Raw genomic sequence first — 57,671 nt, 5'->3', positions numbered from 1 at the left:
TATTGATGCTGTGTATATATCATTAAATCCAACAACATCTACATCTTCTGGTACTCTTATACCTTTATCTCTTAAAGCATTTATAGCTCCCATAGCTATTTCATCTGATGAACAGAATATAGCATCAAACTTTCCTCTACTTAAAAGTTCCTCTACCCCTTCATATCCTGATTTTGCTCTTAAGTCCTTGAAATAAAGAAGGTTTTCATCTATATCTATTCCTTCTTCCTTCATTGCCTTAGTATAACCTTCATATCTTATGGACCAAGCATTAGGCCTATCCTTATGTGTTCCTATGAATGCTACTCTTTTGTTTCCCTTATGTATTAAATACTTTGTTCCCTCATAGGCTGCTTGAACTCCATCTATAGTTACACTTGGAAGCTTACCATCTTCATCCTTTGATTCAACAAGTACAGTACTTACTTGAAGCTCATTTATAAGCTCTAGCATTTCAGAATCTAGATAGCTACTCATATATATAAGTCCATCTACCATCTTTTCCTTCATTACTTTTAAATACTCTTTTTCTTTTTCTAAATCAAAGTCAGAATTACATAACATAATATTATAATCATATATATTAGCAACATCCTCCGCCCCTCTAACCACTTCTGGATAGAAAAGACTAGATATATCTGGAATTAATATTCCTATAGTTTTTGTTCTCTGTGTTTTTAAACTTCTAGCAACTATATTAGGTCTATACCCTAATTTTTTTATAGCCTCTACAACCCTTTTCTTAGTTTCCTCATTAACAACGTCTACATCATTTAAAACTCTTGATACCGTTGCTATAGAAACTCCTGCCTCTCTAGCTACGTCTTTAATTGAAGCTGCCATGAATTTCACCTCTATTCTATATTTTTATCAAATTTCCTTCACATATGGTAACTATTATACTTTTAAAACCTTTTGAATACAAGTTTATACTACCATTATTATTTATATCTTAGAGTTAATTTACTCCTTTAACCCAAAATTTATACAAAACTCATGAATAAAAAGTAACCATAGTTTCCTATGGCTACTTAAAATACAAATACTATTTTATAACTTCAACAGCCATATTAAGACCCTGACCATTTATATTACATTCAGTATAAGTTACTTCTTCATTATAAACAATCTCTTCAGTTAAGGTTTCTCTCTTTATACCCTCTTGGAATTTCTTAATTACTTCTAATAGAGTATCATTATTAGAAACATATAATTTTATTTTATCAGAAACCTCAAATCCACTTTCTTTTCTCATGTTCTGGATTTTACTGATTATTTCTCTTAAATGACCTTCTTCCCTTAACTCTTCTGTTATAGTTGTATCTAATACTACCCCTGTTTCTCCTTCACCAGCAAAAGCATAACCTTCAAGGCCTTGCATTGTAACAAGAAGATTTTGTGAGTTAAGTTCTATTTCAGTACCATTTACATCTATAACTACCACATTACCATTTTGTATTGTTTGAGCAAGTTCCATTTGGTTTCTTTCAGCTATAGCCTTTCTTATTCCTGGTATCATCTTACCATAAGCTTTTCCAAGAACAGGTAGGTTAGGTTTTATTTCAAAATTAACATAATCTGAAAGGTCTGCCCCAAACTGAACCTCTTTTATATTAAGCTCCTCTTTAACTATATCTCCATAGTACTCAGGAAGTGTAGTAGCACTTATAAGCATTTTAGATAATGGCTGTCTGTTCTTTATGTTAGCACCATTTCTAGCACTTCTTCCAAGCTTAACAATATTATATGCCATATCCATGTCTTTCTCTAAAGTTTCATCTACAAGGCTCTCATTATATTCTGGCCACATACATAAATGTATGCTCTCTGGTGCACTATCATCTAATGATACTACCAGGCTCTGATATATTTCTTCGGTTACAAATGGTACAAATGGAGCTGATATCTTACATAAATCAACTAAAACTCTATATAAGGTTACATATGCTGAAATCTTATCGTCAGTTAACTCTGAGCTCCAGAATCTTGATCTATTTCTTCTTACATACCAATTAGATAATTCATCAACAAAACTCTCTAAAGCTTCTGCTCCTTGAGTTATTCTATATGAATTTAAGTCTTCATCTACAGTTTTTATCAAAGTATTAAGTTTTGCTATTATCCATTTATCCATTACGTTATTAGATACAAAATCCTTATACTCTGTTGGATTAAACTTATCTAAGTCTGCATATAAAACATAGAATGAATACACATTCCATAAAGTTCCTAAGAACCTTCTTTGAGCCTCTCCCACATCATCCTTAGAGAATCTAGTTGGAAGCCATGGTGCACTTGCTGTGTAGAAATGCCATCTTGTAGCATCAGCTCCTTGAGTCTCTATAACATCTATAGGGTCAACAACATTACCCTTAGATTTTGACATCTTTAAGCCCTTCTTATCTAAGACGTGACCTAAAACTATACAGTTTTCAAATGGATTTCTATCAAATATTGCAGTGGATAAAGCAAGTAATGTATAGAACCATCCTCTAGTTTGGTCCACAGCTTCTGATATAAATTGAGCTGGGAAGTTCTTTTCAAATAACTCTTTATTTTCAAATGGATAGTGAAGTTGAGCAAATGGCATAGAACCCGAATCAAACCAACAGTCTATAACTTCATGAGTTCTTGTCATTTCCTTTCCACACTTCTCACAATTTAAATGAACCTTATCTATAAATGGCTTATGAAGCTCTATGTCCTCTGGAACATTTATTCCCTTAGCCTTAAGTTCCTCTATGCTTCCAATACAATCCCTATGACCACATTCACATTGCCATATTGGAAGTGGAGTTCCCCAGTATCTATCCCTTGATATACCCCAATCTATTACGCCCTCAAGGAACTTACCAAATCTACCTGTTCTTATATTATCTGGATACCAGTTTGTTTTATTATTATTCTCTATAAGTTTATCTCTAAGAGAAGTCATTCTTACGAACCAGCTTTCCCTTGGATAATATAAAAGAGGAGTATCACATCTCCAACAATGTGGATATGAGTGAGTGTACTTTTCAGTACTAAATAACATATTGTTCTCTTTCATATATTCTATTATCTTAGGATCAGCTTTCTTAACAAATATTCCCTTCCAAGGCTCTACCTCTTCTGTAAATTCCCCTGCTGGATTTACAAGGTTTATCAATGGAAGATTATGCTTCTTACATACAAGGTTATCATCTTCTCCATAAGCTGGTGCAGTATGAACTATTCCAGTACCATCACTTAAGGTTACAAAGTCTCCATGGATTACATAGAAAGCTTTTTCCTCTGGAGTATGGAACTTAAATAATTGCTCATATTCAGTTCCTAATAATTCCTCACCCTTAAATTCTTTTACTATTTCAAAGTTTTCTCCAAGAACCTTAGGAGCAAGATCTTTTGCTAGTATATAAGTTTCCTTATTTTCACACTCACAATCACAGCTCTTAACCTTAGCTTCAACATAGGTATATGCTTTATTTATTGTAAGAGCTACGTTAGATGGTAATGTCCAAGGAGTTGTTGTCCAAGATAGTATAAACTTATCTTCTTCTCCCCTTACCTTAAACTTAACTATAGCTGTTGCATCCTTAACATCCTTATATCCTTGAGAAACTTCATGAGATGATAATCCAGTTCCACATCTTGGACAATAAGGCATTACCTTGTGGCCCTTATATAAAAGTTCCTTATCCCAAAGCTGTTTTAATGCCCACCATACAGATTCTATATATGAATTATGGTAAGTAACATAAGGGTTTTCCATGTCTACCCAGTATCCTATTTTATTAGTCATATTCTCCCACATAGATACATAAGTAAATACGCTATCCTTACATTCCTTAACAAACTTCTCAACACCATATTCTTCTATTTTCTCTTTACCTGAAATTCCAAGTTTTTTCTCTATCTCAAGCTCTACTGGAAGACCATGAGTATCCCAACCAGCTTTTCTTATAACCTTATAACCCTTCATTACCTTATATCTTGGTATTAAGTCCTTCATAACTCTTGTTAATACGTGTCCAACGTGAGGCTTTCCATTAGCTGTTGGAGGTCCATCGTAAAAAGTAAAGAACTCACCATCTTCATTTAAGCTAAAGTTTTTCTTTATAACATTTTTATCTTCCCAAAGCTTTAGTATATCTTTTTCCATATCTACAAAGCTTTTTGTAGAATCTATCTTTTTATACATTTTCTCTTCTCCTTTCAGTTTATCAATTATTTATAAAATAAAGCTTAATTCAAGTAGAGATTTAACTCCATATGAATTGTATATTAACTAATTCTTAGATTTTATAGGTCTTCTATCTATGTCTTATTAGAGATGTAAAATCATAAAATAAAAATTAAAAATAAAAAAAACCTCATCCACTTAGGACGAAGTTAACTCGCTATACCACCTCTAGGTTTACTGGCTCTAATATATACTACAATTCTAATGAATTCTAAGAGCCTAATTTCAAGTACTTAAATACTCTATTCTTTAACGCAGAACTACGGGGCGGCTTACTAGGATTCAGCTCCCAACTCCTAGGTGATTTTCCCTAACCCCTACCTATGGCTTTCCACCAACTGCCACTCTCTTTGAGGATCAAACTTAGGTACTTTTCCTAATCATTGTTTTTCATTAAATTAAATGATAATATATTACAAAACCATTGTCAATACCAATATTTTTTATTTTTTCAAGTTTTATTTCCTCTAGCTGATTAATATAATAGAATTACACTTCTACCACTTTATGGTGTGTAGGAATAGAATAAATAATAGTTATGTATAGTAAATGAAAATATACCTAATTCTTATTGATAAAACATTTTCCTTTATTATATGTATGAATATACTATATTAACTAAAGCTAGGGGGGATTTATTTGTCTATTGCTTTTTTTGAACTCACTATTATATTTTTATCAATAATATTTACTTCCTCTTTTTTAAGTAGATATATGTATAATAAAAAACTCTCTAACAAGTATGAAATTATATTTGAGTTACCTCCTAATATATTCATAACACTTATTTTTATATCAATATATTTTTTACTTTTTTATATAAACTATAAGCTCTTACTAATTAGATACCCACTTCGTATAGGATTATATTTATGTTGGCTCTTTATAATATGTTTCTTAAATGGCTATGATAAAGTCTCTGAAGCTTTTGTAATTCTAGATGGTGGAGTTGCTTTTAAAACCGCATTTTTAGGTATTAATAAAAACTCTTTTATATACTTTAGAGATATTAAAAACTGGTACTTCAGCCCAAAGAACCCTAATATATTAATAATTTGTTATACCTTAGATGATAATTATTTAGAAAAACTTATATATATTCCATACTCCGAAATAGAAAAGCTTAAGGACACTTTATCCTTATTTATACGCTCTAAAAGTTTTATTAATTAAACTTTAAATAAGTAATAGGTAGAATTGTTTTAATCCTACCTATTACTTATTTAAGCTCTGATTATTATATCAGGATAAACAAAATAAACTCCCTCTTCATCCTTTCTTGTCATAAGAGGTCTATCTAAGGAAACCGTTGATCTTTTCTTTGAGAACTCTCCATCTAGGTCAAAAGCCTCTATAGATACTTCATATTTTTTAATATTACTTGGTAACTTGAATCTATTAGTATTTATAACAAATGTGGACCCCTTTCTTCCAACACTTCCTGCGTATAATCCATTTAAGAATAAGTTATATCCAGATAAATCCACATCTTTATTAGGTGTCCATGATACATAAATATTGTGTTTAACTCTATAAGCCTTTAATCCTTCTACATTTTTAGGTTGAACTAAATAAGCTATATTATCTGGTCCCCAGTTTAAATCTGTAGGGGATGATACTCCATTTACATTTCCCTTATCTGTATATTGCCATATCCTCCATCTTGTCCATCCCCCTGCATTTGGTGGGTAAGGTGGATTTCCTGGAATAGCTGGATACATAGCTATCCAAAGGGGCATATTAGAGAGTATATGACCTCTACCTGGATAAAGAAAATCATCATATAACTTTATAAAAAATTCTCCTGTATATAGCATTAGCCTTCTTCTTGTTTTCTTTTCAAATCTAACCCTAAACCTATCAACCCAACTTAATAATGTAGTGGTTGGTATTGATTTATTTACTGGAGCCTCAACATCTAACACTGGAAATAAGTCCCCATAGTCATTTGTACCAAAACCTATTTGAAGTAGTTCTATAAAATCATCACATTGATTATCTGCTGTAGTTAAGTTAGTAGAAGGCATAGCATAGTGATAAGCACCTACAGGTATCCCATAATTTCTAGCTTCTTTTGCAAACTCTAAAAATTTCTGGTCGATTCTAAAGCTTCCTGTGCCTGACCCTGAGGATCTTAGGTATAAAAAATCAACTGTCCTAGCTAAGGTTTGAAAATTAACATTTTGGCTAAACTCATTTATGTCTGCTCCAAACAAACTTTTTGGGTTTCTATTTTGCATTTTATCCTCCAAAATAATTCCTATTATTGTATTTTATTTATAAGAATAGGAATTTGTTACTAAGTTATCCTTATAAAATAAAATAACTATAAATTTAAAGAATTATTTAGGACTTTAAGCTTGAAACTCCCTTTATATATCTATATAAAGTAAGATAAATCAAGTATATTTTTAATGAATAAGTTCAGACTTTATATTAAAAAACTAAAAGCGGACTTAAGCAAAATAAATTACAGCTAAGACCTATTCTTTAAAATATATTATAAGAGTCTTTGACAGTTAAAACCCATTATTTTATACTTATAAAATAATACTTGTTTTAAGGAGATAAACCTATGAAAAAATATATTTCACCCATTAAAGCCCCAAAGGTAAGTATTGCCCCAATGGTGGATAGAACCGATAGACATTTTAGGTATTTTTTAAGAGGTATCACTAAAAAGTCTTTATTATATACAGAAATGATAACAGCTCAAGCTATAATTCATGGAGATTTAGAAAAACTCTTAGCTTTTGATAAAATAGAAAAGCCCCTATCACTACAAGTAGCAGGCTGTAGTCCTGATGACATTTACAAAGCAGTGAAGCTAGCTGAAGCCTTTGACTATGATGAAATTAATCTTAATGTAGGATGTCCATCAGACAGGGTATCTGGAAATCAAATGGGGGCCGTATTAATGGCTTACCCAGAACTTGTTCGTGAAATGATTTTAGCCATGAGGGAAGGAACTAAAAAACCTATTACCATAAAACACAGAATAGGAATAGATGGTACTGGCTATCTTTCCGATGACTTTAATAATAAGATTTTTGATAGATATGAAGACATGGTTAATTTTATAAATATTATAGAGGATGCTAAGCTTGATAGATTTACAGTTCATGCTAGGGTTGCTATTCTTGCTGGACTAAGCCCTAAGGAAAATAGAGAAATACCACCTATAAGATATGATGAGGTATATAAACTAAAGAAAGACTTCCCTCATCTAAATATAGAAATAAATGGTGGAATAAAAACCTGTGATGAAATAGAAGAACATCTAAAATACGTAGATGGAGTTATGATTGGAAGAGCTTCTTATGAAAATCCATTTATGTTAAGGGATGTGGATAAATTTTATGATGGAGATATTAAAAATTCCCTATCTAGAAAAGATATAATAGAATGGATGCTTCCTTATATTGAGCAACTAGAAACTAATGGAGAAAATCCTAATCTTATTCTAAAGCACGGCTTAGAGCTTTTCCATGGAGTTCGTGGAACTAGACAGTGGAAACAAATTATAAGTCCACCTTTTAAGGATATGAAGGCTTCTGAAAGAGTGAAGCTAGCCCTTAGAGAACTTCCAGAAGATATATTAAATTCAAAGTAATCTATTAATTACTCATAATAATATATTGAATTTATCAAATAAATAGTATAAAATATAATTAATAATAATAGTTGTTAACTAATATGTTTTGTCCATTGTTTTATAATTTTACTCCCCTATATAAATTAATTATAGTAGTATAAATTATAAAATTCTGGGGTCAGTGTAACTTAAGTTTAATAAAGAAATTTTTCATTTAAATTAGGTTTCACTTCATGGTCTTATTTAAATATATGGAGGAATGATTATGGAAAATAATAATGCAAACGAGCAAATTATGGATAAATTGACTAAGGTGTGTATATGCAAGGCTATATCTAGAGCTAAAATCAAGGAAGCTATTTCTAACGGAGCTGATACTTTAGATAAGGTTAAAGATGCTACTGGAGCTACTACTGGCGGTTGTTGTGGTTCTAGATGTAAACATAAAATCTTAGAATTGATTGAAAAAAGCAAATTAGAAAAGTAATAAAAGGAGTTCTATTTTTATTAAATAGAACTTAATAGATATGGGATATTAAGTACAATATATACTTAATATCCCATGTTTTCTTATAGTCTATTTAATTTTTATACTTCTCTTACTTATTTCCTTTTTGCCTCTCTATCTTTTCAGCTAATTCATTTAGATAAGTCCATCTTTCATACTTTTCACTTAACATCATTTCAGTTTCTTCTTTTTCTTTAATAAGTTCTTGTAACTTTACAAAGTCACTAGAATTACTTTCTATATCTTTTTCTAAGGAAGTAATTTTCCCCTCAAGATTTGATATTACATCATCTATTTCATTAAATTCCTTCTGCTCATTAAAAGAGAACTTCAGAGGCTTTTCCTTTTTAGATTTATACTCATTGTCTTTTTTGTTTGAATCCTTAATAGGCTCATCCACTGATATATCCACAGCTTCTTCTTCTAAACTATTTAAAAAATCACTGTAGTTTCCGTTAAATCTATCTATAACCCCATTACCCCTATAATAAAATATATTATTACATATTCTATCTAAGAAGTATCTATCATGAGACACTGCCATTACAGGTCCATTAAACCCATCAATAAAATCCTCTAATATGGTCAAGGTAGTTATATCTAAATCATTGGTAGGTTCATCTAATAAAAGTACATTAGGAGCTCCCATAAGTATTCTTAAAAGATATAATCTTCTCTTTTCTCCTCCAGAAAGTTTTGATATAGGGGTATATTGCATCTCCTTAGAGAATAGAAATCTTTCTAACATTTGAGATGCGGATATTCTATCTCCACTGGAAAGTGGCAAATACTCCCCCACTTCTTTTACATAATCAATAACTCTAAGACTATCATCCATATGATAATTTTCCTGAGAGAAGAATCCTATTTTAACTGTATCTCCAATCTCAATGTCTCCTGAATCTTGAGTCAGCTCTCCACTTATTATTTTCATAAGAGTAGACTTACCTTCTCCATTATTTCCTACTACCCCTATTCTGTCATCCCTTAATAAGGTATAGGAAAAATCCTCTATGCACCTTTTATTTTCAAAGGATTTACTTATGTTATATAGTTCTACTATTTTATTTCCAAGCCTCGATCCTAAAACAGATAATTCTAAAGACTCATCATTTATAGTGACCATATCTTCTTTTAATTTATCAAATCTATCTATTCTAGCCTTTTGCTTGGTACTCCTTGCCTTAGCACCCCTTCTAATCCATGCAAGTTCTTTTCTATAAAGATTTTCTCTTTTTCTTTGAACAGATACTTCCTCTGCTTCTCTTTCAAGTTTTTTCTCTAAGAATAAGCTATAGTTCCCTTCATAGCTATATATATTTCCTCCATGAACCTCCATTATTCTATTGGTTACCCTATCAAGAAAATACCTATCATGGGTTATCATTATAAGTGCTCCCTTTATAGAATTTAAATAATCCTCAAGCCAGGATATAGTTTCACTGTCCATATGGTTTGTAGGCTCATCTAAAATTAACAACTCACAGGGAGTTATTAATGAACTAGCTAAAGCTACTCTTTTTCTCTGTCCTCCTGAAAGGGTTCCTATTTTTAAGTTAAAATCATTTATGCCAAGCTTTGTAAGTATTGTTTTTGCTTCACTTTCTAAATCCCATAGCCCTAGGTTATCTATATCACTTTGAATTGCTATGAGTCTTGAATTTAAACTTAAATCTCCTTCACTAACCCTTTGAAGAGTATATTCGTACTCCCTTAAAAGCTCCATTTCCCTTGATGTACCCTTAAATACTTGTTCTAGTATTGTGGCATTAAAATCAAAGTCTGGATTTTGTGATAAATACTCTATTCTAACCCTGTTACCTTTTATAATGATTCCTGAATCAGCCTCCTCTACCCCTGCAATAATCTTAAGAAGAGTAGATTTCCCTGTTCCATTTATTCCTATAACACCTATTTTATCCCCTTCATTTATTCCTATAGATATATTCTCTAAAAGTCTTTTTTCACTATAATTTTTGCTTAAGTTTTCTATAGTAATTAAGTTCATCTTATTTCCTCTTTTCTCTTATACTTTAATTAACTCTACTTTATATAAATTAATATTTTCTATATATTTAATATGGGACTACCAAGCCACAATCGTTTCATTTAGTAAAATAAGTTTATAATTTAGTATTTTTTTAATCAGATATGTTTTAAAAATACTACTTGATTAAAATATCCCTTTAAAGATCTATATTATATTCTACCATATATAAATCTAAACTTATAAATTTAATCCCCTTAAGAACCTTATATGAATACTTATAAAGTTTTATGTTTAGTTTATACATCTGCCTAAATCAAGATTCCTCAAGGATATTCTTAATGATTAATCCACAAATTCATCTTAAGCCCTAAAAATTATACTATTTACAGTATAGTCACTATGGTAATATGATTTTAGAACAGTCCCTTTCTAAAACACTAAATTTCTTATTTACAATTCATAAGAGTAAAGTTCTCCTTAAATTAATTTAATCTTATATTAACTTTATAGCTATTACTCTAAAACTTAATATACAATATTGTACTTAATGAAACAATAAATATCCATTGATTATTTGTTTGAATTTTGTGGTATAATTCTAAAAGTAATAAATTTAAAGAGGAGATGAATCTATTGGCTTGCAAGTTTTTTTTACATAAAGGTCATGGCAAAAGAGTAGTTAAAGGTCACCCTTGGGTATATAGTGATGAAATTAATGTATATGATGGAGAATATATAAATGGTGATATAGTAGAAGTTTACAATGATAAGGGTGAATTTATTGGTAAAGGCTATATAAATGATGCCTCTAAAATGGCCATAAGAATAATGACTAGAGACATAGAAGAGGAAATAAATGAAGACTTCTTCAAGAAAAAAATAAAAGCTGCTTGGGATTATAGAGTTAAAGTTATAGACACTTCAAGCTGTAGATTTATTTTTGGTGAAGCTGACTTTCTTCCAGGTCTTACTATAGATAAATTTGAAGATTATTATGTAATTCAAATATCCACCTTAGGTATGGATAGATATAGGGATATTGTAGTTAAAATATTAACTGAAGAATATGGTGCTAAGGGAGTATATGAGAGAAGTGATATAGGCACTAGGGAACTTGAAGGCCTTGAGCAAGAGAAAGGTTTCTTAACTGAAGAGTTTGATACCAATGTTGAAATAATAGAAAATGGTGTTAAATACATAGTAGATTTAGCTAATGGTCAAAAGACAGGTTTCTTCTTAGATCAGAAGGAAAATAGAAAGGCTATACATAGAATATGTAAGGATGCGACTGTCCTTGATTGCTTTACTCATACTGGTTCTTTTGCTTTAAATGCAGGTATTTCAGGTGCTAAGTCTGTTCTTGGAGTAGATGTATCAAAACACGCTGTAGAATGTGCTACAAGAAACGCTGAGCTTAATAACCTTCAAGATGTGGTTAGATTTGAATGTCACAATGCCTTTGATGTTCTTCCTCAGTGGTCAAAGGAAGGTCGTGAGTTTGACGTAGTTATCCTTGATCCCCCTGCCTTTACAAAGTCAAGAAATGCTGTAAAGGGTGCTACTAGAGGATATAAAGAAATTAACCTAAGAGGACTTAAAATGGTTAAGCCTGGCGGTTACTTTATAACTTGTTCTTGTTCTCATTATATGAAAGAGGATCTTTTAAGAAAAACCATAGCTGATGCAGCAGTCGATGCTAAAAGAGTTCTAAGACAAGTTGAGTTTAGAACACAATCCTGTGATCACCCAATACTTTGGAATTCAGATGAGTCCTATTACTTAAAATTCTTTGTTTTCCAAGTTTATTAATTATATGTATCTTATATAGTTAAATTTTTGCCCATTAAAATAGGCTTTATTACTAAGAACACCTCTTGGTAATAAAGCCTTATATTAATTTAATTAAACTTCTATATACTATAAACACCTTTGTTATCTTACTACTATATGCTTTTTAACATATTTAACTCTAAAATATTATTATAAGTGCATCTTTATAAGGTTATATTTTTAAGATTAAGTTTTACTCTAAATTAATTACATTTAAGATAATGTAGACCTTACATCCTTTTATCCACAAATTAACATATATGAAATATTGAAGCTATAAAACTTAGGATAAAGCTATTCTTCCGTTCTTAACCATAGGCACTATATCTGATGTATCCTTTTTCATACAATACTCTAAATCACCAAGTAAATTTAAGGATTTTATTACATTATAATGCCTTGCCTTCTCTATAAATGATTTTATATCCTTATGGCTTTCATATATATGTTTTGATGTATAGGCTATATCACTTAGCTCAATATCATCAATGATATTTTCTAAAGAACTTATCATATATCCTGCACAAATAAAGTCGTCCATAGAAAACTCCCCATAGGTTCCTGAATTTACAAAGACCACATCTTCCCCTAAAGTTTTAGCTTTTTCTACAACAGCCTTAGCATTAATCATAGCTCCTATTAATAAATGTTTTCCTTTTTCACAGCTCTTTATAGTTCTAGTACCATTAGTGGTAGTCATTACCACAGTCTTTCCTTTAACTAATTCCTCTGTATATTCAAGAGGTGAATTAGAAAAATCAAACCCCTCTATCTTGACAGCTCTTCTCTCCCCACCAAGAATAAATTCTTCTCTATTTTCCTTTGTGTATTCTTTAGCCTCTTCTACTGTTAAAAATGGTATAACTTCTTTTGCTCCATTGTTTAACGCAGTAACAATTACAGAAGTAGCTCTTAATATATCTATTACTACAACTGTTTTTCCTTCTATATCCTTATCTCTTATATGTTCTGCTGAGATAACCACATCTACCTTCATTTAATTAAGCTCCTTCCAAATCAAAAAAGCAATAGTAAAGATTGTAGCTTCCTTGAAATTTCTTATATCATATCCTGTATCTTTAGCAATCTTATCTAACCTATATATTAAAGTATTTCTATGTATATAAAGGTTTTTAGCTGCTTCACTTATATTAAGATTACAACTTATAAATTCCTCTATTGTATTTATCATTTCTTCATCAAAATTACTAAACTTATCCTTAAATTCCTTTAGGTATTCTTTTTTAACCTTATCACTCATACTAAATATAGCTTTCTCAAAAAGCATTTCATTATAATCATAAATATCATTTTTCCCGCCTAATTTTTCTCCTAGATTCATAGCTTCCTTGGCTTCTTCATAAGACTTCTTTATAGACTCTATTGTAAAAGCCTCGCTTCCATAACTTATGGAGCATTTACAACAAAGTTTTCCCGTAATTAATTCTTTGATAGCCTTACATTCCTCTTCAATATTTTCAAAGTTACCTATAGCAAGTAACTCATTATCATATAACATGGTCACTACTTGTTTCTCGTAATAATATGCTTTTAATATATTTAGTGCCTCATACTTGCTACCATCAACCTTAATTAGAATGGATATACCACCTTCTTTAAGGAAAGGTACTATTTCATTTAGCTTGTCCAAGCAAACCTTATTTCCTTGAATAACGTCAATAAAAAATTGTTCTCTTAAATAAAATAATTGAGAGTATCTTTCTTCTATATAATATTTAACAATCGGCATACACAGATGGTATTCTTTGTTCATTACTAAAAAATACTCCTTACTTCCTAAGGATACTTTTACACTAATTCTCTTATCCTCATCTATTTCTTCCCCCAAATAGACTATCTCTCCATCCTCAGTTATTATATTGAACTTAACTACTGACTTTAAACTTAATTCCTCTAAGAAGCTTTTAAAATAGTACATTAAAATTCCCTCCCATTAAGCTACTACTCTATCTATTGTCACTATATTCTTGTAAGGTTATTTAATTAAATCTTAACATATCATTAAGAATTTGTGAAATCCTTTCCTTTATATATAACAAGAAAATTTCATATAATTATAAATAATGCCAAAATTCCTTCATAACTTTAAGGAACTTTGGCATTATTTTAATTATTTATTTTTAACATATTTTCCTTGATATAAGTCATTATCTTCTAAATGTTTATCTATAGCATTTAGGACTTCCCACTTTTTAAGGCTCCACATAGGTCCTATTAAGCTTTCTCTCGGTGCATCTCCTGTAAGTCTATGTATAACTATATTGTCTGGAATTAGGCATATAGCCTTTCCTATAAGTTCTACATATTCTTCTTGTTCTAAAAATTTAAGTCTACCTTCTTCATAATCTTTAACCATAGGAGTATTCTCCATAAGATGTAATAGGTGAAGTTTTATCCCCTGTATGTCTTTATTAACAACATACTTAACTGTATTTAACATATCCTCATGACTTTCCTCTGGAAGCCCAAAGATTGTATGAACTACCAAATCTATATTTCTACTTCTAAGACCATCTACAGCCTTGTCAAATACATCCCTATCATATCCTCTGTTAAAGTTCCTTGCTATATCATCCCTAGAAGTTTGGAATCCAAGCTCTACCCATATATTAATTCTTTTACTAAATTCCTCTAAAAGGTCTAGAACTTCTTCTCCTAAGCAATCTGGCCTAGTAGCTATAGCTAAAGCTACAACACCGTCTTCTTTAATAGCCTCTTCGTATTTTTCTCTCAGTTCATCTATTGGAGCATATGTATTTGTATATGCTTGAAAATAAGCTATGTACTTACCGCTTTTCCATTTCTTATTCATCATATCCTTTATATCATTAAATTGATTAGATATAGATAACCTTCTGCTTCCAGCGAAATCCCCTGATCCATGAGAACTACAGAAAGTACATCCTCCTTTTGCCACTTTTCCATCTCTATTAGGACAAGTAAATCCTCCATCTAAGGATATTTTAAATACCTTTTCCTTATATTTTTCCCTAAGAAAATAGTTTAAGCTTCTATATCTTTTATCTCCCCACATCTTCTGCATAATTTATTCCTTTCACTTAATTAAATAATATATAATTAATAATTACTATCCATTATATATTATACTTTGTCAATCTTAAAGTCCTTTAAGTCAAGTTTATATCTTCCATTTTCTTCTCCATTACCTTTTCCATTGACCTCAAATACAAGACTTTCTTCTTCAAACCTTACAAAGTTAATATTATATCTACTTTTAGGGAACTTATCATCTAATTCTTTGGATTTTATTTCCGATGATTCTGAATTATATAACTTAATATATTTTCCCTCTTGATTTTTATATTGTACACATAAAAATTTTTCTGTCTTTGAAAAGTTTATTAATTCTATATCATCATTTACTAAATCAATACTACTTAACTTTTTTCCTATAGGAATTTCCCTGGGTCCTGATTTACTTGGCTTTGATGAAGAATCACCCCCTTCTTCTTCTCCTCCTCCACCACCTTTTCCACCTTGAGTCTGCATTGAATCATCAATTGTAATTATTGCAACATAGGATTTTCCATTCCCCTTAGTTGAAAGAGCAAGTTTTGACCCTGAATACGCTAAAGTCATTATTCCAAATTCACTTTTAGGAGTTTCTATCCTTTCAATTTTAGCCCCATCAGTTTTAGGATATGCATAATTAGGTATTCCTCCCATATCAACTACAAGGCTAGTTTTAACATTATCCTTTTGCCTAATCCTTATAGTGTTATTTTCTTTAAAGGTTTCTTGAGATTCCGTTGTTGAAATATCTTGAATCTTATATTCCTCATCTTTTTTAGATACCTTTACCTTGTATTCTTCTACCAAAGAATAAGGTCTATCCTTCATAATCTTAGAGGTTTTTATTTTAAATAAACTTGCTTTTCCTATCTCTGTAGAATCATCGATTTTCCATCCCGCTAAAGTTAAGTTGCTCTTACTTTCTATTTTAGTTTTCTCAATTATACTAGTATCTAAATTCTTTTTTGCTTCATCAATATTATTAGTCATAAGTGCATTCATATAATTACTTGCTACATTTTTAGCTATTTGAGTATTAAACTTTTCTTCCTCACTTTTGCTCTCATTATCTTTAGAGGACCCACAACCACTTAATAATATTGTTATTAAAAGAGAAAATAGAATCCATACTTTTCTTCTCACACTTATACCTCCCTAATATAAATTATTTACATGGAATTATACAATGCTTATTCTCTAAGCAAATTGTGGTCAGAGAATAAACTTGAAAGGTTCTTAAATTTACCATAAAAAATTCAGCTGGAGTAAAGTTTCCATATAAATTAATTTTCGTTTTATTATAGTTTTCCAAAAAAAATAATTATAAATTCATTTTTCTCCTATTATCCTTATATATTTATATAGATACAAATATATAAGGAGTGATATTTTGTGAAAAAGGGCTTTACCTTGGTCTTTCAATGTGCTGCTGTGTTTATTGGAACTATTGTAGGTGCCGGTCTTGCTTCTGGTAAGGAAATAACACAGTTTTTTACCTCATATGGATTTCCAAGCTTTCTTGGGATAATTATTTGTGGGGGAATTTATATTTTAATTGGAGGAATAATTAGTACCTTAAGTATTAAATATAACTTAAACTCTTATAATGAATTTATAACCTTCATAAGTCCCGGTTTTCTTGGAAAAATTATAGATATTATAACTGGTCTCTTTCTTTTAAGTGGTGCATCCATAATCTTAGCCGGAAGTGGTGCTCTTTTAAATCAATACTTTGGAGTATCAAAATGGATTGGAATACTACTTATGGCTGCTATTTCTATATTGACCCTCCTTAAAGGAACCAGCGGACTTATAAAAATAAACAGCTTTATAGTTCCTTCACTTATTACAGTAATAATCACTATCTTTACTCTATACCTATTGTTTTATAGAGATATGATAACTATAAACCATTTAACATCAATACCTTATACTAAAAGTAATTGGTTTCTTTCAACTTTATTGTACGCTGGGTTTAACCTTCTTTGTTCCAGTGGAGTTTTAGTTCCTCTAAGCAAGGAATTAAAAAAGGAAAAACATATATTATGGGGTGTATCTATTGGTGCACTAGTTCTTACATTGCTTTGTATATTCATAAACATAATGCTTATGTTAAACCAGCCATATATTAACCAGTATGAAGTGCCTCTTCTTTATATAACTAATAGGTTTGGTAAGTCTATTCAAATTGCTCTTTTAATTATAATTTGGTGTGAAATGTTCTCAACAGAGGTATCAGACATATACAGCATAGCTAAAACCTTAGAACATAAATTTAAAATTCCTTTTAAAAGAGGTATCTTCATAATAGTTTTAATAGCCCTTCCTATCTCTCAAATAGGATTTACTAATTTAATAACTGTTTTATATCCTTTGTTTGGTGGAATAAGTTTAATATTTATGGCTCAACTTCTTTATTTTTTCTTTATAAAAGACAAATAAGGTGAGGATTTCCTCACCTTATCTTCTTCATTTCAACTAAATCTTATACTTTTCTAGGTCTATTTTAAACTGATTAGTAATCTTTTTAAATTCCGAAATATTATTTATAAGTTTCTTTATCTCCTCTGTATACTTAGATACATTGGCACTAACTTCTTCTGAAGAAGCTGAATTTTCTTCTGCAATAGCAGCTAATGATTCTATGGTATCATATATTGAAGTTATAGAATCTGCTTCTTTATTAAGCTCATTTATAGTGGTTATCATAGACTTAGATACAGACTGTATTGATATAGTAGCTTCATAGCTAATATCTCTTACCACTCCTAAACTGCTTGTCTCTGATTCTAATACCTTATATTGGTCATCTATATTCCCAACTAAAACTCCTATATCTTCTACAAATTGAGCAAGATTTGAGTTTATATCTCTAACCGCTTCCTTTGATTGCTCTGCAAGCTTTCTTATGGATTCAGCAACCACAGCAAAGCCTCTTCCTTGTTCTCCTGCCCTTGCTGCTTCTATAGATGCGTTAAGTGCTAATAGATTTGTTTGTTCTGATATATCAGAAACTATGGAAACAATATTAGTTATGTCATTAGCTTTTCCTTGCAGATTGGATCCTCTGTCCTTTACCTTCATAAAACTCTCAAGGGTGTTTTTTATATTTTTAGATGCACTATCCACATTGCTAAAACTATTATTTATCTTACCTATTGCGTCTTCAAGTTCTTTTTTATTTAAATTCTCATTATCAACTATTGCCTTTAAAGCTTCTATATTTCCATTTAATCTTGATACTACTTCTTCTGTATTTTGTGCTTGTTCCACAGCTCCAGTTGCCACCTGTTCAACTACATTAGATATTTCCCCTGATGTATAGTTCATTGTATCTGAAATACTGTTTATTATAGCTACAAAACTATTCATTTCATCTGTTATGCCTTTAAATCCTGTAAAATCTGCTCTTAATGTTTTATTATAGGACTTTATTTCATCATATATTTCTTCAAAAAAATCCATGGTAACTATATTACCATCATGAAAATACTTATTTTCATTTATTCTTTTAAGTTCTTCCATTATTTCATTTTTAGGACCTATTAAAAGAGATGTAACTATAAAACTTATAGCCGCTGATATAACTGATATTATACTTCCCTTCATTACTCCTGTTAACAATATTGATGTTACTAGAGTAGGAATTAAGGTTGCTACTGCTACCTTACCTGGAAGGCTCTTTATAATTCCAAAAGATAATAAGTTATTGAAAAAATACTTTTTCTTATAATATATGTCCTTTTCAAAAGTTAACTTAAGCTTTAAGTAATCACTGCTTCTTTCTATTTCATCTATATGTATTTTCTCCTTAAAATGTATGCAACTTCCACTGAGCAGCCCCATAAAATAATCAAACATTCCTCTTTTAGACCTATATGTAAAATATGCCTCTCTAGAAGATATAGGTTCAATTCCAACTAATGGTGGCTTTGCCCCACTAAACTTTTTAGTCATAACTACATGTATATCATATAAAGATTTTAAGAATGAATATAGATTCTCATGTTCAAAAAGTGCTGGATAATCATTATAGAATGTTTTAAGATTGCTCTCTCCAATACTTCTCCAAAACTTTCCTATTTCTATATTTTGTTTTTTTGCTATATATGCTATAACTGATTTTATCTTATCATCATCTACAGTCTCTATAGGTGTAAAAATCTTATTGCTACTCCAACCAGAGTTTTCCATAGCACTGCTTACAACATCATCTCCATATAAATTTCTACAGGTTTTTATCCATGTAGATACTACTGTTCCTTTCATAAATACTCCCCCTACATATGGTATTTAATATAATTAATTTACTTTATTATTTGTTAATTATTTTGTATATATTTCTCATATTTTATATAAAGTTAAAGAGGGAAAACTCCCTCTTTAACTTTATATTACCTTTAAAGTTTTATCAACTAGTGTTAGTTATTATTTCTTGAATAATTTGTGAACATTAAATTGAAACATTCCCATAAGTTGTAATATCATTAGTTTTATCTTGTATTTTTAACTATAGGTTTTAATATTTATCCCTAACCTATACATATCTTAAGTCACTTAAACTTCAAAATTAATTATTGTATAAAGTAAGTTTTCAGATAAAAAAACTATATATAGATATTAATCTCCCATTTACCTTATGCTATCATCCCAATAGGTAACAGAAGGTACATCTAAAGAGTCATCTCCATCATAAATAACAGGTGGAACAAAGCTTCTCTCTACAAAATTACTACTATCTATCGATCTAAGTTCTGCTATCTCTGTAACACCTACATATATAGCTGATATTCTATACCATGTAGCATAATCTGTATTTCCTGTAGCTGGTAATGCAAAAATTTGTTGGAACTTTCTAACCGCTTCTTTGGTCTTTACTCCATAAACACCATCAACTGCTGACTTAGGTATAGCTGGGTAGTTTTGAGATATTCTATTTAAATATTCTTGTACTGTTCTAACAGCCTCTCCCCTACTACCTAATACTAATGTATAGCCCGGCCATGACCTTGGAACTCCTTCCACCTTTTCTGCTCTAGTTAATGTAAGGTCAGTTCCATAGAAACTAGTTAATATATCAAAAGGTACCTTTCCTTCATCTCCTAAATATTTGCTTCCCCATTGAGTTAGCCATCCTGGACATTTAACCTTTATTCCATCACAATATTGAGCAAGAAGAGGTTGCTTTCTACCTGGTCTTTTCATGTAAGTAGAGAAAATCTCATCAACTATTCTACTTATATTCTCGTATATATTTCTTCCATAATTAAATGCATGATCATAAGCTGTAGAACTTGTTATATCAAAATTTTTCCCCTTTGAAGGATACCATTCTGTATAAATTCTATTTAATGTAAAAGATATTATACAGTATACATTAGCCCTAATTGTGCTCTCTGGCCATGTAGCAAATATTTCACAGGATGCAACATTCTTTATATAGTCAGTAAAAGGCACTGTGTAATTAGGTGCTGATGGATCATTAGGGCTTCCCTGATGTACTATTACGAACTCCGGAACCACCGGCTGTGGTAATACTACTCCCCCTGTTGGCTTAGGAAGAGGTTTATTTGGATCTTCATATATTTTAGGTGGAAAATTTCCTATAAGGGTATTGGGTTCTACTAGTATAATTTGATCATCTACCCTAGTAAGTCCTGTATCAGGTCTTAAGTTAAACTCTTGAAGAGCTACTGTATTTGGATATATCTGTGCTCCCTTTATAAGTGCTGTATTAAACCCTCTGGCTTCTAATCTTAAATCCACAAAACTATATGGTATCTGCCCTGTTGGATTTTGTGAATTTTCAAAAGGTGGCGCATCTATTGGTATAATTTGTGAAACTCCTGATGAATCTGTAACTAAATCAATTTCAGTTTGCCTTGTGGCACTTTCTCCAGTAGGAGTAACTATTATCTTGGCATTATCAATAGGCCTTGCACTACTCCCTTGAAATAGCTGTACTCTTAAATAACCTTCTGGCATAATTTTTCTCCTATTTATTACTAATTCCCTATATAATATGAAAACTTACACTTCTTGGTTACGGCCTAATACCATGTCTTTTATATCCTCAACATTTTTAGGCAAAAACACTGGTTGCTCTTGGCAATGTATACAACTAAATACACTTCTTACACTTTCAAATACCCCTTCTAAATTAAGCATTCCATATCCCCATTCTCTATTTGGATATACATCTCCTGGTCTTTTAGATGCTCCTCTTATTAAATAAGTCTTAAGTTTTGGAGCATATAATGTTGGATCATTGCCATCTACTATTCCCCATTGAAGTAATAAGGCACATGCTGACGCAAGCACTGCTGAACCCACACTTCCTCCACTTACTGTTGTTATCTGCCCACCAGGTAATATAGTCTTTGCTCCGATTCCCCCTGATGTAATATCAGGCTTTATTCTATCATCTCTTGTAAATCCTCTTCCTGCCACTGGAAGTATAGAGTTATTATTTTGATCATAATGGGAAGTAGAAATTATATATCTTCCTGTGGATGGTATAGTTAAAGTTCCGTAAGGAGTTGGATTTAAAAATCTAGTATCCCCTAAAAGCAATCCTTTTTGCCAAATATAGGAGTCAAATCTTCCTGTGACTATATAATCTCCTATAAGTTTAAATTGCCATATACCTTCTTTTAGGTCCTCCATTCTTATCCATATAAGTTCATCCCCTGTAAGTTCTTCTGGAAGATAGTATTCTACAAATACTCTCGTCCCCTCATATATAAACTTTATTTCCTCTATCTCTTGAAGTTTTGCGGGTATTTTCTCTATAACTTCTCCTGATGGTGATATTATTCCTATAGAAACTTTATCAGGCTTTCTAACCCATATTTCTAACACTAACTGCTTTTGTTCCTTAGAAACATTAAGCTCCAATATTTGGAAATCCCCTGTGTTTTCTATAACTCCTGATGAGTGATTTGCTGCGTCCCCTTCATTACCAGTAGATGTTACTGCTACTACCCCCCTTGTTCTTGATACATCATCAATATATCTTTCAATTATACTATTTCCATCATGAGATCCTAGGTTGCTACCTAAAGGAACATATATTACCATAGGCTTATTTAACCTTCTTGCTACAGTAGCTAGATACTTAATTCCTATTATAATATCAGTTTCCTCATATACTGGAACTGGAGTATTTAATACATTATTTGTAGTCTTTAACTTTATAACTACAAGTTCTGCATCTGGTGCTCCGCCCTTTACTTCTGGATTTCTTCCTCTTCCAGCTATAATACAGGACATACTTGTACCATGTCCTATTTCATCCCTAGAAGGCACTATGGTATATGGATCTTCTCCTGATCTTTTTGCCTGTATTGCTCTATTTATTTGCTCCCTTGAGTATTCAGTACCAAAGATTATTCCCCCTGGAGGTTCCCCTGTATTTATAGTTTGATCCCATATAGATATTATCTTTGTGGTATCATCTTCATACATAAATTCCTCACTTAAATAATCTATACCAGTATCTAAAACTCCAATTATTACTCCTCTTCCTGTTAAATTTAGATATGGATTCGTATTGAACTTATTTATATTAGCCGCATCTAAAGGAGAGATATTTAATGTAAATGGGGTCTTAGGCTGAAAATAAACTATTTCTTTAACCCTTCTTAAAAGCTCTCTTTCCTTCCCCCTCTCAACGGTAACCACCGCATAATTTTCATCTAATATAAAAGCACAAGCATAATCTATACTGTCTAATGCTCCAACGATATCTCCATCATATTCCACTATATAGTTTTCATACTTAGGATCTAAATATAACTCTTTGCAAGATGCTCTCATAGTTCTTAAGTCCATATCATCACGATTTATAGCTTTTTCACTTAATAAAACTTGAAATGATGATTGAGCACATAATGTTCCATATCCCCATGTAAAGTTTGGATAGACTAATAAAGGTCTACTACGTTTTGCCCCCTTTATTAAAAAGTACTTTAATCTTTGTCCAAATAAGAAGGGATCATTATTTTTAACTATTCCCCACTCCATAAATAGTGCACACACTCCTGATACTTGAGGTGTTGCCATAGAAGTTCCTGTCTTTGTGTCAAATCTTCTTCCTGGTATAGCTCCCTGTATATTTTCCCCTGGTGCTACTAAGTCAGGTTTTAAAACAATATTACTCTCCCCCCCTCTACCTGAAAATGCTGATATATTGCCTGTTACATGATTATAACTACCTACAGATATTACTTGTTTAGCTGTGGCTGGTATTCCTAAAGTGTTAAAAATATTAGGTTTTAAAAACTTGGTATCTATACTAAGCCCTTCTGCTATAGGCAACCACATATCAAACCTACTAATATCTTCATTTTCTAAATATATGCTTACTGTCCATGTACCAGGTAATAAATAATTTGTATCCCCTGCTAATAATGCTATAGATATCTCTCCTTCTAAATCAAAGGGTTTAGGTCCACTATAGTACATTAAAACCCTATCTCTTCCCGCTCTATTCTCTTTAAATCCTTCATTTATCCTAACCCTTCCTGTGCTCTCTCCTGAAGGATTCTTAACTTCTATACTAATGTTACTAAGAATTCCTTTATAAAGCTGAAGTATTATCCCTGGTTCATCTGGAGCAATAGCTAATGATATATTTTGCTCTGGTCTTAGGTTTCCACCAACATGATGGGATCTATCCCCCTCATTACCAGCAGCAACTACAAAGGTTATATTTTCTACGCTACACACTGTATTTATATACTGTTCAAGTAATGTACTTCCATTATGTGCTCCGTCATTAGTACTAAAGCTAAGATTTATAACTAGAGGCACATTCATCTCATTACTTTTATCTACAAGAAACTTTATCCCTCTCATAATTAATGTACTTTTAGTAAAATTCGCTTGTCCCTCTGGAGTTAGTTTTACCATTGCTATACTACTTTCATATGCTACTCCATAAAGATTCCTATTTATGTTGCCACCAGCACAAGAAATACTTGTTACATGAGTTCCGTGTCCATTAGTATCTACTGAATCCACTATAGTCAATGGATTGGTAGAGGCTATTGCCTCATCTATCTGCCTCTTTGAATAAACTACTCCTCCTTTTGATAAGTCATATATATACTCTATTCTTGTTTTTCCTTCCATATCTCTAAACGCAGGATGCATATAATCTATACCAGAATCTATACCTCCAACTAAAACGCCCTTTCCAGTAAGACCATATAAATCCCAAAGTGGCTCTATACATGATGCCTTATTACTTTGAAGATCTGTTGTAAATAATACTTGAGGAAGCTCTATATAGCTTACCCCTTGAACTTTTGTTATATTATCTAAGTTTTCCACAGGGAATGTAATTATCCCAAAGCCAAAACCTAGATTTTCAAAGGTTCCCCCTAGGTTTTCCACAGACTTATCCACAATATCAACATTATCCCCAACTAAGGCAACAAGCTCCACTTTTCCAGGTAAGAATTTTTCACTCTGTACTATAGATATTAACTTTGCCCTTAAATCAAGAGGTAAATTTAAAAGTAAGTTTAAAGAAGAATTACCCTTTATAGTAATCAGCTCCAAAAATTATTATCATTATATATTTATGTTTAAAATAAAAAATCGCCACCTTATGTTGTAAAAATTTCCATTACAGAAATACTTAACATAAAATGGCGACTTTATTATAACTTTATTTCTAGTTTTAATAACCTTCCAAGAGGTTTTATTTCCTTTATATATGCTGTTTCGGTTCTTATATCTCCCTTATTGCTAAACATTAGAACCTTGGTGTTATCAAGCTTTTTAATATATCTAACAACTACTTTTCCATTGTATTCCACAATGCATATAGAATTGTTCTCTAGTTCCTTTATAGAATTGCAAAATGCTATATCTCCCTTTTGCATTCTATACCCTAGCATATCATCATCTTGAATCTCCAGGAAAAATACCTTATCTGGTGAATAGCCTTCTATCTTATTAGAATGAACAGGAAGCTCACGAGTAGCCTTTACCTTACTTAAGGTGTAATCATATACTGGTATACTCTTAAGTACATCTCCGAAAGCATGGTTCCATACTTCCTTAGCTTCTGCTTCCTTCTTTTTATCCACTGCAGATTTTATACTACTTTTAGGTATTTCAGTATGCACTTCTTCTTCAAAGGACATACTTATATCGTTCATTTCTTTTCCTAAAACCTTAGATACCTTTTGAATAAACTGCTCATTTGCAATCTTTCTACCAAGCTCTACATCATTTACAAAACTCTCAGCAACTCCAAGTTTTTTAGCAAGCTGCTTTTGAGACATTTTACCTTTTTCTCTAGCAGTTTTTATTTTCTCCCCAACTCTACTCAACCTTGCTCTCCCTTTCTATTTCTTATTTTTCTTATACCAATCTCTCTCTTTTATTAAATGTTCAAGTGCAAGGTAATCAAAACTCCATTCATTAGAGTTTTCGGTTACTACAGCTATTATTACGTTCTTTCCCATAGCACCTCTAACAATCTTAAATAGAGCATCTACTTCTCTATCACTATAACCATTTACTAAGATAATTTTTTCCCTAGGAATTTTATTTTCACTTGTTTTGAAATTTTCTCCCTTTATTAAATCCTCTACCTTAGTACCTGTCATCTCTTCACTTACAACTCTATAATCCTTATTGAATGTCTTTAATACGTTTATGTCCTTATTAGCAAGGCCATAAACTAATAACATTTTCTCATCTATCATAACTTACTCTCCTATAATTTCTGTGGCTCCTCGTATTCTACTCCAAAAGTATCTACTACCACTTCTTCCATAACTTGATCTTCTAATGGTCTATCTCTAAAGTCTCTTTCTGTATTAACTATGCTATCAGCATGTTCCATACCTTCTATTACCTTACCAAAAGATGCATATTGACCATCTAGGTGTGGAGCATCCTCAACCATTATAAAGAATTGGCTACCAGCAGAATCCTTGTGCATAGATCTTGCCATTGAAAGAACTCCTTTTGAATGTTTTAAATCATTTTTAAAACCATTTGCTGCAAATTCTCCTTTTATTCCATATCCTGGACCACCCATTCCTGATCCTTCTGGGCACCCCCCTTGAATCATAAATCCAGGTATTACTCTGTGAAATATTTTTCCATTATAGAAACCTTTATTTATAAGGCTTATAAAGTTTTTCACTGTATTTGGTGCTACCTCTGGATATAATTCTGCCTTTATAACCTCGTTATTTTTTAGTTTTATTGTAACTATTGGATTCATATATGTATCTCCTTTCAAACACTAATACTTTTATAATAATTATACATTTTTCAAGAAATTATTCTAGTGGGAAGTTATATTTCTATTATTTCCCTAGAATATTATTCTATAACTACTAAATTTATCTCTTTAATATATTGCTACATTGATAACCCTAACTTTATTCTTATAAATACTTGGAATTCTTTTTTCTTGCCCTATGCTTTCTTGATTCATATTTCTGCCAATAAACATGTTTTTCATCAAATTGAGTCCTTGGCTCTTTTTCTTCTGCTGGATATCCTAAATAAACAACACCTAAAGGAATTACTTCATTAGGTAAATCTAATATTTTATACAATGGTCTAGCTGAACTCTCAACAGGATGTAACCCAATACAAAGGGACCCTAATCCCATACTAGTAGCAGCCAGTAAAATATTTTCTATAGCAGCACTACAATCCTGAATCCAATAATCCCTCACTGGTCCAGACATAGCCAATTTCATATTTCCGCAAACAACAATCATAGCTGGAGCATCATATTGTGCAAAATATAGCTTTTTCTTAATTTCACTTTTTATTTCTTTATCAGTGACAATAATATATTCCCATGGCTTACTATTACAAGCAGTAGGCGCTGCTGTGGCAGCTTTTATTAGTGTTAACAGTATTTCATCTTCTAAATGTTTATCAGAGTATTTTCTTATGCTTCTTCTTTTATACATACACTCAATTACATCCATAATACACCCCATATATTATCCCTTATATACACTATATTTCCATTAATTTCTTCACTCTTCAAATAAATCCCTTTAACTATGGAATATTTCATTATAAAATTTTATATTGGTTTAAATAAAAAAAACAAGTTTCTATATACTAGAAACTTGTATTTCATCTACATAAATCCATTATAATCTCCTAAAAAGCCGTCCCCAATAAAACTCTTCTATAGTCTCTTGAATTTGACAAATTTTTAACACCTAATTTGTTAATTATATAGTCTCTTCCTTTAGTATTTATTAAATCCGTTAATAAGGAACAAAAAAATGTAGTTGGAACTCTGTCTATATCACTAAAATCAAGAATAACTTCATCTCTCGTTTCTTCATTTAATAAATCTCTTAAAAACTCCCTTAATACAATGGCATCCTCACTATCAAAATCAATTCCTATAACACTCTTAACTAAAACCTCCATACTTTTTTCCCCCACTCCAGAAATATATTCTTAATTTTCTAATAATTCTTTATTTAATTATAATATATCAAACCCTTTATACTTTGTCAACAATTTCACAATTATATTTTTATACTATTTATCCTTATTTCTTCTCCATCTTTCTTTTACAATGTAGTTATATAAACCTAAAATAAAAAAGCTATTTTCCCTTATGATTTTCTCTATTGCTCACTTTCATATGTTCTTAGTTTAATTAATTGTAATATATAAAATGATAAGTATATATGCTAATAATTTTTAGCATATATACTTATCATTCTTACTTATAACCTTATATACAGTTTTACTACTAATAGCTTTAAACTTTACTATCATCACTAAAAGTACTTATCAGTTATATTTTTAGATTAACTACATGCTACTTAATTAATCTATGACTTAACTCAACTATCTCATCACTCTCTAGGGAGTTGAAAATTTTAACATATCCTTCATCCTTATTTGGGTTTACTATATTGTACTCCTCAAGCTTTCTTTGAAGTTCCCTTGAGGTACCTAAGCTTCCATCTATTATATTAACATGATCTCCAACTACCTTTTGTATTTCATTCTTAACAAAGGGATAGTGGGTACAACCTAATACTATTGTTCCTATTTTTTCTGGTCCTATTTCCTTGAACTTATCTACTAAGAACTTATTAAGTTTTTCTCCAGTTAATATTCCCTTTTCAATAAACTCCACAAGTCCCGGACATGGAAGCCTTACTATCTCTGATTCATCATCATATTTTTTAATTAAATCGCTAAATTTTCCTTCAAATAGTGTTACGCGGGTTGCCATTATAACTACTCTACCATTACTTCTCATCTCCACTGCTGGCTTTAGTGCTGGTTCAATTCCAATTATAGGTATATCCTTATACTTATCTCTTAAATCCTTGGCAACGACACTTGTAGCTGTGTTACATGCAAGTACTATGGCCTTTGCACCTTTCTGTAATAAAAAGTCTATGGCATTAAAAGTTAATTCTTTAACCTCCTCAACAGGTCTTGAACCATAAGGAGCATTTTTAGAATCTCCAAAATATATATAATTTTCATTAGGCATTAATTTTATACTTTCCCTTAATACACTAAGTCCACCTACTCCCGTATCAAAGAAACCTATGGGATTGCAGTTTTCAAGCTCCATTGTTATTCACTCCTTAATAATAAGCATATTAAAATACGTTTCAAGTTCTTATGTTGTTTAATTCCTTATTAAATCTTTACTTATTAATTCTATCAAAAAACTATATAGTTGTAAAAATCTATCCTTCTCCTAATAAAGTTTATGTTATGCTATATCAATTATTTGAAACGTTTTCTTTTTATTGTTTCATTTTTATTCTTTAAATCAATACTTTTCTCTATAAAATTATTGACACAATCCTATGTTTATAATAGAATTTTGCTATATTTTATTATGTTTAAACGGATTTTAGTATATACCAATAATGAACTAAATTACCCAAATTTTACTCAATATTATGTAGGAAAGGATGTGAAGTATATCTTGCATCTTCTAATGCAAGATTACAATTATGACAAAAGATTTAATTTATTTCATAACAAAAGAAAACCGTTCTAAAGAATCTTTAATTGAACTATTAACTAATCATCCAGAAATAAAATTTGTTTCCCTTGTTGGAGTGGATTTATCTGGTAATGATACTGACGAGAAAATCCCTACTAAGGTCTTTTTAGAAGACATTGATACTTTTCTTAATGGAGCTGCAGTACAAACTGATGGTTCTTCTGTTTCTCTCCCTGGAATTGCCACTCTAAATAACGCAAAAGTAGATATGATAGCCGACTTAGATGCTAATTGGTTCATAGACTATAACTATGAACATTTAGACCCTGATACAAATAAACCTGTTGGTACCTTAAGAATTCCTTGTTTCTTATATCATGATAATAAACCTGTAGACTCTCGTCACGTATTAAAGAGAGCTATAGATCATTTTAACTCAACATTATTAACTCTCTTCAAAGATCACCCTGAAACTCTTTCTCAGTTTAATGTAACTTTAGATGATATTGAGGATGTTGTAATAACCTCTGCCACAGAACTTGAATTTTGGGTTAAAACTCCTAATGATAAAGCTGAGATAGAAGAATTAAGTACTTCTCAAGCCCTTCATGAGCAGTATTGGACTAGAACTAAAGGTTCTGTTAGAACTGCCCTTGAACAATCCCTTTTATTAATGGAAAAATACGGATTAGAACCTGAAATGGGTCATAAAGAGGTTGGAGGAGTTAAAGCTAAAATAACCGAAACTGGTAGCTTAACTCATATAATGGAGCAGTTAGAGGTAGACTGGAAATATTCAAACCCTGTGCAATGTGGAGATAATGAACTTCTTGTTAGAACCCTAATAAAGGAAGTATTCAGACAAAATGGCCTTGAAGTCACCTTCTTAGCTAAACCTATAGAAGGGGTGGCCGGTAACGGTAAGCATATACATGTAGGTATTTCCCTAAAACTTAAGAATGGTAAAAGAGTGAATTTATTCTCTTCTAAAGAAAAACACTTCTTAAGTACCATAGGCTATGGTGCTATGATGGGTATTCTTAGAAATTATGAGATAATGAATCCATTTATATCTTCTACCAATGACTCCTTAAAAAGATTACAACCAGGATTTGAAGCTCCTGTGTGTATTGTAACCTCCTTAGGTAGAAGTGTAGATATTCCTTCTAGAAATAGAACCATTCTTATAGCTTTAATAAGAGATCTTCAAAACCCTCTAGCTACAAGATTTGAACTTAGAAGCCCTAATCCCTATACTAACACTTACATAGCTATTGCTGTGACTTATATGACTATGTGTGACGGAATTAAATATGCCTTAGAAAGTGGAAAGACCCATGATGAACTTTTAAAAGAATTATCAAAAAAGCCTAATGAAAAATCTGATTATCTAGAAACAGAAAGAGCTTATAGATCTGAGGAAGATGTATTTGAATTCTATAACGACGAAGAAAGAAATTCTATGTTTGGAAAGGCACCTGCTACAGTATATGAAAATTTAATAGCCTTTAAAACTCAAACTAAAAAACTTGAAGTTTTAAAAGGTAACAATGTATTTACTGATGCCTTAATAAACAGTTTTCAGATTGCTGCTACCGAAAGATGGGTTACTGAAATAAGTAATAGAATTATAAACAACTATATGGATGAAATACGTTCATTTAAAATGCTTCACTCTACAGAAAGAGCATTGGATCTAGATGTTTCTAATTGGATGGCTATAAACGAATTAAGACATCTTATAATGAAGGATAGTTATACTAATAAAAGCTTATTTACCAAAATCAAAGAAGCTATATCTTCTAAAAAATATGATGAGGTATCAGCCCTTCAACTAGAATTAGATGAGAAGATGTCCATATTAAGAAAGTTATATTCTTCTTATAGTAAAAATTTACTAGACATTTAATTTAGCATATTGTATTAGTTAAACTTTAAGAAAAAATTTGTTATATTTTTTCAAATTACTAGAATTATTTTACTATCTAAATCTACTTGACTTAATATAAAAATAAGGTAAATAGGAACCTAACATTCTTATTTACCTTATTTTATTTCAATTGTTTAAAATTTTTGTTTATGGTAGTATATAGAATATACATATATTATGAGGTGGTAACTACCATGAGAATAGTTCCTATTGATTGTATTAAAAGCGAAGTTTTTCTAGGTAAAACTATTTTTGATAATGAAGGCCGTATCCTTTTAAAAGAAGGAGTGAAGCTTACAAGTAACCTTTTAAAAAGGATAAAACTTTTAGGGATTAATTATTTATATATAATAGATGAATATAGTGAAACAGAAATTAAAAGCATAGTAAAACCTGAATTAAGACAAAAAGCAACTAGTCTTGTAAAAAGTACATTTAATAACATATGCAATAGTTATAACAGTATATATAACAATATAGATGATATATTAAAATTAGTGGAAGAGCTTATAGATGACATAACCTCTAATACTGACCTTTTAGTAAGCCTTGTTGATATAAAAACCTTAAGTGGATATACATATGAGCACTGCGTAAATGTATCTGTGCTTTCATTAATAATAGGTATAAAATTAGAACTATCAAAGGGTGACTTAAGAGATTTATGCCTAGGAGCTCTTATCCATGACATAGGTAAAATTTTTATACCTAATGATATTCTCAATAAATCTTCTACTCTTAATGATGACGAATTTGATGCTATGAAACGACATCCCTTAGTTGGATACCATTACCTAAGACATATTCATAATATACCAACTAGTTCAAGGCTTATAGTGCTTCAACATCATGAAAAAGTTGATGGAACTGGATATCCTTTTGGAAAAAACCAAGAGGAGATTAGTATATTATCAAAAATTGTTTCCATAGCAGATGTATATGATGCCCTTACATCTACCAGACCATACCGAATGCCTCTAACACCTAATGAAGCTTTAGAATTTATTCTTGGAAATGCAGGAACACATTTTGATTTTTTACTTGTTAAACTCTTTAATGAAACTATAATCCCATACCCTAAGGGAACTCTAGTGCAACTAAACACAGGAGATATATGTGTAGTTAAAGAAAACTTTCATGAATTTCCACTACGTCCTAATGTAAAAATATTAAAAAGTTCTATTCCTTCAAAGGTAGGTTCTGAAGTAGATCTTAGAGAAAATCTATCCTTAGTTATAGATAAGACTGTCTTTGCCATATAAAAAAACCTTATGAAAATTTTCATAAGGTTTTTTCTACATTAATAAATTTATATTATTTTTACTTAATATCTCATAGCTATAGGTATCCATCTTAGAAAAAGGGTTATTATCTATAATATATTTTGCCTCATCAAAGTCCTCCACTCTAAAAATCATAGTACCACCATTTTTATTGTAAGTACCAGCACAGTAAAGATATTTAGTGAAGTTCTCAGAAGTCTTTCCTTTTATACCCTCTATTGCTCTTTGCTTACCTAAGGAATCCATCTTATAATTTATTTTTACAAACAACCCATCTTTTTTATTCATTCTTATCTCCCCTTGCTTATTTATAGTACATTACATTATATTAATACCTTATTGATTTTATGACTAAATGCAGAATTTATCTGCAATTTAAATTATATAGAACATACGTTCTTATGTCAATAATATTTTTATTTTCCAACTCTATGCTTTAATATAACTTTATCTTAGGAAATGAGTAAAATTGTAAGTCCTTTCTTCTACTTTCTTAAGTTTAATTTACACTAAATAAAAACATCGCATTAACTAAATATCCTTCTATCTTTCTATTACCTAATATATAATTTATAAAAAAACTATTAATATAACTTTCTTGTTAAATTCACCACAACATATTACTGGTTTTTCATTGACATTAACATTTTTTAGTAGTATATTGAAGAGGTATAAATAACTATATTGGAGAGTAGATATGAAAATAACTCAAGAGGTAGATTATGCACTAAGAGTAATTCTTTACTTATCTAAACTAGGTTTTGGAGAGAAAATTGAAGCTAAAGTTATATCTGAAAATGAAAACGTACCTCATAGATTTTTATTAAAGCTTTTAAGAAAATTAACTCAAGCTGGAATAGTTAAATCTTATAGGGGTGTTACTGGTGGATATGCCTTAAATAAAAGGCCTGAGCATGTATCCTTATATGATGTAGTTGTTGCAATAGACGGTCCTATATATGTAAATCGTTGCCTTAACGATAAAGATAATTGCAATAAGTCTAATACAGATTTTTGTAAGATACATAAAGCCTTAGCGTCAGTTCAACAAAACTTAATTGATAATTTAGAATCTATAAATTTCGGTGATTTATTGAAAGAGGACTAGCACCTCTTTTGTTTTATGCTTAAACTATACTTTTCAAGTATAGTTTAAGCATAAAACATTTATAAAATAAATATGATTTTTTCATACTCACTATTCCCATATTCTTTAAAAAATCTCATTAACTTATCTTGTTTTAGCAAGATTGATAAATTAACCTTAAAACTTAATTAATATGGATTCTTATCCAATGAAATACATGTGTTTCTTCCCTCCTATACAAGTTATTCCGTCTTTATTTCTTAACCATTAGTATAAAATATTGTACTATAATCAATTCTATATACTAGGAGGTGAATCTATGAAACAAATCTTTTTATCCATAACCTTAGCAATGGCATTAATTATAGGCTACTTATTTATATCACCAGATGTACCTCCAATATTGTCGAAACAGGTGCATGCAGAAGAAGATTTACAAGTTATATTAAATACAGAATTTAAGGATATAAGTTATAAAGAGATTGATGGGAAGAATATAAACCTTGATATATATACCCCTACTAAACAAAGGTATAAAAAAACTCCCGTAGTTTTATTTTTCCATGGCGGAGAATGGAGATATGGTGATAAGGAAATTCCTGAAAGCTTTTTACCTATAGTAAATACTCTTCGTAGTGAAGGTATCGCTGTAGTAAGTGCAAACTATAGATTAGTTGATAAGTCATCATCTATTAAAGATTCTATAGATGATTGCGCGGATGCTGCTAGGTGGATTACTAAAAATTATAAAGAGTTTGGCTTTGATACTGAGAATATAGGCGTTCTTGGAGTATCTTCTGGCGCTCATTTAGCACTTTTAACAGCCTATAATAATGAAAATAGCTCAAGTAATTATAGGATGCTTAAGGATGTTGACTATAATATTAAATATGTTGTAAGTTACAGCGGACCTACAGATTTAACTACTCTTGATAATAAAGAATTTAAATCTGCTCTAAACACATTTGCTTCAGATTTAAATTCTAAAGAGTCTCTTGAAAAGTTAAGTCCTATAAATTATGTATCATCCTCTTCTCCTAACACATTAATAGTTCATGGCGAAATGGATGAGGTAGTTCCCTTATCTCAAGGGAATGCTCTTTATAAAGCTGGGATCTCAAAAGGCTGTGACTTTCAGTTAAATGTTATATCAGGGGGTAATCATGCCTTAAGTAATGCTAAGACCTTTGATTTATTAAGCCTTGCCAATAACACTTTAGATTTTATGCTCTATAACATAAGAAACACCTATTAATATTAGGTGTTTCTTACTTTTCCTGTGCTTTCTCTTATTATTAAATTAGTATCTATGATTATTTTTTTATTTCTCCTTATGTCCTTATCAAAGAGATCCATAAGCTCCATAGCTGCCCTTTGTCCTGACTCTACCATCCCTTGATCTACAGTAGTAAGCTTAGGACTCATTATATTTGATATTAGGGTATTATCAAACCCTATTATAGATATGTCCCTAGGAATTTCTAAATTTAAGTCACTACATACCTTCATAGTAGACAGGGCTATTAAATCATTACAACAAAATATAGCTGTAGGCTCACTTTCCTTAATTTTATCCCTTATTATATCTCCAGACTTATCTATTACCCCTAAGCTATTAGCCTGTCCAACCTTAATTATTTCTAAATAATCTATATTTCTATCTTTTAGGAACTCTTTGTAAACATTTTCCTTAAGGTCATAAGAAAAACTATTATCTCCTCTTATAAAAGCTATTTTCCTATGCCCTAATTCATATAAATAATCAAAGGCCTCTAAGGTGCCCACCTTTTCATCATAGGAAACAAAGTTCCCCTTAAACCCCTCTGGTGAACCGTTTACAAGTATAGTTGGAACTGTAGCGCAAACCTTACCTAAATATCCGCTTTTTAAGTTTTCATAGGAAGGATCTATGGCTATAATCCCATCTACTCTTTTAGATAGCAAACCTTCAATAATCTCACATTCTCTTTTACTATCTCCTTTACTATGACAAAGCATTATACTATAGCCTTCTTTGTCTATATATTCCTCTATGGCTTCTACAACAGTTGGAAAGAAGAGATTTGTAAGCCCTGGTACAACAACTCCAATAACTCCTGTCTTTTTTGTTATTAAGCTTCTTGCCATAGTATTAGGTCTATAATTTAATTTTTCTATTGCTTTTTCTATCTTTTCTCTAGTCTCCTTTTTCACTGGGTAATTATTGTTAAGTACCCTTGAAACTGTAGTAATGGATACCCCTGCTTCTTTTGCCACGTCATTAATTGTTCTAGCCATTTCATCACCTATTATATTAGTTTTCCTTTAATAATATCAAATTATCTATTACTAATCAACAAAGTTCACATAATTATCTGAATTATTTACCTTTTATCCATAAATAATTATTTAATATTAAAAACACACTAGATGTCCATGTGAATGCCTTATCTCTTAATCCTTCTCCAGTTTTCCCATTAAAATTTTCTGCCATTCCACTTTTAAGAGCCATATTACAATAAGCTCTGCTCACATTAATGGCAAGATCTTCTTCTCCTACTGCTTTAAGAGCTTCTACCATTATCATTGTTGATGGTGCCCATATAGGTCCAAGCCAGTATCCATCATCCTTATACCACTGGCTATTTAAAGCTTCTGTTAGAAATCCATGTTTAGTTAAAAATCTCCCTTCCTCTTTTAACCCTTCTATAAGTTTTTCTCTAATGTGCTTTGGTAACCTTTCTCCTAATATAAGTGGTACATATAATATAAGGCTATCCCCTATAGTACTTTCATGACTTCCACTAATACAGCCTTGAAATTTTTCTCCATTCCAGAAATGTTCCAATATATTACTTTCTAACTTATTAATTTTATTTTGGAATTCTTCTCTTTCCTCTTCTCTTTTAAGTCTTTCACTAAAATCTATTAATACCTCTAGTTGTAAAATTAAGAAAGCTGATAAATCTGGAAGCTCTACGGGTACCCCATTATGAAAAGCTGTACTATTATCCCAGCCTGAGTCATTTCCATGAGTATATTCTGGCACTCCATCATTATCACTATCTCTATACTTAAACCACCAATTAGTCCAGTTTTTTAATGGCTCATATAACTTACTTATTACTTCATTAGAAAAAAACTTCGGATTTCTTTTCATCATATAGCTTATTGCCCAACCATGGATAGGAGGTTTAGTTGAATTATAATAACAGTACTTATCATTTATAAAATCTGGTATCATTCCACTTTTATCTTGTTTATTAAAAAATATTAGTAGCTGTTCTAGTGCCATCTGTGGATTATTATCTATAAGAGCCATGGCATTAAAACAATTATCCCAGCTCCATATATTATTCATCCAGTTTTTAGACATATACATAGCATCATAATCTAACATCCCTCTGCTATGAACCACACTACTCCAAGTTATATAAGAAGCAAGAATTCTTCCCTTTTCATACTCCTTCTTCCCTTCTAAAGTTTTATTAATCCAATTGTTAAAATCCTCTTCACTATCTTCCACACACTTACTAAAATCTTTAAACCTTACTCTTTCTTCCTTAACAGTATCATACACTTCTATAGCTGCTTCAAAGCTTTCCCCACTTATATCTATAGATATAAACTCTGATCTTATAATCTTCCAAGGAGCATTTACCTTCATAACTCCCTTTAGTGGTACTATTCCTAAGCGTAATCCTTCTGAATAAGCATTTAATTCATAATAATCTCCTAGGTTAACTATATTATCATAATATCCTTTTGGTCCCTTTAACCTTAAAGTAACACCACTTCCCTTTAATCTTAAGGTATTGTTATCTTCTAAGGAAAAGTATATACTACCATAATGGCTTTCTAGGGTTAACTTATGTGGTTCTTCTATTATTCTATAATCGATAACCTTACCCTCATAAACCATATCTATCTTAAGAAGGTGGCTTATTCTATCATCTCCGCCTCTTACATTTCTTATATATAATCCCTCTTCATAATTACTTCCTTCTAATAAATAAGATATAGCAAAATATGAGCGTCTTCTGCTAAAAGGTACATCCTTTATATTAAACTCCAAATTATCATCTCCTATCCTAAACAATTTTTCTTAACAACTTAAATGTTTTTCCCCTTATTAACTTTAAAGGTGAGGAAATCCTCACCTTAGTTCTAAAAGTTTGCCATATTTCTAGCTCCATTACATACTGAATCATTGTTAAAATTATGAGCTTTAAATATAAGGCTCATAGTAAATTCCTCTGAAGTTAATCTATGATCTGGTAACTGATCTTGTCCACAACTATTGCTTCCAAGTCCATTTTGTTTATAGTCTAAGTTTAAAGTTATAAAATCTCTAGGATTAAGGTCATAGGTATGCTTTGCATTATCAATGTCCTCTACAGTATAGTAATGAGTACTAAAATTAAAATCCTGTCCTTTTACTATAAATCCTAGTCCCAAATCGCTATATAGTCCCATCCATTTTACATCTGTCCTATTTCCATTCTCTTGAGGATAACTATAGTTTTCAAACATATCCTTAACCTTTGATGCATACACTCCAAGGAAATTATTCTCCTTACTATCTGAGTAGCTCTCTCCTGGTCCTCTTCCATTCCAGCACACATTATCAAAGTCTTTGTTAATGCCCATAGTAATTCCTATTCTTGGAATCATTTTAGGTAAAGTTCCCTTTGGTCTTCCCTTTAGACTTAATAAGATGTGACCATCTCCATAAACTTTATATTCATAATTAAAATAATATCCAAAGTCATAAGTAGGTGGTGACATATAGGTTATTATATTGATTACTATATGGTTTTCTTCTCTTCTCCAATAACTTTCTTCTACCTCTTCTCTTAGTAAATTCATATAAACCTTTTTCCACTCTTTGACTAAATTCATATCATTATCTATAGTAGCCCTCCAAAGGTTAGTTCTTGATCCTTTACTTATTATACTTTCTCCCTTATAAACCCACCTTTCAAAGGAACCGCTACACAGGTCAAATCCAAGAGAAAAATAACTTGATTCTATATTTAATATACCTTCTTTTTCATAGGCATTTACCCTTATATTATCCTCTGGTATAACCCTTACCTTATTATCTATAGGTATTATAAATTGCTCCTTAGCCACTTCATGTCCTCTATTTCCCCATATACAATCTTCCTTTAACACAAAGCTTATATTTAAATAATAGGAGCTATTATTTAAAGTTTTAAAAGGAAGTTCAAAAGGTATACTTATTAAACGCTCTTCATAAGGCAGGATTTCTGGTATGTTCACTATACCACTATCCACCATATTTTCATCACAGAACACATTGAACTTCATTTCTAAATGACTAAGATTTAAAAAGTCATATAAATTTTTTATTATAAATTCCTTACTATCTATGTCCTTTAACCTTATATCTACAGGCTGAATAATCTTTTTATATTCTAAGAGTCCTGGAGTTATTGTTCTATCTGCCCTTACTAAACCATCCATACAGAAATTATAGCCATTAGGAAAATCCTTAAAATCTCCTCCATAAGCATAATACTCTACACCCTCATTATTCTTCCTCTTAATTCCATGCTCTAGCCATTCCCAAACAAAGCCTCCTTGAAGCCTTTTATATTTATAAAATAAATCCTGATATTCCCTAAGCCCTCCAGGTCCATTTCCCATAGCATGAGCATACTCACATAATATATGAGGTTTATCCATATTCTTTTTCTCTCCATGCTCTATAAGCCTTTCATACCAAGAATACATAGTACTAACTACATCTGAAACCTCTGCTTCTCTATCCTCTTCATAATGAACAAGCCTTGAATCATCTCTCCTATGACAAAAGTCTGCCATAGATTTAAAGTTACATCCAAATCCTGATTCATTACCAAGGGACCACATTATGATACTTGGATGATTTTTATCCCTTTCAACCATTCTTTCTATTCTATCTAAGTATGAATTCTTCCAAGAACTATCATCACTTAAGGTACTTATATTGCCTATAATTTCAAAACCATGAGTCTCAAGATCTGTTTCATCCATTACATATAAACCATATATGTCACATAGCTCATAAAACTCTGAGCTTTTTGGATAATGAGATGTTCTAACTGCATTTATATTATTTTCTTTCATCATAAGTATATCTTTTTTCATAAGACTTAAATTATATACCCTCCCCATATACTCATGATGATCATGAAGATTTACTCCTCTGAAAAGTATATCCTTTCCATTTAGTAACATTAAACCTTCCTTTACTTCAATTTTCCTAAATCCTATTCTTTGAGGAACACATTCTACTATCCTCCCTTTTTCATCTATAAGGGTAATTAGTAAATTATAAAGATTAGGTTCCTCGGCACTCCACTTTAATGGTTTATCTATTATAAAGGTTTCTTCTACTAATGATGTCCCTCCCTCTTTAATCTCTATATCATATATTTCCTTACAAAGCATATGTCTATTATTCTTATCTAATAGGCATATCTCAAGGGATCCTCTTTTATCTTGTGAAAGTATATTAGTTAGTTCTACTTGAAGTGATAATATTCCATTATTATAAGATTCATCTAATGTAGCTTTTACAAAACAATCTCTTATTTGAAATTTAGGTCTTTTAATTAAGGCTACATCTCTAAATATTCCACTAAGCCACCACATATCCTGATCTTCTAAATATGTTCCATCGCTCCACTTATATACCTTAACTGAAAGTAGATTTTTTCCTTCCTTTAAGTATTTACTTATAGAAAACTCTGATGTTAATCTACTTCCTTGGCTATATCCAACCTCTTCTCCATTTATCCATATATGAAAGGCACTATCTACACCATCAAATCTTAATAAAACCTCTTCATTTATCCAAGATTCATCTACGTAAAAATAAGTCACATAATACCCTGTAGGATTTTTAGTTGGAACCCTAGGAGGATTTATTGGTATTTCATAGGATAAATCTGTATAGTTAGGTCTTCCATATCCCTGAAGCTGCCAATATCCTGGTACCTTTATATTATCCCAAAGACTATGATCAAAATTTATATCTTTAAACCCCTCTGGTTCATTAAAGTAAGGATCTTCCCTATAATTAAACTTCCATGTTCCCATTAAACTCTCATATCCTAAAGATAAATTCTTGTTATATTCTAGAGCCTTATTTTTGTTATCATACCCCCAAAAATAAGCTCTGCTCCCTAGCCTATTTAGTTCTAATATGTTTTGGTTCATCCACGGCACATTTGTAAAATCCATAAAATAACCCCCTTAGAAAACCTTTTCTCTTTATATTTTATATCAATTTGGGTGCTTTTGGCAATTAATTTATAGTTAATTCTGAAAATTAAAATATATGGAGTATTATTTGGTAAAATTTTTATATAAATTACTATGAATTATTAATTCTTAATTAGGAAAACTATTGTTAAAATATATTTTCACACATTATTAATAATTTTTATATGTAAATTAATACTATTTAGTATTATAATATAGTCAATAATTATTATTAATTGAAAATGGTTTTAATGTGCTTTGCTAGAAAGGAGACTTAATATGTCTAAAGTATTATATATTACATGTAACCCTAAAAAAGTAGAACAATCTTTTTCTCTTGAAGTAGGTAAGAATTTTATAGATGAATATAAGAAAGTAAATCCTAATGATGAGGTATTTCATCTAGATTTATTTAAAGAAGATATTCCTTTTGTTGATCATGATATATTATCATCATGGGATAAGCTAAGAGCTGGTATTTCTTTTGAAGAATTATCATCTGATGAAAAATCTAAACTTACTAAGTTTAACTCTTATACTGATCAATTCGTGGAATTTGACAAGTATATTTTTGTATCCCCATTCTGGAACTTAGGAGTACCACCTCTTCTAAAAGCTTATGTGGACACTGTAATGGTTGCAGGAAAAACTTTTGCCTATACAGCTGAAGGTCCTAAAGGACTTCTTAATAATAAAAAAGCTGTGCATATAGAGGCTAGAGGTGGAATGTACTCAACTCCTCCAATGGATTCTATTGAAATGGGTAGTTCTTATATTAAGAACATCTTAGGATTTATGGGAGTATCTTCTTTTGAATCAATAATTGTGGAAGGACTTAGCATAGACCCTACAAAGGCAGAAGAAATTAAATCAGAAGCTATTAAGAAAGCTTTAGCTGTTGCTAAAAACTTCTAGATAAAATTTAGAAATTAAATGCTCCCACTTAATTATGTGGGAGCATTTTTAATAACCATTGGAAGTTATATATATTCTTTATTGTTTCTGTAGTTTCTTTCAAAGCCTATCTTAAAGGCTATATATTGTGCTATAAGATATATAATTATTAAAAATACTCTAATTACAGCTTCACCCTCCTTAACATCGTTAATATTTCTATCTATATATTTATCTTCACTTGATACTTCATAGTCTTCATATGAAATTGCATTATTTATATAGTATGTTGAAATAGGAATATCCACACTTTTAGAAATATCATCTATAACTTTATTAGGTACTGAATTTATTTCTTTTACTTCGCCTATAAGACTAAGCTCCTTATTTTTATAAGTTTTATAATCGCCCTTTAAAGCTACTATAACAGCATAATCTTTATTATCAATATTGTCCTTTAATGTTATTAATAAATATTTATAACCTTCATACTCTAAATGGAAAATATCTTCATTAGATTCTTCTTTATCTTTATGGTCTAATACTACAGATAACTTTACCCTATTAGAGTTACTGTATGCATTTTTCAAATCATTATTTTCAAAGATAACATAAATATTTTTCTCTCCTAAGATATTTTCATCTGGAACTGCTGAAGCAGCAAGTATAATTGAAAGTAAAATAGTAGTCATTATGAAGAATACCGCTGAATTAACTTTTTTAAAATACGTCTTTAAAAAAGCTATCCTAGAGAAAAGTTGTAATTGTTCTTTAAGTGCTTTAATATTATTTTTTATGTCCCCATCATCTGGGTTCTTATTAAGGTCAGCTTTCCATTTACTCTTAAGCCCTCTCATAGATTTAACAATCCTTCTTCTAGTATATGATCTTCTATCATCCTTAAGAGAAATTAAATGGTCATAGGATTTTCTATATTCTTTTAGTTTATTATAAGCATTTCCTAAGACATACTCCTTAGAAAGTAGATATGTATCCCCTTTTTCCACAATGGAAACATCACTTTCTATAACATCTAAATTTAAGGAATCCATAAGGCTTAACCTAAATAACCTTGCAGTAGGGTTATTCCTATCTAACTCTATGGCCCTATTAATTTCTATTGAACTTTTAAGATACTTCTTCTTTCTAAAATTCTTATGTTTAATCACAGAATACTTATAAGCCTTTAAAACTATGAAGGTTTCTAAAAGTATTAAGTCTGGGTCATTCTTAAATACTTTTTTACCCTTTATAATTTTCATCCTTGCTAATATATAATTACTATTGATTATATTTATATATGAGTCATATCTATATTCTAAAAACTTTTCTTTTTCCTCATTTCTTAGCTTCCCTAAGGATGAAAAGGATAATGGAGGAGGATTGAATATTTGTTTTAAATATTTTTTACTAACGGACTTATTTAAAAAATTATATTTTCCTAAAAAAGAAGTATCTATGGAAAAGTATTCTACAATTAAATTTATTACATAGTATGGAATAAACTTATGTCTTTCTACAATAAAATTTATTAAGAACTCTTCATATTTATTAAAATCTGCCATATTCCAAGTTACATTCGAATTTAATATGGATTTCCATCTTAATATATCCATTCTTAAATCAAAATCATTATAGACTCTATTAACTTCCTCTGTAAAATATGTAAAGGATAAGTCGGAAGCCTCTTCATTATACATAGGAAACTCATAATTATATCCCTCATCTAATGATTCACTACCTTCATCCCGGTTTGTTTCATATATATTATTTTCAGTATTAAATTCATCCTGGTTTTTAACATCCTCTTCATATATATAATCTTCACTCTCATGAATTTTCTCATCTAAGCTTTTATTAAAGTCTTCAATACTATGTTCTGAATTCTCATCATAAGACCTATCAGCATCTTCAGCACTATGTTCTGAACTCTCTTTATAAGACTCATCAGCATCTTCAGTACTATGTTCTAAATTCTCTTCATAAGACTTATCTGTATCCTGATTTTCACTAAAAGTATTACTCTTAGCATAGTTTAAGGCTATATCAAATGCTTCTTTTAAGGCTTGAAATGCCTCTAAATCATCATCTGGATGGGTAACCTTAAGCTTCTTTGCATAAGCTCTCTTTATTTTTCTAACATCATTAGTCGGTTCTAATTCTAAAATCCTCCATATATCCATTAGAAATTAAATCTCCCCTCAAAGTCATTTAATATTTTATTAAAATTAACTGCTGCTTTCTTTATCCTATGTTCAATCTGTGTATCAAGAACCTCTTCAAAATCTCTTGTAACCTGTCCTATATACATACGTCTATCCCCAGTTAATTCCTCATATAGCCTTTCTCCACGAGCCAGTAAAAATCTATATTCTGATCTATCCCTTGGGTGTATCTTTATATCATTTAATAAATTTAATCTTTCCTCTATTTCTTCCTTACTCATAGATCCTGGGCTATTTTCAATAACTAATCTTTTCGTCTCTCCAGTAGCTTCTATTGTTACAATAACTTCTAGTATTGCATTTTTATCATAGGTATATCGAAGGTGTAGACATTGTCCCTTAGGGCCTGGAGGCATTTTAACAGTTAATTCTCCAAGTTTTAAGTTTCCTGATACTTTTCTACTTTCTCCCTGATATACATTTATCCTGACCTCTTCTTGGTTATCAGCAATTGTATATATTTTCTCTACCCTACTAACTGGAATAGTGGTATTCCTTTCTATGACAGGCATAAAATATCCTGATTCCATTGTACCTCCAATGGTTTCAACCACTTCTGTTCCAAGGGTATAAGGGCATACATCTGTAAGTATTATTTCACTTAAGCTTTCATGCCTTTCCTTTAATGCGGAATTAATAGCTGTTCCTATGGCAACTGCCTCATCAGGATTTATATTAGTAAATGGTATCTTTCCTAAAAGCTTACCTATAAAATTTCTAATTATAGGCATCTTTGTGGAGCCTCCAATTAATACCACAGAATCAATGTCTTTTGGTGTAATATTAACATCATTTAAGGCTCTTATAATCGGAAGCTTCATTCTAGATATAATATCCTCACATAATTTTGAATACTTATTCTTATCCAATGAATAGGAAAATTCTTCTTCATTGATTTTTATCTTAAAGCTAGAGACTTCTACTTTAGAAAGATCCTTTTTACAATTTTCAGCCTTTTTATAAAGTGCCAAAGACTCTTTTTCACTAATACTTGTCCCTTCTAAATTGTTATATCTTATAAAATCTGAAATTATTACTTTTGTGAAGTCCTCTCCACCTAAAAAGTTATCCCCTGATATAGCTAACACTTGCATTACTCCATCAAATAATTCTAATATGGATACATCAAAGGTACCTCCCCCTAAATCAATAACCATAAATGTAGATTCATCTTCTCCTTGGTGAAGGCCATAAGCAATAGCTGCTGCAGTTGGTTCACTTATAAGATTTTCAACCCTGAGTCCTGCTAAGGTTGCAGCATCTAAGGTAGCTTGTCTTTGTTTATTGTTAAAATACGCTGGTACGCTTATTACAGCTTCATCACAAGATTCTCCAAGATAATTTTCAGCATCATCCTTAAGAGATTTTAAAATAAATGCTGATAAATCAACAGGAGAAAATTTATATCTTCCTAATTCGTATTCCTTTTCACTTCCCATAAATCTTTTAAACACAGAGGCAGTTAAATTAGGATGCGTCATTAACCTTTCCTTTGCAATATCTCCAATAAGTATATTTCCATCATCATCTACTCCCACAACAGATGGGGTAAGATTCTTACCAAATACATTAGGAATCACTCTAGATTCATTACCATCCCAATATGTAACTAAGCTATTTGATGTACCCAAATCTATTCCTATTCTAGCCATTTTTATCAAACCTCCTAAAAATATACATTGAATTATATCATATTTTTAAACAAATTCACATAATGTTTATTTAAACTTTTTTCTTTTACCTTATACTATTTTAAAATACTTCTATCGAAAAAAAATTTAAGTTAATGAATCCTTTAATTTGGTACATTTGACACATAATTAAGATGTTTTTCTCTGCTTTTAAAATTATACTTTATAAAATTAACAATGAAATTTATTACATTTTATCATTAACACTTTATTAACATTACCTTATATCTATTTTATTTACGTCCTAATATAGCATTAAATTTATAATAATAAAGACTTTAAAAATATCCTAATTAAAATAAGGGATAGAAGTTACCCATTCTTCTATCCCTTATCTTAAATATTTTATTATGTTTTTCTTATATACAATCCTATAGTGTATACCTAATTACATTTTTACTATCTATCTCTAGTTAAATATAATTATCTAATATTAATATTTGCATATAGCATATTTAATTTAAGTTTTTATAGCCTATATACCTTCATTTATTTAATTCTTATAGAGATATTACATCTAAAGCTTCTACATTAACATTTATTGATTCTATTTCTATCATTGCATTTAATGTATCTATGGATGTAACTACTGGTATTGAATGTTCTATTGCTGATCTTCTTATATTAAATCCATCTCTAGTAGAATCATTCCCTTTAGTTGGAGTATTTATTACAAGATCTATTTCCCCTTGCTCTATTAAGTCAAGTATATTGGGATTACCATCCTTTATTTTCTTAACTTCTTCTGCTTCTATTCCATTACTTTTTAACATTTCACAGGTTCCCTTAGTTGCAAGGAATGTGTATCCAAGATTGCTTAAATCCTTAGCCATTGGAAGAAACTCTTCCTTATCCTTATTATTAATCGTTGCAAGAATCTTATTTGATTTCTTCTTTAAGTAACTTCCTGATGCAAGGAAGCCTTTGTATAGTGCTTCTTCTAAGGTATGTCCAACTCCTAAGACTTCTCCTGTAGACTTCATTTCTGGTCCAAGACTTACCTCTACCTTTGATAATTTATGAGTTGAGAATACAGGTACCTTAACTGATATTATTTCTGGCTCCTTGTATATATCTACTCCATATCCAAGATCCTTTATCTTATGGCCAAGCATTACTTTTGTTGCTATATCTACTATCGGAACTCCTGATACCTTACTTATATAAGGAACCGTTCTACTTGCTCTTGGGTTTACCTCTATTACATAAAGCTCATTCTTAAATTCTATAAATTGGATATTTATCATTCCCTTAACCTTTAAGGCTAAAGCTAATTTTCTTGAACATTCTAGAACATCATTTTTTATCTTATCTGATATATTTTGACTTGGATATATGGTTGTACTGTCTCCTGAGTGTATTCCAGCCCTATCTAAATGCTCCATTATTCCTGGTATTAATATATCTTCTCCATCACATATAGCATCAACTTCTATTTCTTTTCCTAGAAGATATCTATCTATAAGTACTGGATTTTTACTATCTCTTAAGAATGCACTTTCAAGGTATGCTCTAAGCTCACTTTCATCATAGGTTATTTCCATACCTTGACCCCCAAGGACATAGGATGGTCTTACAAGTACAGGATACCCTAAAGCATTAGCTTCAACCATTCCTCCTTCTACACTCCATACAGCCTTACCCTTTGGTCTTTTTATATTTAACTTTTCAAGTATATCATCAAACTTCTCTCTATCTTCAGCCTCATCTATGTGCTTTGGTAGAGTCCCAAGAACAGGTATATTTTTCTTCTCTAAGAACTTAGCAAGCTTTATAGCTGTTTGCCCACCAAACTGTAGTATAACTCCTATTGGCTTTTCTTTTTCTATTATATTTAGAGTGTCCTCTTCTGTTAATGGCTCAAAATATAGCTTATCTGATATATCAAAGTCTGTACTTACCGTTTCTGGATTGTTATTTATTATTATAGTTTCTATGTCCATCTTTTCTAAGGCTTTTATACAGTGGACAGAAGCATAGTCAAACTCTATTCCTTGTCCTATTCTTATTGGTCCTGAACCTATAACTATAACCTTATTTCTATTACTTACCTTAGCTTCATCTTCCATGCCATAAGTTGAGTAGTAATATGGAGATACTGCATCAAATTCTCCTCCACAAGTATCAACCATGTTATAAGAAACATTTATATTCCATATTTGTCTTAACTCATATATAACCTCTGGACTTACATCTAAGAAATCTGCTATGGCCTTATCTGAGAATCCTCTCTTCTTAAGGGTAAATAACCATTCTTTTGTTAATTTATCCACAGCTGTCTTCTTTAATACTTCTTCTTCATCCACAATGTATTTTATTTTTTCCACAAAGAATCTATCAATACCAGTTATTTCACATACCTTTTCCACAGAGTATTCTCTTCTAAGCATCTCAGCTAGAGCAAAGATTCTTTCATCATCTGGAGTTATTACCCTCTTCTTTAATTCTCCTATAGTAAGGTTCTTAACACTCTTAAGCTCTAAGGAATACTGTCCTATCTCTAAAGATCTTATTCCTTTTAGGAAGGCAGACTCAAAGTTACTTCCTATTGCCATTATCTCTCCTGTTGCCATCATCTTTGTACCAAGAACTCTATTTGCCTTCTTAAACTTATCAAAAGGCCATTTTGGTATTTTACATACTACATAGTCAAGAGTTGGTTCAAAGCAAGCATATGTCTTTCCTGTTACTGCATTTTTTATTTCATCTAGTGCATATCCGAGAGCTATTTTAGCTGCAAGCTTTGCTATTGGATATCCCGTTGCTTTAGATGCTAAAGCAGAAGATCTACTAACTCTTGGATTTATTTCTATAACCCCATAGCTAAAGCTTTCTGGATCTAAAGCAAATTGAACGTTACATCCACCTTCTATCCCTATTGAGTTTATTATATTTATAGATGCTGTTCTTAACATCTGATATTCTTTATCTGAAAGAGTCTGGCTTGGAGCTACAACTATACTATCTCCAGTGTGAACTCCAACTGGATCTATATTTTCCATATTACATATAGTTATGCAGTTTCCATAGCTATCTCTCATAACTTCATATTCTACTTCTTTCCATCCCTTAACACTCTTTTCAAGAAGTACTTGGTTAACAGGACTTAGCTTAAGACCTGAGTCAAGTATTACCTTAAGCTCATCCTCATTATCAGCTATTCCTCCCCCTGTTCCTCCTAAGGTGTAAGCCGGCCTTACTATAACAGGATATCCTATAATCTTAGCAAACTCTATTCCTTGATTTAGATCTGTAACTATTTTAGATTCTATTATTGGTTCATTTATTTCTTCCATAACCGCTTTAAAAAGTTCTCTATCTTCACCTTTTTTTATAGATTCAATAGATGTTCCTATAACCTTAACATTATATTTTTCAAGAATTCCTTTTTCATAAAGCTCTACTGCAAGGTTAAGAGCAGTTTGTCCTCCCATTCCTGCTAATATACTATCTGGCTTTTCCTTCTTTATTATTTTCTCAACAAATTCTATAGTTAAAGGCTCTATATAAACCTTATCTGCAACTTCTTTATCAGTCATTATTGTGGCTGGGTTGGAGTTTATTAATACAACTTCTACCCCTTCTTCTCTTAAAGCTTCACATGCTTGAGTTCCTGAATAGTCAAACTCTGCTGCTTGTCCTATTATTATAGGGCCTGATCCTACAACTAAAACCTTTGTTATATCTCTATTTAATGGCATAATATCTCCCTCCCACTTTCTATATTAATTCTAAAAATTTATCAAATAAGTAATCATTATCTTTTGGTCCTGGACATGCTTCTGGATGGAACTGAACACTAAATATATTTAGATTCTTATTTCTCATTCCTTCAACAGTACCATCATTTACATTAACATGAGTTACCTCTGTATCTTCTGGCATTTCTGTTACTACATATCCATGATTTTGAGAAGTTATAAATATTCTATTCTCTTCTAAATCCTTAACTGGGTGATTAGCTCCTCTATGACCAAACTTTAATCTATCTGTTTTTCCTCCTAGGGTTAAAGCTAAAATTTGATGTCCAAGGCATATGCCAGCTATAGGCTTTTTACCTATGATATTCTTAACATTTCCTATTACATATTCTAAGTCCTCAGGATCTCCAGGTCCATTTGATAAGAATACTAAGTCTGGATTCACACTTAGTACTTCTTCACAGCTTGTACTTGCTGGAAAAACTGTAACCTTACAATCTCTATTTTTAAAATTCCTTATTATATTTTCTTTTATTCCAAAGTCCATGATTGCAACATGATGTCCTTTTCCATCTAACTCATACTTTTCTTTAGTAGTTACATTATTAACTGCTTCTTTATTAGAAAAACTCTCTATTATTGAAGCTGCAGTTTCCTTACTTAATTCTCTATTAGTTACTATTCCTCTCATGGTTCCATGATTTCTAAGAATCTTTGTTAGAGCTCTTGTATCTATTCCTTCAAGTCCTATTACTTTATTTTGCTTTAAATAAGAATCTAAAGTCATCTCACATCTCCAATTACTTGGAATATCACACAGTTCTCTAACTATGAAACCTTTAACTTTTGGGGTATTAGATTCTAGGTCTTCAAGATTTATTCCATAGTTTCCTATTAAAGGATATGTCATGGTTACTATTTGTCCATAATAAGAAGGATCTGTTAAAACCTCCTGATAGCCTGTCATACCTGTATTAAATACTACCTCTCCTACAGTTTCTTCCGTATATCCAAAAGCTCTTCCTTCAAATACCATTCCATTTTCTAATATTAATCTTCCTATCATTGATATACCCCTCCTTAAATTAAAAATGGTAGTAGAGGAATTCTCTTTGAGACAATTCCTCTACTACCCTTATAAAAATCTATTTTAGCAACGTTAAATGAATTTAGTCCATTAACTAAATCCGCGTCAAAATTATTCACTTTTATTGTACGACAAAAAAACTTATACATATCCTATACCCCTTTCTGGTCTCACGGGACCAATTTAAAGTACGTAATGATTTAAAACTTAAATTTAATTATTACATACGATTTTAATTAATAATATCTCTCCTGTCAAGAAAAAAAATTATTTTTATTTTAAGATTAAATATCTATGTTTTTATTTTGGAAAAATTAAATAATTTAATGGTTATTTATTCATTTTTTATCTTTGTAAATGTTTATATAATATAGTTAAACTTTTGATGTATGTGTAGTAATAGTATTCCCTTTAAAAGTCAAAATATTAAATCAATTGACATATTTCGACTTTTAATATACAATTTCTATTAAATTAGAAATTTATTTAATGGAGGTTATTAAATTTGTTAAATTTGTTAAATATATTTAATGATTTTTTATGGACTTATATACTTATAGCCATGCTTCTTTGTATCGGATTATTTTTCTCATTTAAAACAAAATTTATTCAAGTTAGATACTTAAAACACATGTTTAAACTTCTTGGAGAAGGAGCTATAAAATCAAAGGATAATGAGCATACTCACGGTATATCTTCTTTTCAAGCCTTCTGTATAAGTACTGCTTCAAGAGTTGGTACTGGAAACTTAGCTGGTGTTGCCATAGCAATATCTATTGGTGGGCCTGGAGCTGTATTTTGGATGTGGGTTATAGCTCTTATAGGTGGTGCTTCTAGCTTTGTAGAAAGTACTTTAGCTCAAATATATAAAATAAAAGATGGAAAAGAGTTTAGAGGAGGTCCTGCCTATTATATAGAAAAAGGACTTAATAATAGATTCATGGGAATAGTATTTTCTATTCTTATAACCATATGTTTTGGTCTTGCTTTTAACTCTGTTCAATCAAATACCATAACCTTAGCCTTTAATGAGGCCTTTGGACTTAATAAGGTTGTAATTGGCTTAGTACTAGCTGCTCTTACTTCTTTTATAATATTTGGTGGAGTAAAAAGAATTGCTAAGGCTTCTGAAGTTTTAGTACCTATAATGGCTGTACTATATCTTTTAATAGTATTATTTGTATTATTAAAAAATATATCAATTATTCCAAATACTATATTACTTATAGTAGAAAATGCATTTGGCTTTAAACAAACAGTTGGTGGTGGTTTAGGATATGCTGTTTTAATGGGAGTTAAAAGAGGTTTATTTTCTAATGAGGCCGGTATGGGAAGTGCACCAAATGCAGCCGCTGCTGCTCATGTAACCCACCCTGTAAAACAAGGATTAATTCAAACTCTTGGAGTGTTTACTGACACGCTCCTTATATGTACAGCAACAGCATTACTTATATTATCTTCTGATATTTATTCAACTACAGATTTAGTAGGTATCCAATTGACTCAGGCTTCTTTAAGCTCCCAAATTGGCTCCTTTGGAAATATCTTTATAGCCATATGCATTCTATTATTTGCTTTTAGTTCTATAATTGGAAACTACTATTATGGAGAAACAAATATAGAGTTTATGAACGGAAAAAAAATTTGGCTTACATTATATAGGATTACTGTTATCGCTATGGTGTTTGCAGGTTCTATAGTGGATCTTAGTGTGGTTTGGACATTTGCAGACATATTCATGGGACTTATGGCAATAATAAACTTAATAGCTATTGCTAAATTATGTCCTATAGCTTTTAATGCCCTTAAACATTATTCTGATCAAAAAAATAAAGGATTAGATCCTGTATTTACAAAAGATAGTATACCTAATATAGAAGATGTGGAATGTTGGTAAGAAAATACTGCTTAATTTATATGAACTTTTACTTAATTTACGTTTTATATAAATGAGAATACCTATAAGTATTTATAACAATCATTAGATTTATAAGTACTATAATTATTGATTATAATGAAAAACCCAGGTTAAGAAATCTATCCTTAACCTGGGTTTTATTTAGGTATTAAAATTACTTCATTATATACTTATCCTAAAACTTTATAATCCCATCCCCAAATAAATTCTATGAATATCAATTATAAAATCCTAAGACTTACTTTTCTAAAATTGAACTTAAATAAAGCTTCCATATTAATTGAATTTTGATTTTTTATAAACTCTAATATTTAGTCTAAGCTTTCAACTTTCTTTCCCTTGCATCTCTTACATACCTTTATTTTATTACCATTTCCTAGTATTAGTTCATATAAGACTTTAATCCTTGTAGTTTTACACACAGGGCATGTACCTCTCCCCCTAGATGGTAACTTCCAAAGTAATTTTCCTCTATATTGTTTTCCCATTTTCTCTCCCCCTTTTATTAAAAACCTATATTCTTCTATATAATATATTTTTATACTTGTGGTTTTATTCCTAAAATATGTTTTAAGGCTCTAATTATGGGCATTATAAAAAACTTTTTATTTACATAACCTTATACATGTACAAACTTATATTCTAAAGAGCTTGTACATGTATAAAATAAAACTTATCCCATGTCTATTTACTCTTATTTTTCTCTTGAAAATTAAAATATTTAAAGTTCTATAAACATAGGATAAATTTTATAAATTACATTAAGTTATCCGTTAACTATCTCTCCCCCATTTACATGTATGGTTTGACCTGTTATATAAGAGGCTTCCTTTGATGCTAAAAACACATAGGCTCCAGCTACCTCTACTGGCTGTCCTGCTCTCTGAAGAGGTGTATCAGCTCCAAACTTAGCTACTTTATCTTGTTTAAAGCTTGAAGGAATAAGTGGTGTCCATATAGGTCCTGGCGCCACAGCATTGACTCTTATTCCTCTTTTAGCTAAATTCATTGATAAGGATCTTGTGAATGTAGTTATTGCTCCCTTAGTTGAAGAATAGTCTATTAAAGTTTCATGACCCTTATAAGCTGTTACAGAGGAAGTATTTATTATAGAACAACCCTCTCTTAAATGAGGAAGTGCTGCCTTGGTTAAATAAAACATACTAAATATATTAGTATTAAAAGTTTTATGTAGCTGCTCAGTGGTTATCTCTTCTAAAGTGTTACTCTCATATTGTACCCCTGCATTATTTACAACTATATCTAGCTTTCCATATTTATCTACAGTATCCTTTACTACATTAATACAAAAGCTTTCATCTCCTACATCACCTTTTAAAAGAATACAGCTTCCTCCTATCTCTTCTATAAGCTTTTTGGTTTCATTTGCATCCTCATCTTCGTTAAAATAAACAATGGAAACCTTTGCTCCTTCCTTTACATAGGCTAATGCTACAGCTCTTCCGATTCCACTGTCGCCTCCTGTAATTATAGCTATCTTATCCTTTAGCCTATTACCACCATCTATATATCCACTTTTTTGGAATATAGGACGAGGGTTCATTTCCTTTTCTATACCTGGATGTACATTTTGGTGCTGTGGTGGAAAAACTTTTGGAAAATCATTACTCAATATTATCACCTCTAACTTAATACTCTTAATCACATTTAGTATTAAGTTAACTCTTAAAGTTTATTCATATCTTAACTTTAAACTCTTAAATCTATCTTATCCTTTAATCTGATATTTTTAATTTTTATCTAATGTTACAATTTCGTTAGATTAAACTTTTTATTGTAAGCTTTAACTATGGTTCACCATATACAATAGCCTTAAAATAGATATGTAATTTGATTTATGGAGGCTTGGGTATGAGAAAGATTTTTACATCAATATTTATAATATTATTAGTGGTTGGAATAACCTTTACTATTGGTAGTAAAGTCTTATATCCATTAAAATATAAAGATTACGTAAAACAATATTCATCTAAATATAAGGTAGATCCTTATATTCTAGCTTCATTGGTTCATGAAGAATCTACTTATAGAGATAATGAATATGATTCTTCAAGACTTAATGGCATCCCAAAAGTTACTGATGAGGTAGCTTTAAAATTATCTAAAGAAATGAAGTTAAAAGATTTTAAACCTGAAGATATAGCTGATCCTAAAATTGGTATAGAAATGACTGCATATCTTTTATCCAAAGGAGAAAGCGGGATAAATCTTACGGAAAGTATAAAACCCTTTATAATTAGAAATAAAGATAAATCTAAAAATGAGATAGATAACTATTCTAACCATATTTTAAGATGCAAAGCATGGTATAGAATATTTCATTTTAGACTTGTATAAAAGCACTTATATATAATAAGGGGATAGAGCATGACTCTTTCTCCTTATTTTTGTGCAAATAATTATTAACTCAGTGTAAAACTATTGATTAAAAGGTATAATAATCTATACTAGGGTTGAATATTATAGTTCTTTTCCTTAATATTAACTTATAGAACGAATCTTTCTTCATATGATGTTCTTTCCAACATATGAAGGTTAGATGAATTAATCTAGGGCCGTAGCAAATTATATCCCTCACCTTTTAAGAGTATGGTGGTATTAAAGCTTATAGCCATAAGATGAATATTTTATTTAAAGAGAGGTGCCTTCATGTTTAAAATTCTAATAGTGGAAGATGATCCAAAAATAAGAGAAATAATTCTTGAGAATATAACAAAATGGGGTTATGAGGGAAAATATGTAGAAGACTTTAGTGAAACCCTTAATGTTTTTATAGAATATAATCCTCACTTAGTTTTACTTGATATAAACCTACCATATTTTGATGGATTCTATTGGTGTAATAAAATAAGAGAAATCTCTAAAGTTCCTATAATATTCCTATCTTCTAGAAATACAAATATGGATATTATAATGGCAATGAATATGGGTGGAGATGACTTTATTCAAAAACCATTTTCCTTAGATGTTTTAATGGCTAAAATACAAGCTATTGTAAGAAGAACTTATTCCTATGCTAATGTGGAATCTGATGTTATAGAACATAATGGAGCAATCCTTAACTTAAAAGATGCTAACCTTATATTTAACGATGATAAAGTAGAGTTAACTAAAAATGAATTTAAGATTCTTTATATACTTATGAAAAACAACGGTAAGGTTATTAGTCGTGATAAAATTATGAGGAGCCTTTGGGAAGATGAGAGCTTTGTTGATGATAACACTTTAACTGTAAATATTAATAGGCTTAGAAAAAAGCTTTCTGATGTTGGTTTAGGTGATTTTATAGTTACTAAGAAAGGTCAAGGTTACATAATATAATGAATTTAATATCTTTTTTAAGGGATAAAAAGCCTTATATGATATTTTTTATATTTATAGTTTCCTTTATTTCCTTAGTAGTATATTTAGATGGAACAATGAGGGTATCCCTTTCTAATATTTTATATATAAATTTAGTATCATATATACTTCTTTTAATGGTTTTAATTTTTGATTATATATTAAAGATTAAATACTTTAAAAATTTAAATGATATTCTAAATACTCATGAAGAAAATATATATGAGGCAATTCCAAAGCCTTTAACAAACGAACATGAATTATTTTCTAAAATATTAAGGAAAATAGAAAAAGATAATCAATTAAAATTTGAAAACTTATATCTTGATAAAATTGAAAACATGGAGTTCGTAACTTCTTGGGTTCATGAAATTAAAACCCCTATAGCTGTATCTAGATTAATAATACAAAACAGCGAAGGAAAAGAGTTAGATGAAGTTTTAGATAGTATAGAGGAAGAACTCAATAAGATAGATAACTATGTAGAGCAATCCTTATACTATTCAAAAATAGATGACTTTTCAAAAGATTATCTTCTGTATGAAACAGAGATTCCTAAAGTATTAAATGAAATTATAAAAAGAAATGTTAAATCCTTTATAAGTAAACGAATAGGTATGGATATGCATGATACTGAATTCTCTGTGCTTACAGATAAAAAGTGGCTTTTATTTATTATAAACCAAGTTATACAGAACTCTTTAAAATACACTAAAAATAGCGGAAAGATAGAAATTTACTGTGAAAAAGATAATATGGAGTTAAGACTTATAATAAAAGATAATGGAGTAGGTATTAAAGAAGAAGATTTATCACGAGTATTTAATAAAGGTTTCACTGGATACAATGGTAGATTGTTTAATAAATCTACAGGTATGGGATTATACCTTGCAAAAAAGATGTGTAATAAGCTAGGGCATGATATATCAATAGATTCTGTATTTAATGAATATACAAAGGTAACCCTACACTTCCCTACCTTAAGCGACCACCTAACTATAGCTAAGTCCTAAAGTATTAAACTGTTTTAATGGTGTTAAACTATTAAAACAGTTTTTTCATTTTAATATTACAAAAATGTAAGTTTCCTTTAATCTTTTGTTATGTAGATAAATGGTTACTTATTACAAAATATTATAGAATAAATATTGTAAGTTACGGAATAGATTATGAATTAAAAAGAAAATGACTTTACATACAGGAGGATATTAACATGAATAATGTATTAGTTGCTAAAAACTTAAAAAAGGTGTATGCATCAAAGGGAGTTAATTACACTGCTCTTCAAGATATAAACCTTGAAATAGAAGAAGGAGAATTTATAGGTATAATGGGACCTTCTGGTGCAGGTAAAACCACATTACTTAACATAATATCAACTATAGATACTCCAAGCTCTGGAAGCGCTATAATAGCTGGAGATGATATTACAAAAATGAATGAAGATAAACTTTCTTCTTTTAGAAGAAATAAATTAGGTTTTATATTCCAAGATTATAATCTACTAAATACTTTAACTATAAAAGAAAATATAGTACTACCTTTAGCATTATCTAAGGTTCATCATAAGGAAATAGAAAAAAGAGTTAATGATTTATCTAAGAAGTTCGGAATAGATGGTACATTAAACAAATACCCTTATGAGGTTTCTGGTGGTCAAAAGCAAAGAGCTGCCATAGCAAGAGCTGTTATAACAAAGCCATCCCTATTACTTGCAGATGAACCAACTGGAGCACTTGACTCCAAGTCATCAGCTGAAATACTTCAAACCTTAAGCGACTTAAATGAAAATGATAATGCAACTATAATGATGGTTACTCACGATGCTTTTGCTGCTAGTTATTGCAAGAGAATATTATTTATAAAAGATGGTACTTTATACACAGAACTTGTGCGTGGTGGATCAAGAAAAGAATTCTTCCAAAAGATACTTGATGTTCTATCTACACTTGGAAATACAGTTGCAGACATGTAATAAGATAAGGAGGAATTTAAAGTGTCTTTATTTGATATAGCATTTAAAAATATTAAAAGAAATTTTCAAAA

Annotated in this window: 42 protein-coding genes and 1 other annotated feature (1 of these 43 running past the window's edge); of the genes, 14 read left to right on the top strand and 28 right to left on the bottom strand. The window is 30.5% G+C overall.

Annotated elements, in window-relative coordinates; translation table 11 throughout:
- From BR69_RS0106700 to BR69_RS20100, 3 genes are all read right to left on the bottom strand, one after another.
- Positions 1 to 843: the 5' portion of a LacI family DNA-binding transcriptional regulator gene (locus BR69_RS0106700; protein ID WP_027632498.1), read on the bottom strand. Its footprint begins 153 nt before the window's first position; only the first 843 of its 996 coding nucleotides appear in the window; it begins with the start codon at positions 841 to 843; its stop codon lies beyond the left edge, outside the window.
- Between the two features lie 202 nt (positions 844 to 1,045).
- Complete coding sequence (gene ileS, locus BR69_RS0106695; RefSeq protein WP_027632497.1) at positions 1,046 to 4,180, bottom strand: isoleucine--tRNA ligase; 3,135 nt, start codon at positions 4,178 to 4,180, stop codon at positions 1,046 to 1,048.
- Between the two features lie 178 nt (positions 4,181 to 4,358).
- Positions 4,359 to 4,615 (bottom strand) — a binding site (T-box leader).
- 830 nt (positions 4,616 to 5,445) lie between these two features.
- Positions 5,446 to 6,462 carry a glycoside hydrolase family 25 protein gene (locus BR69_RS20100; RefSeq protein WP_084315314.1) on the bottom strand — a complete coding sequence of 339 codons (1,017 nt, stop codon included), beginning with the start codon at positions 6,460 to 6,462 and terminating at the stop codon, positions 5,446 to 5,448.
- A 335-nt stretch (positions 6,463 to 6,797) separates the two neighbouring features.
- On the opposite strand from BR69_RS20100, the gene dusA reads away from it, so the two are divergent.
- Positions 6,798 to 7,835 carry a tRNA dihydrouridine(20/20a) synthase DusA gene (dusA, locus tag BR69_RS0106680; protein WP_027632495.1) on the top strand — a complete coding sequence of 346 codons (1,038 nt, stop codon included), beginning with the start codon at positions 6,798 to 6,800 and terminating at the stop codon, positions 7,833 to 7,835.
- 247 nt (positions 7,836 to 8,082) lie between these two features.
- Entirely contained in the window at positions 8,083 to 8,304 is a 222-nt protein-coding gene (locus BR69_RS0106675) for a (2Fe-2S)-binding protein (protein ID WP_034849484.1), read from the top strand.
- 112 nt (positions 8,305 to 8,416) lie between these two features.
- On the opposite strand, the gene BR69_RS0106670 is transcribed toward BR69_RS0106675, so the two are convergent.
- On the bottom strand, positions 8,417 to 10,333 hold the full coding sequence (locus BR69_RS0106670) for an ABC-F family ATP-binding cassette domain-containing protein (protein WP_027632493.1): 1,917 nt from the start codon (positions 10,331 to 10,333) through the stop codon (positions 8,417 to 8,419).
- A 615-nt stretch (positions 10,334 to 10,948) separates the two neighbouring features.
- Here BR69_RS0106670 and BR69_RS0106665 point away from each other — a divergent pair.
- A complete protein-coding gene (locus BR69_RS0106665) occupies positions 10,949 to 12,124 on the top strand; it encodes a class I SAM-dependent rRNA methyltransferase (RefSeq protein WP_027632492.1) in 1,176 nt (391 codons plus the stop codon).
- A gap of 304 nt (positions 12,125 to 12,428) precedes the next feature.
- Here the strand turns inward: BR69_RS0106665 and BR69_RS0106660 are convergent, their stop codons facing one another.
- The 4 genes from BR69_RS0106660 to BR69_RS0106645 form a co-directional block, all read right to left on the bottom strand.
- Positions 12,429 to 13,142: a 2-phosphosulfolactate phosphatase family protein gene (locus tag BR69_RS0106660; protein WP_027632491.1), complete on the bottom strand. Its 714-nt coding sequence runs from the start codon at positions 13,140 to 13,142 to the stop codon at positions 12,429 to 12,431.
- On the bottom strand, positions 13,143 to 14,084 hold the full coding sequence (locus tag BR69_RS0106655; protein ID WP_027632490.1) for a PucR family transcriptional regulator: 942 nt from the start codon (positions 14,082 to 14,084) through the stop codon (positions 13,143 to 13,145). It lies immediately after the preceding gene.
- A gap of 192 nt (positions 14,085 to 14,276) precedes the next feature.
- Entirely contained in the window at positions 14,277 to 15,209 is a 933-nt protein-coding gene (gene mnmL, locus BR69_RS0106650) for a tRNA modification radical SAM protein MnmL/YtqA (RefSeq protein ID WP_027632489.1), read from the bottom strand.
- Between the two features lie 59 nt (positions 15,210 to 15,268).
- On the bottom strand, positions 15,269 to 16,342 hold the full coding sequence (locus tag BR69_RS0106645) for an outer membrane protein assembly factor BamD (RefSeq protein WP_027632488.1): 1,074 nt from the start codon (positions 16,340 to 16,342) through the stop codon (positions 15,269 to 15,271).
- 249 nt (positions 16,343 to 16,591) lie between these two features.
- Between BR69_RS0106645 and BR69_RS0106640 the strand changes: the two genes are divergently transcribed.
- Positions 16,592 to 17,641, top strand: a complete 1,050-nt coding sequence (locus tag BR69_RS0106640) for a YkvI family membrane protein (RefSeq protein ID WP_027632487.1) — start codon at positions 16,592 to 16,594, stop codon at positions 17,639 to 17,641.
- Between the two features lie 36 nt (positions 17,642 to 17,677).
- Here the strand turns inward: BR69_RS0106640 and BR69_RS0106635 are convergent, their stop codons facing one another.
- From BR69_RS0106635 to murI, 9 genes are all read right to left on the bottom strand, one after another.
- Entirely contained in the window at positions 17,678 to 19,468 is a 1,791-nt protein-coding gene (locus tag BR69_RS0106635; RefSeq protein ID WP_027632486.1) for a heme NO-binding domain-containing protein, read from the bottom strand.
- Between the two features lie 363 nt (positions 19,469 to 19,831).
- Complete coding sequence (locus BR69_RS0106630) at positions 19,832 to 21,184, bottom strand: peptidoglycan-binding protein (RefSeq protein WP_027632594.1); 1,353 nt, start codon at positions 21,182 to 21,184, stop codon at positions 19,832 to 19,834.
- A 45-nt stretch (positions 21,185 to 21,229) separates the two neighbouring features.
- A complete protein-coding gene (locus tag BR69_RS20095) occupies positions 21,230 to 24,766 on the bottom strand; it encodes a S8 family serine peptidase (protein WP_034849480.1) in 3,537 nt (1,178 codons plus the stop codon).
- A gap of 101 nt (positions 24,767 to 24,867) precedes the next feature.
- Positions 24,868 to 25,545: a S24 family peptidase gene (locus BR69_RS0106620; RefSeq protein WP_027632485.1), complete on the bottom strand. Its 678-nt coding sequence runs from the start codon at positions 25,543 to 25,545 to the stop codon at positions 24,868 to 24,870.
- 15 nt (positions 25,546 to 25,560) lie between these two features.
- Entirely contained in the window at positions 25,561 to 25,923 is a 363-nt protein-coding gene (locus BR69_RS0106615; protein ID WP_027632484.1) for a DUF3783 domain-containing protein, read from the bottom strand.
- Between the two features lie 11 nt (positions 25,924 to 25,934).
- The gene (locus BR69_RS0106610) at positions 25,935 to 26,450 is read right to left on the bottom strand and encodes a peptidylprolyl isomerase (protein WP_027632483.1); all 516 of its coding nucleotides are present in this window, start codon (positions 26,448 to 26,450) and stop codon (positions 25,935 to 25,937) included.
- Between the two features lie 166 nt (positions 26,451 to 26,616).
- Complete coding sequence (locus tag BR69_RS20090; RefSeq protein WP_034849478.1) at positions 26,617 to 27,174, bottom strand: nitroreductase family protein; 558 nt, start codon at positions 27,172 to 27,174, stop codon at positions 26,617 to 26,619.
- A 181-nt stretch (positions 27,175 to 27,355) separates the two neighbouring features.
- The gene (locus BR69_RS0106600) at positions 27,356 to 27,634 is read right to left on the bottom strand and encodes an STAS-like domain-containing protein (RefSeq protein ID WP_027632482.1); all 279 of its coding nucleotides are present in this window, start codon (positions 27,632 to 27,634) and stop codon (positions 27,356 to 27,358) included.
- A 400-nt stretch (positions 27,635 to 28,034) separates the two neighbouring features.
- Positions 28,035 to 28,808: a glutamate racemase gene (murI, locus tag BR69_RS0106595; protein ID WP_027632481.1), complete on the bottom strand. Its 774-nt coding sequence runs from the start codon at positions 28,806 to 28,808 to the stop codon at positions 28,035 to 28,037.
- Positions 28,809 to 29,199: 391 nt separating this feature from the next.
- On the opposite strand from murI, the gene BR69_RS0106590 reads away from it, so the two are divergent.
- Together BR69_RS0106590 and BR69_RS0106585 are read left to right on the top strand one after the other, a co-directional pair.
- Positions 29,200 to 31,101: a type I glutamate--ammonia ligase gene (locus BR69_RS0106590; RefSeq protein WP_027632480.1), complete on the top strand. Its 1,902-nt coding sequence runs from the start codon at positions 29,200 to 29,202 to the stop codon at positions 31,099 to 31,101.
- 215 nt (positions 31,102 to 31,316) lie between these two features.
- A complete protein-coding gene (locus tag BR69_RS0106585; protein WP_027632479.1) occupies positions 31,317 to 32,384 on the top strand; it encodes an HD-GYP domain-containing protein in 1,068 nt (355 codons plus the stop codon).
- Positions 32,385 to 32,417: 33 nt separating this feature from the next.
- Here the strand turns inward: BR69_RS0106585 and BR69_RS0106580 are convergent, their stop codons facing one another.
- A complete protein-coding gene (locus tag BR69_RS0106580) occupies positions 32,418 to 32,693 on the bottom strand; it encodes a hypothetical protein (RefSeq protein WP_027632478.1) in 276 nt (91 codons plus the stop codon).
- Positions 32,694 to 33,102: 409 nt separating this feature from the next.
- On the opposite strand from BR69_RS0106580, the gene BR69_RS0106575 reads away from it, so the two are divergent.
- Positions 33,103 to 33,513: an RrF2 family transcriptional regulator gene (locus tag BR69_RS0106575; RefSeq protein WP_027632477.1), complete on the top strand. Its 411-nt coding sequence runs from the start codon at positions 33,103 to 33,105 to the stop codon at positions 33,511 to 33,513.
- A gap of 298 nt (positions 33,514 to 33,811) precedes the next feature.
- On the top strand, positions 33,812 to 34,747 hold the full coding sequence (locus tag BR69_RS20085) for an alpha/beta hydrolase (protein WP_051623522.1): 936 nt from the start codon (positions 33,812 to 33,814) through the stop codon (positions 34,745 to 34,747).
- Between the two features lie 2 nt (positions 34,748 to 34,749).
- Here BR69_RS20085 and BR69_RS0106565 read toward each other — a convergent pair whose 3' ends face one another.
- The 3 genes from BR69_RS0106565 to BR69_RS20080 all read right to left on the bottom strand — a co-directional run bounded on the left by BR69_RS0106565 (position 34,750) and on the right by BR69_RS20080 (position 40,725).
- Complete coding sequence (locus BR69_RS0106565; RefSeq protein WP_027632476.1) at positions 34,750 to 35,769, bottom strand: LacI family DNA-binding transcriptional regulator; 1,020 nt, start codon at positions 35,767 to 35,769, stop codon at positions 34,750 to 34,752.
- An 82-nt stretch (positions 35,770 to 35,851) separates the two neighbouring features.
- A complete protein-coding gene (locus BR69_RS0106560) occupies positions 35,852 to 37,546 on the bottom strand; it encodes an amylo-alpha-1,6-glucosidase (protein WP_027632475.1) in 1,695 nt (564 codons plus the stop codon).
- Positions 37,547 to 37,638: 92 nt separating this feature from the next.
- Positions 37,639 to 40,725, bottom strand: a complete 3,087-nt coding sequence (locus tag BR69_RS20080; RefSeq protein ID WP_051623521.1) for a glycoside hydrolase family 2 TIM barrel-domain containing protein — start codon at positions 40,723 to 40,725, stop codon at positions 37,639 to 37,641.
- A gap of 300 nt (positions 40,726 to 41,025) precedes the next feature.
- Here BR69_RS20080 and BR69_RS0106550 point away from each other — a divergent pair, with 300 nt between their 5' ends.
- Positions 41,026 to 41,661: an FMN-dependent NADH-azoreductase gene (locus tag BR69_RS0106550; RefSeq protein ID WP_027632474.1), complete on the top strand. Its 636-nt coding sequence runs from the start codon at positions 41,026 to 41,028 to the stop codon at positions 41,659 to 41,661.
- A 65-nt stretch (positions 41,662 to 41,726) separates the two neighbouring features.
- On the opposite strand, the gene BR69_RS0106545 is transcribed toward BR69_RS0106550, so the two are convergent.
- From BR69_RS0106545 to BR69_RS21785, 5 genes are all read right to left on the bottom strand, one after another.
- A complete protein-coding gene (locus BR69_RS0106545) occupies positions 41,727 to 43,823 on the bottom strand; it encodes a J domain-containing protein (protein WP_027632473.1) in 2,097 nt (698 codons plus the stop codon).
- A complete protein-coding gene (locus tag BR69_RS0106540) occupies positions 43,823 to 45,517 on the bottom strand; it encodes a molecular chaperone HscC (protein WP_027632472.1) in 1,695 nt (564 codons plus the stop codon). Before BR69_RS0106540 ends, BR69_RS0106545 begins: the two co-directional genes overlap by 1 nt.
- A 539-nt stretch (positions 45,518 to 46,056) precedes the next feature.
- Positions 46,057 to 49,257 (bottom strand): carbamoyl-phosphate synthase large subunit, encoded by a 3,201-nt coding sequence (gene carB / locus BR69_RS0106535; RefSeq protein WP_027632471.1) that lies wholly within the window; start codon positions 49,255 to 49,257, stop codon positions 46,057 to 46,059.
- A 19-nt stretch (positions 49,258 to 49,276) separates the two neighbouring features.
- Complete coding sequence (locus BR69_RS0106530; protein ID WP_027632470.1) at positions 49,277 to 50,323, bottom strand: carbamoyl phosphate synthase small subunit; 1,047 nt, start codon at positions 50,321 to 50,323, stop codon at positions 49,277 to 49,279.
- 14 nt (positions 50,324 to 50,337) lie between these two features.
- On the bottom strand, positions 50,338 to 50,493 hold the full coding sequence (locus BR69_RS21785) for a hypothetical protein (protein WP_160169938.1): 156 nt from the start codon (positions 50,491 to 50,493) through the stop codon (positions 50,338 to 50,340).
- 356 nt (positions 50,494 to 50,849) lie between these two features.
- On the opposite strand from BR69_RS21785, the gene BR69_RS0106520 reads away from it, so the two are divergent.
- The gene (locus tag BR69_RS0106520) at positions 50,850 to 52,241 is read left to right on the top strand and encodes an alanine/glycine:cation symporter family protein (protein WP_027632469.1); all 1,392 of its coding nucleotides are present in this window, start codon (positions 50,850 to 50,852) and stop codon (positions 52,239 to 52,241) included.
- Between the two features lie 332 nt (positions 52,242 to 52,573).
- Here BR69_RS0106520 and BR69_RS21965 read toward each other — a convergent pair whose 3' ends face one another.
- Together BR69_RS21965 and BR69_RS0106510 are read right to left on the bottom strand one after the other, a co-directional pair.
- Positions 52,574 to 52,750, bottom strand: coding sequence for a hypothetical protein (locus BR69_RS21965; RefSeq protein ID WP_162832172.1), 177 nt, complete (start codon positions 52,748 to 52,750; stop codon positions 52,574 to 52,576).
- A 278-nt stretch (positions 52,751 to 53,028) separates the two neighbouring features.
- Positions 53,029 to 53,895, bottom strand: a complete 867-nt coding sequence (locus BR69_RS0106510; RefSeq protein ID WP_027632468.1) for an SDR family oxidoreductase — start codon at positions 53,893 to 53,895, stop codon at positions 53,029 to 53,031.
- Between the two features lie 239 nt (positions 53,896 to 54,134).
- Between BR69_RS0106510 and BR69_RS0106505 the strand changes: the two genes are divergently transcribed.
- The 4 genes from BR69_RS0106505 (at position 54,135) to BR69_RS0106490 (ending at position 57,600) form a co-directional block, all read left to right on the top strand.
- Positions 54,135 to 54,620 (top strand): transglycosylase SLT domain-containing protein, encoded by a 486-nt coding sequence (locus tag BR69_RS0106505; RefSeq protein WP_027632467.1) that lies wholly within the window; start codon positions 54,135 to 54,137, stop codon positions 54,618 to 54,620.
- A 312-nt stretch (positions 54,621 to 54,932) separates the two neighbouring features.
- Entirely contained in the window at positions 54,933 to 55,604 is a 672-nt protein-coding gene (locus BR69_RS0106500) for a response regulator transcription factor (protein WP_027632466.1), read from the top strand.
- Positions 55,604 to 56,638: a HAMP domain-containing histidine kinase gene (locus BR69_RS0106495; protein ID WP_027632465.1), complete on the top strand. Its 1,035-nt coding sequence runs from the start codon at positions 55,604 to 55,606 to the stop codon at positions 56,636 to 56,638. The genes BR69_RS0106500 and BR69_RS0106495 overlap by 1 nt, the downstream gene beginning before the upstream one ends.
- Before the next feature lie 200 nt (positions 56,639 to 56,838).
- On the top strand, positions 56,839 to 57,600 hold the full coding sequence (locus BR69_RS0106490; protein ID WP_027632464.1) for an ABC transporter ATP-binding protein: 762 nt from the start codon (positions 56,839 to 56,841) through the stop codon (positions 57,598 to 57,600).
- Positions 57,601 to 57,671: the final 71 nt, after the last annotated feature.

This window comes from Clostridium hydrogeniformans DSM 21757 (assembly GCF_000686705.1).
Lineage (GTDB): Bacteria > Bacillota > Clostridia > Clostridiales > Clostridiaceae > Clostridium_Z > Clostridium_Z hydrogeniformans.
The sequence above is the reverse complement of the archived record's forward strand: the minus strand, read 5'-3'. Positions and strand labels throughout refer to the sequence as shown.

Coding starts and splice junctions, on each gene's coding strand:
- BR69_RS0106565 (WP_027632476.1), bottom strand. CDS start 35,769: ATGGCTAGAACAATTAATGACGTGGCAAAAGAAGCAGGGGTATCCATT.
- BR69_RS0106550 (WP_027632474.1), top strand. CDS start 41,026: ATGTCTAAAGTATTATATATTACATGTAACCCTAAAAAAGTAGAACAA.
- BR69_RS20090 (WP_034849478.1), bottom strand. CDS start 27,174: ATGGATGTAATTGAGTGTATGTATAAAAGAAGAAGCATAAGAAAATAC.
- BR69_RS0106490 (WP_027632464.1), top strand. CDS start 56,839: ATGAATAATGTATTAGTTGCTAAAAACTTAAAAAAGGTGTATGCATCA.
- BR69_RS20080 (WP_051623521.1), bottom strand. CDS start 40,725: ATGGATTTTACAAATGTGCCGTGGATGAACCAAAACATATTAGAACTA.
- BR69_RS0106585 (WP_027632479.1), top strand. CDS start 31,317: ATGAGAATAGTTCCTATTGATTGTATTAAAAGCGAAGTTTTTCTAGGT.
- BR69_RS21965 (WP_162832172.1), bottom strand. CDS start 52,750: ATGGGAAAACAATATAGAGGAAAATTACTTTGGAAGTTACCATCTAGG.
- BR69_RS0106580 (WP_027632478.1), bottom strand. CDS start 32,693: ATGAATAAAAAAGATGGGTTGTTTGTAAAAATAAATTATAAGATGGAT.
- BR69_RS0106655 (WP_027632490.1), bottom strand. CDS start 14,084: ATGTACTATTTTAAAAGCTTCTTAGAGGAATTAAGTTTAAAGTCAGTA.
- ileS (WP_027632497.1), bottom strand. CDS start 4,180: ATGTATAAAAAGATAGATTCTACAAAAAGCTTTGTAGATATGGAAAAA.
- BR69_RS0106615 (WP_027632484.1), bottom strand. CDS start 25,923: ATGATAGATGAGAAAATGTTATTAGTTTATGGCCTTGCTAATAAGGAC.
- BR69_RS0106630 (WP_027632594.1), bottom strand. CDS start 21,184: ATGCCAGAAGGTTATTTAAGAGTACAGCTATTTCAAGGGAGTAGTGCA.
- murI (WP_027632481.1), bottom strand. CDS start 28,808: ATGGAGCTTGAAAACTGCAATCCCATAGGTTTCTTTGATACGGGAGTA.
- BR69_RS0106540 (WP_027632472.1), bottom strand. CDS start 45,517: ATGGCTAGAATAGGAATAGATTTGGGTACATCAAATAGCTTAGTTACA.
- BR69_RS0106495 (WP_027632465.1), top strand. CDS start 55,604: ATGAATTTAATATCTTTTTTAAGGGATAAAAAGCCTTATATGATATTT.
- BR69_RS0106530 (WP_027632470.1), bottom strand. CDS start 50,323: ATGATAGGAAGATTAATATTAGAAAATGGAATGGTATTTGAAGGAAGA.
- BR69_RS0106610 (WP_027632483.1), bottom strand. CDS start 26,450: ATGAATCCAATAGTTACAATAAAACTAAAAAATAACGAGGTTATAAAG.
- carB (WP_027632471.1), bottom strand. CDS start 49,257: ATGCCATTAAATAGAGATATAACAAAGGTTTTAGTTGTAGGATCAGGC.
- BR69_RS0106635 (WP_027632486.1), bottom strand. CDS start 19,468: ATGAAAGGAACAGTAGTATCTACATGGATAAAAACCTGTAGAAATTTA.
- BR69_RS20100 (WP_084315314.1), bottom strand. CDS start 6,462: ATGCAAAATAGAAACCCAAAAAGTTTGTTTGGAGCAGACATAAATGAG.
- BR69_RS21785 (WP_160169938.1), bottom strand. CDS start 50,493: ATGTATAAGTTTTTTTGTCGTACAATAAAAGTGAATAATTTTGACGCG.
- BR69_RS0106675 (WP_034849484.1), top strand. CDS start 8,083: ATGGAAAATAATAATGCAAACGAGCAAATTATGGATAAATTGACTAAG.
- BR69_RS0106575 (WP_027632477.1), top strand. CDS start 33,103: ATGAAAATAACTCAAGAGGTAGATTATGCACTAAGAGTAATTCTTTAC.
- BR69_RS0106660 (WP_027632491.1), bottom strand. CDS start 13,142: ATGAAGGTAGATGTGGTTATCTCAGCAGAACATATAAGAGATAAGGAT.
- mnmL (WP_027632489.1), bottom strand. CDS start 15,209: ATGCAGAAGATGTGGGGAGATAAAAGATATAGAAGCTTAAACTATTTT.
- BR69_RS0106590 (WP_027632480.1), top strand. CDS start 29,200: ATGACAAAAGATTTAATTTATTTCATAACAAAAGAAAACCGTTCTAAA.
- dusA (WP_027632495.1), top strand. CDS start 6,798: ATGAAAAAATATATTTCACCCATTAAAGCCCCAAAGGTAAGTATTGCC.
- BR69_RS0106500 (WP_027632466.1), top strand. CDS start 54,933: ATGTTTAAAATTCTAATAGTGGAAGATGATCCAAAAATAAGAGAAATA.
- BR69_RS0106545 (WP_027632473.1), bottom strand. CDS start 43,823: ATGGATATATGGAGGATTTTAGAATTAGAACCGACTAATGATGTTAGA.
- BR69_RS0106670 (WP_027632493.1), bottom strand. CDS start 10,333: ATGAACTTAATTACTATAGAAAACTTAAGCAAAAATTATAGTGAAAAA.
- BR69_RS20085 (WP_051623522.1), top strand. CDS start 33,812: ATGAAACAAATCTTTTTATCCATAACCTTAGCAATGGCATTAATTATA.
- BR69_RS0106505 (WP_027632467.1), top strand. CDS start 54,135: ATGAGAAAGATTTTTACATCAATATTTATAATATTATTAGTGGTTGGA.
- BR69_RS0106600 (WP_027632482.1), bottom strand. CDS start 27,634: ATGGAGGTTTTAGTTAAGAGTGTTATAGGAATTGATTTTGATAGTGAG.